General features: G+C 61.8%; 52 protein-coding genes, 2 tRNA genes and 1 other RNA gene (1 of these 55 running past the window's edge). 33 read left to right on the top strand and 22 right to left on the bottom strand.

Going from position 1 to position 56165, the window contains the following annotated elements:
* Nucleotides 1-559, top strand: the 3' portion of a protein-coding gene (locus tag HMPREF3009_RS02915) for a PIN domain-containing protein (RefSeq protein ID WP_070510646.1). The gene continues 14 nt to the left of window position 1, outside the view; the window shows 559 of its 573 coding nt (coding positions 15-573); its start codon lies off the left edge, out of view; its stop codon occupies nt 557-559.
* 65 nt (nt 560-624) lie between these two features.
* Here the strand turns inward: HMPREF3009_RS02915 and HMPREF3009_RS02910 are convergent, their stop codons facing one another.
* Entirely contained in the window at nt 625-1953 is a 1329-nt protein-coding gene (locus tag HMPREF3009_RS02910; RefSeq protein ID WP_070545545.1) for an AAA family ATPase, read from the bottom strand.
* A 197-nt stretch (nt 1954-2150) separates the two neighbouring features.
* On the opposite strand from HMPREF3009_RS02910, the gene HMPREF3009_RS02905 reads away from it, so the two are divergent.
* From HMPREF3009_RS02905 to HMPREF3009_RS02870, 8 genes are all read left to right on the top strand, one after another.
* Entirely contained in the window at nt 2151-2525 is a 375-nt protein-coding gene (locus HMPREF3009_RS02905) for a hypothetical protein (protein WP_230308877.1), read from the top strand.
* A gap of 106 nt (nt 2526-2631) precedes the next feature.
* The gene (locus tag HMPREF3009_RS02900) at nt 2632-3171 is read left to right on the top strand and encodes a hypothetical protein (RefSeq protein ID WP_070545525.1); all 540 of its coding nucleotides are present in this window, start codon (nt 2632-2634) and stop codon (nt 3169-3171) included.
* Nucleotides 3172-3278: 107 nt separating this feature from the next.
* Nucleotides 3279-3352, top strand: a tRNA-Ile gene (locus HMPREF3009_RS02895).
* 117 nt (nt 3353-3469) lie between these two features.
* Nucleotides 3470-3919 (top strand): Panacea domain-containing protein, encoded by a 450-nt coding sequence (locus HMPREF3009_RS02890; RefSeq protein WP_070517348.1) that lies wholly within the window; start codon nt 3470-3472, stop codon nt 3917-3919.
* A 74-nt stretch (nt 3920-3993) separates the two neighbouring features.
* A complete protein-coding gene (locus tag HMPREF3009_RS02885) occupies nt 3994-4350 on the top strand; it encodes a hypothetical protein (protein WP_070510638.1) in 357 nt (118 codons plus the stop codon).
* A 100-nt stretch (nt 4351-4450) separates the two neighbouring features.
* A complete protein-coding gene (locus HMPREF3009_RS02880) occupies nt 4451-5524 on the top strand; it encodes a trimeric intracellular cation channel family protein (RefSeq protein ID WP_046647250.1) in 1074 nt (357 codons plus the stop codon).
* A 48-nt stretch (nt 5525-5572) separates the two neighbouring features.
* The gene (locus HMPREF3009_RS02875; protein ID WP_232745382.1) at nt 5573-7171 is read left to right on the top strand and encodes a peptide ABC transporter substrate-binding protein; all 1599 of its coding nucleotides are present in this window, start codon (nt 5573-5575) and stop codon (nt 7169-7171) included.
* A 43-nt stretch (nt 7172-7214) separates the two neighbouring features.
* Nucleotides 7215-8780 (top strand): mechanosensitive ion channel family protein, encoded by a 1566-nt coding sequence (locus HMPREF3009_RS02870; RefSeq protein WP_049156835.1) that lies wholly within the window; start codon nt 7215-7217, stop codon nt 8778-8780.
* A 153-nt stretch (nt 8781-8933) separates the two neighbouring features.
* Here the strand turns inward: HMPREF3009_RS02870 and HMPREF3009_RS02865 are convergent, their stop codons facing one another.
* Nucleotides 8934-10583 (bottom strand): alkaline phosphatase D family protein, encoded by a 1650-nt coding sequence (locus tag HMPREF3009_RS02865; protein ID WP_049156837.1) that lies wholly within the window; start codon nt 10581-10583, stop codon nt 8934-8936.
* Nucleotides 10584-10737: 154 nt separating this feature from the next.
* Here HMPREF3009_RS02865 and HMPREF3009_RS02860 point away from each other — a divergent pair, with 154 nt between their 5' ends.
* The 3 genes from HMPREF3009_RS02860 to HMPREF3009_RS02850 all read left to right on the top strand — a co-directional run bounded on the left by HMPREF3009_RS02860 (nt 10738) and on the right by HMPREF3009_RS02850 (nt 13055).
* Nucleotides 10738-11409, top strand: a complete 672-nt coding sequence (locus HMPREF3009_RS02860; RefSeq protein WP_070510631.1) for an excalibur calcium-binding domain-containing protein — start codon at nt 10738-10740, stop codon at nt 11407-11409.
* Between the two features lie 10 nt (nt 11410-11419).
* Nucleotides 11420-12223, top strand: coding sequence for a serine hydrolase domain-containing protein (locus HMPREF3009_RS02855; protein ID WP_070679904.1), 804 nt, complete (start codon nt 11420-11422; stop codon nt 12221-12223).
* A 400-nt stretch (nt 12224-12623) separates the two neighbouring features.
* Nucleotides 12624-13055: a hypothetical protein gene (locus HMPREF3009_RS02850; RefSeq protein WP_070510628.1), complete on the top strand. Its 432-nt coding sequence runs from the start codon at nt 12624-12626 to the stop codon at nt 13053-13055.
* 12 nt (nt 13056-13067) lie between these two features.
* Here HMPREF3009_RS02850 and HMPREF3009_RS02845 read toward each other — a convergent pair whose 3' ends face one another.
* Both HMPREF3009_RS02845 and HMPREF3009_RS02840 read right to left on the bottom strand, forming a co-directional pair.
* On the bottom strand, nt 13068-13847 hold the full coding sequence (locus tag HMPREF3009_RS02845) for an HAD-IIA family hydrolase (protein WP_070510626.1): 780 nt from the start codon (nt 13845-13847) through the stop codon (nt 13068-13070).
* Nucleotides 13844-14146, bottom strand: a complete 303-nt coding sequence (locus tag HMPREF3009_RS02840) for an acyl carrier protein (protein ID WP_070510624.1) — start codon at nt 14144-14146, stop codon at nt 13844-13846. The genes HMPREF3009_RS02845 and HMPREF3009_RS02840 overlap by 4 nt, the downstream gene beginning before the upstream one ends.
* 26 nt (nt 14147-14172) lie before the next feature.
* On the opposite strand from HMPREF3009_RS02840, the gene HMPREF3009_RS02835 reads away from it, so the two are divergent.
* Nucleotides 14173-15189 (top strand): alpha/beta fold hydrolase, encoded by a 1017-nt coding sequence (locus HMPREF3009_RS02835; RefSeq protein WP_070510622.1) that lies wholly within the window; start codon nt 14173-14175, stop codon nt 15187-15189.
* 243 nt (nt 15190-15432) lie between these two features.
* Here HMPREF3009_RS02835 and aceE read toward each other — a convergent pair whose 3' ends face one another.
* Complete coding sequence (gene aceE / locus HMPREF3009_RS02830) at nt 15433-18189, bottom strand: pyruvate dehydrogenase (acetyl-transferring), homodimeric type (protein WP_070510620.1); 2757 nt, start codon at nt 18187-18189, stop codon at nt 15433-15435.
* Between the two features lie 173 nt (nt 18190-18362).
* Between aceE and HMPREF3009_RS02825 the strand changes: the two genes are divergently transcribed.
* Both HMPREF3009_RS02825 and HMPREF3009_RS02820 read left to right on the top strand, forming a co-directional pair.
* Nucleotides 18363-18800 (top strand): DUF3052 domain-containing protein, encoded by a 438-nt coding sequence (locus HMPREF3009_RS02825; RefSeq protein WP_046647091.1) that lies wholly within the window; start codon nt 18363-18365, stop codon nt 18798-18800.
* A gap of 113 nt (nt 18801-18913) precedes the next feature.
* Nucleotides 18914-18989 (top strand) — tRNA-Val (locus tag HMPREF3009_RS02820).
* Nucleotides 18990-19889: 900 nt separating this feature from the next.
* Here the strand turns inward: HMPREF3009_RS02820 and HMPREF3009_RS02815 are convergent.
* From HMPREF3009_RS02815 to HMPREF3009_RS02805, 3 genes are read right to left on the bottom strand one after another with little or no spacing between them, the layout of a single operon-like run.
* A complete protein-coding gene (locus HMPREF3009_RS02815; RefSeq protein ID WP_070510040.1) occupies nt 19890-20246 on the bottom strand; it encodes a hypothetical protein in 357 nt (118 codons plus the stop codon).
* A gap of 24 nt (nt 20247-20270) precedes the next feature.
* Nucleotides 20271-21260 carry an SURF1 family cytochrome oxidase biogenesis protein gene (locus tag HMPREF3009_RS02810; RefSeq protein WP_070679901.1) on the bottom strand — a complete coding sequence of 330 codons (990 nt, stop codon included), beginning with the start codon at nt 21258-21260 and terminating at the stop codon, nt 20271-20273.
* A gap of 31 nt (nt 21261-21291) precedes the next feature.
* Nucleotides 21292-21783 (bottom strand): low molecular weight protein-tyrosine-phosphatase, encoded by a 492-nt coding sequence (locus HMPREF3009_RS02805; protein WP_046647730.1) that lies wholly within the window; start codon nt 21781-21783, stop codon nt 21292-21294.
* Nucleotides 21784-21886: 103 nt separating this feature from the next.
* On the opposite strand from HMPREF3009_RS02805, the gene HMPREF3009_RS02800 reads away from it, so the two are divergent.
* From HMPREF3009_RS02800 to HMPREF3009_RS02780, 5 genes are all read left to right on the top strand, one after another.
* Entirely contained in the window at nt 21887-22735 is an 849-nt protein-coding gene (locus HMPREF3009_RS02800) for a Nif3-like dinuclear metal center hexameric protein (RefSeq protein WP_070510034.1), read from the top strand.
* The gene (locus tag HMPREF3009_RS02795; RefSeq protein ID WP_070679898.1) at nt 22736-23452 is read left to right on the top strand and encodes a zinc ribbon domain-containing protein; all 717 of its coding nucleotides are present in this window, start codon (nt 22736-22738) and stop codon (nt 23450-23452) included. It abuts the gene before it with no gap.
* Nucleotides 23449-24630: a bifunctional RNase H/acid phosphatase gene (locus HMPREF3009_RS02790; protein ID WP_070679895.1), complete on the top strand. Its 1182-nt coding sequence runs from the start codon at nt 23449-23451 to the stop codon at nt 24628-24630. Before HMPREF3009_RS02795 ends, HMPREF3009_RS02790 begins: the two co-directional genes overlap by 4 nt.
* 15 nt (nt 24631-24645) lie before the next feature.
* Nucleotides 24646-25078, top strand: an RNA gene (gene rnpB / locus HMPREF3009_RS02785) — RNase P RNA component class A.
* Between the two features lie 36 nt (nt 25079-25114).
* Nucleotides 25115-26518 (top strand): RNB domain-containing ribonuclease, encoded by a 1404-nt coding sequence (locus tag HMPREF3009_RS02780; RefSeq protein WP_070679891.1) that lies wholly within the window; start codon nt 25115-25117, stop codon nt 26516-26518.
* On the opposite strand, the gene HMPREF3009_RS02775 is transcribed toward HMPREF3009_RS02780, so the two are convergent.
* Nucleotides 26515-27786, bottom strand: coding sequence for a galactokinase family protein (locus tag HMPREF3009_RS02775; protein WP_070679888.1), 1272 nt, complete (start codon nt 27784-27786; stop codon nt 26515-26517). The two genes, HMPREF3009_RS02780 and HMPREF3009_RS02775, sit on opposite strands and share 4 nt — an antisense overlap.
* 146 nt (nt 27787-27932) lie before the next feature.
* On the opposite strand from HMPREF3009_RS02775, the gene HMPREF3009_RS02770 reads away from it, so the two are divergent.
* On the top strand, nt 27933-28121 hold the full coding sequence (locus HMPREF3009_RS02770; protein WP_046647736.1) for a hypothetical protein: 189 nt from the start codon (nt 27933-27935) through the stop codon (nt 28119-28121).
* Nucleotides 28122-28268: 147 nt separating this feature from the next.
* Here HMPREF3009_RS02770 and HMPREF3009_RS02765 read toward each other — a convergent pair whose 3' ends face one another.
* Entirely contained in the window at nt 28269-30008 is a 1740-nt protein-coding gene (locus HMPREF3009_RS02765) for a CYTH and CHAD domain-containing protein (RefSeq protein WP_070679885.1), read from the bottom strand.
* A 110-nt stretch (nt 30009-30118) separates the two neighbouring features.
* Nucleotides 30119-31195 (bottom strand): DUF2786 domain-containing protein, encoded by a 1077-nt coding sequence (locus HMPREF3009_RS12970; protein WP_083312703.1) that lies wholly within the window; start codon nt 31193-31195, stop codon nt 30119-30121.
* Between the two features lie 199 nt (nt 31196-31394).
* Here HMPREF3009_RS12970 and HMPREF3009_RS02755 point away from each other — a divergent pair, with 199 nt between their 5' ends.
* The 5 genes from HMPREF3009_RS02755 (at nt 31395) to HMPREF3009_RS13520 (ending at nt 37011) form a co-directional block, all read left to right on the top strand.
* Nucleotides 31395-32732 carry a glutamine synthetase family protein gene (locus tag HMPREF3009_RS02755; protein ID WP_046647739.1) on the top strand — a complete coding sequence of 446 codons (1338 nt, stop codon included), beginning with the start codon at nt 31395-31397 and terminating at the stop codon, nt 32730-32732.
* A gap of 7 nt (nt 32733-32739) precedes the next feature.
* Nucleotides 32740-35799 carry a bifunctional [glutamine synthetase] adenylyltransferase/[glutamine synthetase]-adenylyl-L-tyrosine phosphorylase gene (locus HMPREF3009_RS02750; protein WP_070679882.1) on the top strand — a complete coding sequence of 1020 codons (3060 nt, stop codon included), beginning with the start codon at nt 32740-32742 and terminating at the stop codon, nt 35797-35799.
* A 140-nt stretch (nt 35800-35939) separates the two neighbouring features.
* Nucleotides 35940-36257 (top strand): hypothetical protein, encoded by a 318-nt coding sequence (locus HMPREF3009_RS02745; protein WP_049154535.1) that lies wholly within the window; start codon nt 35940-35942, stop codon nt 36255-36257.
* A 29-nt stretch (nt 36258-36286) separates the two neighbouring features.
* The gene (locus HMPREF3009_RS02740; protein WP_070517377.1) at nt 36287-36724 is read left to right on the top strand and encodes a hypothetical protein; all 438 of its coding nucleotides are present in this window, start codon (nt 36287-36289) and stop codon (nt 36722-36724) included.
* A gap of 134 nt (nt 36725-36858) precedes the next feature.
* Nucleotides 36859-37011 carry a hypothetical protein gene (locus tag HMPREF3009_RS13520; protein ID WP_158395987.1) on the top strand — a complete coding sequence of 51 codons (153 nt, stop codon included), beginning with the start codon at nt 36859-36861 and terminating at the stop codon, nt 37009-37011.
* A gap of 12 nt (nt 37012-37023) precedes the next feature.
* Here the strand turns inward: HMPREF3009_RS13520 and HMPREF3009_RS02735 are convergent, their stop codons facing one another.
* Nucleotides 37024-38325: an MFS transporter gene (locus tag HMPREF3009_RS02735; RefSeq protein ID WP_070679879.1), complete on the bottom strand. Its 1302-nt coding sequence runs from the start codon at nt 38323-38325 to the stop codon at nt 37024-37026.
* 38 nt (nt 38326-38363) lie between these two features.
* Here HMPREF3009_RS02735 and thrC point away from each other — a divergent pair, with 38 nt between their 5' ends.
* From thrC to HMPREF3009_RS02710, 6 genes are all read left to right on the top strand, one after another.
* A complete protein-coding gene (thrC, locus tag HMPREF3009_RS02730; RefSeq protein ID WP_070679876.1) occupies nt 38364-39809 on the top strand; it encodes a threonine synthase in 1446 nt (481 codons plus the stop codon).
* A gap of 4 nt (nt 39810-39813) precedes the next feature.
* Nucleotides 39814-39966 carry a hypothetical protein gene (locus tag HMPREF3009_RS13515; RefSeq protein WP_168163144.1) on the top strand — a complete coding sequence of 51 codons (153 nt, stop codon included), beginning with the start codon at nt 39814-39816 and terminating at the stop codon, nt 39964-39966.
* Nucleotides 39967-39994: 28 nt separating this feature from the next.
* A complete protein-coding gene (locus tag HMPREF3009_RS02725) occupies nt 39995-40807 on the top strand; it encodes a trypsin-like serine protease (protein ID WP_232760891.1) in 813 nt (270 codons plus the stop codon).
* Between the two features lie 18 nt (nt 40808-40825).
* Complete coding sequence (locus HMPREF3009_RS02720; protein ID WP_070679918.1) at nt 40826-41359, top strand: NUDIX hydrolase; 534 nt, start codon at nt 40826-40828, stop codon at nt 41357-41359.
* Nucleotides 41360-41517: 158 nt separating this feature from the next.
* Nucleotides 41518-42129 (top strand): META domain-containing protein, encoded by a 612-nt coding sequence (locus HMPREF3009_RS02715; RefSeq protein ID WP_049154543.1) that lies wholly within the window; start codon nt 41518-41520, stop codon nt 42127-42129.
* Between the two features lie 168 nt (nt 42130-42297).
* The gene (locus HMPREF3009_RS02710; protein WP_230308874.1) at nt 42298-42876 is read left to right on the top strand and encodes an META domain-containing protein; all 579 of its coding nucleotides are present in this window, start codon (nt 42298-42300) and stop codon (nt 42874-42876) included.
* A gap of 35 nt (nt 42877-42911) precedes the next feature.
* Here HMPREF3009_RS02710 and HMPREF3009_RS02705 read toward each other — a convergent pair whose 3' ends face one another.
* On the bottom strand, nt 42912-43871 hold the full coding sequence (locus tag HMPREF3009_RS02705; RefSeq protein ID WP_198531103.1) for a TDT family transporter: 960 nt from the start codon (nt 43869-43871) through the stop codon (nt 42912-42914).
* Nucleotides 43872-44081: 210 nt separating this feature from the next.
* Nucleotides 44082-45515, bottom strand: coding sequence for a type I glutamate--ammonia ligase (glnA, locus tag HMPREF3009_RS02700; protein WP_046647924.1), 1434 nt, complete (start codon nt 45513-45515; stop codon nt 44082-44084).
* Between the two features lie 129 nt (nt 45516-45644).
* On the opposite strand from glnA, the gene HMPREF3009_RS02695 reads away from it, so the two are divergent.
* The gene (locus HMPREF3009_RS02695) at nt 45645-46079 is read left to right on the top strand and encodes an RDD family protein (RefSeq protein WP_046647925.1); all 435 of its coding nucleotides are present in this window, start codon (nt 45645-45647) and stop codon (nt 46077-46079) included.
* Between the two features lie 265 nt (nt 46080-46344).
* Here HMPREF3009_RS02695 and HMPREF3009_RS02690 read toward each other — a convergent pair whose 3' ends face one another.
* From HMPREF3009_RS02690 to sucB, 8 genes are all read right to left on the bottom strand, one after another.
* On the bottom strand, nt 46345-47130 hold the full coding sequence (locus tag HMPREF3009_RS02690) for a DUF4191 domain-containing protein (RefSeq protein ID WP_070679865.1): 786 nt from the start codon (nt 47128-47130) through the stop codon (nt 46345-46347).
* A 42-nt stretch (nt 47131-47172) separates the two neighbouring features.
* Nucleotides 47173-48237 (bottom strand): lipoyl synthase, encoded by a 1065-nt coding sequence (gene lipA / locus HMPREF3009_RS02685; RefSeq protein WP_070510675.1) that lies wholly within the window; start codon nt 48235-48237, stop codon nt 47173-47175.
* 108 nt (nt 48238-48345) lie between these two features.
* Nucleotides 48346-49152, bottom strand: coding sequence for a lipoyl(octanoyl) transferase LipB (gene lipB, locus HMPREF3009_RS02680; RefSeq protein ID WP_070679862.1), 807 nt, complete (start codon nt 49150-49152; stop codon nt 48346-48348).
* 69 nt (nt 49153-49221) lie between these two features.
* Nucleotides 49222-49614, bottom strand: a complete 393-nt coding sequence (gcvH, locus tag HMPREF3009_RS02675; RefSeq protein ID WP_070679859.1) for a glycine cleavage system protein GcvH — start codon at nt 49612-49614, stop codon at nt 49222-49224.
* Between the two features lie 42 nt (nt 49615-49656).
* Entirely contained in the window at nt 49657-50769 is a 1113-nt protein-coding gene (gene gcvT / locus HMPREF3009_RS02670; protein WP_070679856.1) for a glycine cleavage system aminomethyltransferase GcvT, read from the bottom strand.
* 3 nt (nt 50770-50772) lie between these two features.
* Nucleotides 50773-53640 carry an aminomethyl-transferring glycine dehydrogenase gene (gcvP, locus tag HMPREF3009_RS02665; RefSeq protein ID WP_070679853.1) on the bottom strand — a complete coding sequence of 956 codons (2868 nt, stop codon included), beginning with the start codon at nt 53638-53640 and terminating at the stop codon, nt 50773-50775.
* A 72-nt stretch (nt 53641-53712) separates the two neighbouring features.
* Nucleotides 53713-54879 carry an MFS transporter gene (locus HMPREF3009_RS02660; RefSeq protein WP_070679850.1) on the bottom strand — a complete coding sequence of 389 codons (1167 nt, stop codon included), beginning with the start codon at nt 54877-54879 and terminating at the stop codon, nt 53713-53715.
* A 262-nt stretch (nt 54880-55141) separates the two neighbouring features.
* Nucleotides 55142-56165, bottom strand: a 1024-nt coding sequence (sucB, locus tag HMPREF3009_RS02655) for a 2-oxoglutarate dehydrogenase, E2 component, dihydrolipoamide succinyltransferase (RefSeq protein ID WP_070679847.1), incomplete at its 5' end; no start/stop codon positions are given.

Here is a 56165-nt window from a genome sequence, read left to right as displayed (position 1 = left end):
ATTCGTTGACGCAAACATTTTAGTGAGCCGTACAATCCTAGATTGGCTTTTTGCGCTGCAGATTTTATCTGGAGACATGTTTGTGTTCTATACGTCTCAAGACGTACTTGCGGAAACGGTACGGGCGATGCGGCGGAAACATCCCACAGCACCTGGGAGAATTATCAAGGACCGTGTCGAGAAGATCGGTGCGGTGATGGAGGAAATCATTGATGATTTTCCCGGAGACATGCCTTTCGACGGTTTGGATCGTCATGACTACCATGTCCACGCGGCGGCTTTCGCCTCACAAGCCGACATCATCCTTACTGATAACTCGCCCCAGGATATAACCATTACTGCCAGCGAGCAGCGCTACGAGATAATGAATGCGGATGCATTCCTCATGCTCATTCGCGATTCCGCTCCAAACTTAGTGATTGAATGTACGAGTCAGCAGCTGGAGTATTGGCAGAAAAGGAAGGGCTTTCAGGGCCTAGACGATGCGCTGAGGAGAGCGGGTTGCGACAATTTTGCCAGCGCTGTGCGTGAAGCCTTGCAGGCGCTCGCGCAGCGCTAGTTTCATCCGCTCAGCGCTTGTAGCCGCAGACTTTCCAGTGGTCGGTGGTGCTATAGCCCGCACTCTTAAGCCCTAACAAGCTCCTGCAGCGCATCGAGAGCCGCACGGGAGGCAGTGCCGTAGCGCTCGCGAAGGAAGCGGTGGGTGGCGTCGGGGTTGTCGAGTGACACGGATGTCTCGCTGAGGTTGTGTAGCTCTGATTCGCCGGCATCGGTCTTTTCCACTGACCAGAAGCTCTCCGGGCGCAGGCCCAGTTCGCTGGAGCGCTCAAGCACGCTGAAGGCGTGGGAGGCAAAGATGAGCTGCGCGCCGTTGACGTTGATGCTGGGCTCGCGGAAGGCATCGATGATGAAATCCAACAGCGCTGGGCGCAGGGCGGAATCCAGCTCATCAGCCACTAGGATCCCACCGCGGCGCAACGTGTCCAACACCAGGGGAGCGGTGGCCATCCAATTCTGCGTGCCCCCGGATTCATCGGTCAACTTCAGCGCGTAGTAGGAGTCACCAACTTTGTGCTCCACGATGATGGAGTGCAGTAGGGACTCGATCTCCGCATCGGAGTAAGCCTGGAACTCGTCTGGTCGGGGGATGCTGCCGGCGCTGCGGCTGAGCGCATCAATGACCGGGCGCATCTGGCGGAAGACGTGCTCGGGGATGTGGTCCTGGTTCAGCCGCACGGAGTGGATTCCCGAATCGGCCGCGCGCAGCAGCGCGGCAGCCTCATGCAGGTGCAGCTTGCCCTCACGGATGAGGGTGGTGATGCGGGAGGCAGTACTCATGGAGGTATGGCCGTGCGGCAGGTAGGACACGTCGTGCACCAGGGCGCGGGCCAGCGGGGCGAGGATGGGGTGCTCATCGCGCAGGCCAGCGGACAAGAGCAGCTCGGTGTCATCGATGGGGCCGAGCTTGGCGACGTCCCCTTCATCCATAAAGGACTTAGTCCACTGCACGTCCTCGCCGCGGGTCCGCACGAAGCAGGGGCTCCACCGAGTCGAGGGCACGCGGCTGAGCCATTCGGCATGCACGCCGGTAAAGCTCCACTGGAAGCCGTAGAGGTAGCGCACGCCGTTGAGTTCGAACTCCAGCTCAAAAGTACTGGGCAAGCGCTGTGTGCGGGGGTTGAGGCGGTAGGGGGCGTGGGGGAGTTGGTTGGGTGGGGCGTCGGCAAGCCAGGCGGTGGCGGAGGACTCGATGGCGAGCAGGGCGAAAGCGAGGGCGTTGAGGATGCTGCTCTTGCCGGAAGCGGTGGGGCCGATGAGAACGGAGATGGGATCGCTAACCTGCGCCCAGCCTTCTTCCGGGCCGGTGGAGTGCTGCCAGTCGTGGTAGAGCGTGAGCGTTTGGGTGGCGCGGATGCTGCGGAAGTTGGACACGCTAAAGGAAAGGAGCCTCATGATCACGAGACTACAAGCTCCCAGATTCTTCATCAGACAATTCTGTCCTAGGTTCGGGCGCTGAGTTCTCGCCCCATGCCTTAACCCAGCCGGCGCTGGTAGCGTTTGTTGCGTACCGCAAAAGCAACCACAGGAGGCCACGTCCTATGGGTGGGGATACTACTGAGCTGCTCGTATGTTTCGGGTTAGTGATTGTCATGGCTCTTTATTGGACCTATTACATCCGGGGCGTGCGAAAAACTCCCAGGTCGGAAAGATGGTACGACTCAGCCGATGCGGAAGGCGCCGAAAGTGATGGTGTGCTCTTCATTTATCCCTACGGCACGCTCATCATGGGCGCTGCCGGTGCCACAGGGCTGGTCGCAAATATGAACCTCCCAGAGTCCGCCGAAACGGTGCTGCTTGCCCCGATCATGGCAGCTTTCGTCATCGGAGTCATTGGTTTTACAGGCGCGTTCGGGATTCCGCTTCCGTGGCCATTTGTTCCGCGTTGGGTAGTGGATATCCGCAAAGCAAAACGTGCTCGGAGACGCGAGCGCAGGCAAGCTAGGAAAATGAAAAAGAAAGAATAGGCCTGGTAACTGACGCAGAGGCCGAAGCCAGTATGTAGTGGGTCTAGGGCTGAGCGTCGTCAGTTTTGTAGGTGAAAGTAGCGGCGATGCACGCTAGGCTTTTGGCATGAAGTATCGGAACGTTCAGATCAGCTCCGTCGCGGCGCTTGTCATGAGCCTGTTAGGCGCGGCGTTCTTTGCTTTGGGGCGGGTCATATTTGGTGTCGGCGGATGGCTCGCATTCTTTACCCTTCCGGCCGGCGGCATCGTGGTCCTTGCGCTGTTAGTTTTGTGGCTCATCCCCGTACGTACCCCGAAGGAAGATGAAGGGGGCGGAACGTACAAGGCCTTCGGGTGGCGCGAGTCGTGGGCATTCATTGCTGTGACCGTGTTCCTCTTCCTGGCCGGCTTCTTTTTGGTCGATTACGGCGATACCGACGAGAGCGTGAAATCCGCCTTCACCCAGATTGTCGGTCGGTGGGCCTTAGACCTGTCCTCGATACTCTTTTGGCTCAGCGTTTTCGGGGTGATCGCCTCCTACGTTATCGGGGTCGTTGTGTCGGTGAAGGGGCAGAAGGTCGCTGACGAAGACCAGGCGCAGAGTTCAGGCCCGGGAGACCTGGACGAGGCAAACCTTGGCGAGGATCTCAGCCAGGACGAGCCCTAAATTGCCGTTTTCTGGGCCTGCCGATTAATGTTGCTGGGAGCGGATTCGCTGCCGTACGTGGCGCACCGGCTGCGCGCTGGTGTGGGTTGCGTGGGTAGGGAATACGCGGGGCTATAGCTCAGTCGGTTAGAGCTACGGACTCATAATCCGTTGGTCCCGGGTTCGAGCCCCGGTGGCCCCACAATTCAGAGCTTCTATGCTCTCCTTTAAGCAGGTGTTTCGCGATCGATCCAACATTGAGATGTTCACATGTCTTGGGCCTGTTGTACTCTTAGCGGGAAGTGGAAGGAGGGCAAGCATGGAGCAATTTACGGCGCGGCAAATCGCCGAATGGTTTGTAGCGTGGGCTGATGAAACTGATGATGCTGACATTACGCAGCTCAAACTTCAAAAGCTTCTCTACTACGCCAAAGGGCTGCATATGCGCTCCTCCGACGGCCTGCCGCTTTTTCCTGAACGAATGGAAGCCTGGGCTCATGGTCCAGTAGTCGTGGACGTCTACCATGACGTTAAGCACTACGGAAAGCTTCCTATAGACCCCGATGAGTTCGTCTCGGATGATTTCGACTGGGATGATTACCGCGACGTTGAGCAGGACTTGATTGAGGTATGGGATAAGTATGGCCCCTACTCTGCATGGGCTCTGCGGAATAAAACCCACACCGAGTCGCCGTGGAAAAAGAACTTCGTGGAGGGCAAACGCGGGTTAGAAATAACTGATGCCGATCTGAAGAACTACTTCTGCTAGCTGTGGGCACGAAAAGTAAACGACGGGGGAGTAGGCCAACCAGAGGGGTGAGGAGCGCCCCAGATTCAAGCGTCGTGGATGCTCTTCGTAGCTCGCGGGCTGACTATCCGCTCCTGTCAACGCGATTCCTGCAGCAGGGGTGGGGCTTCGAAGAACTAGATGATTCAATGCGCGCAGAGTTTCTGGAAAAGTGGCACAAGCGGTCAGTGCTTTCATGGAAAGAGCTGGCACAGCATCCCAGGCACGGACTCGGCTCAGAGTTTATTCCGGCAAGCGCTATCAAGCCTCAGATTCCGCGGCAATTTCAGGATGTGGAGAAATTCCGGGTTTACCGTCACAAAGGGAATCTTCCTTTCGCGGGCTGGAAAGACGGGGAAGTGTTTTATGTCATTTGGATTGAGAAAGCCTACAACGAGCTCTACATGCATTAGCTCATTTTCTGAGCCTTAGCGGTCCGCCAGCTAGGCGGCGCATTGCAAGGAATAGCTCCTCAATGCGAGAGATTGCTTAGCACCCGATACGATGACCACCATGAGCGTTGTCGAGATGGACCCGTTGATCGAGTCGCTGTACTACTGGTCCGACATCATAGGTGTCCTCCTCATGGGCATCATCGGTGGCACCATGGCCCGGCAGCGCGGCTATGACATCGTGGGTTTCTTCTTCATCGCGATGTTCTCTTCCCTCGGCGGCGGCATGATCCGTGACGTGCTCATTAACCGCGGCACCGTCGCCGCAATGAGCCAGCCGGAGTATCTCTACCTGGCGTTTACTGGCGCCATCATCGCCCGCTTCGTCTACTTCAAGGGCAAAACGTGGGACTACGTGCAGTCGCATGGTGATGCGGTGGTCTCGGCCCTGTGGGCGTCGACAGGCGCGCTCAAAGCCATCGCGTATGGCCTGCCCCTGATTCCCTGCATCATGATGGGTGTGTTCACGGCTACGGGCGGCTCCATGATCCGTGACATCGCCATGGGGCGCGAGCCCGCGGTCTTTGGTGATAACACCCCCACCGTGATCCCCGCGGTGGCCTGCGCGCTGGTGGTCTTGGGCGCAGACTCGGCCGGCTACTTGGCGTGGGGGGTTATTCTCGGGCCGGTTGTGTCCTTTGTCCTCACCATGCTGGGCATCTGGGCGGGCTGGCGCGTACCCGCTCGCCAGGAATGGGCGCCGGTCAATGACACCGCGGCTTACGTCATGGTCATGGCGCGCAAGGCGGAAAGCAAGGGGCGTGCCGTGGGGCGTCGTCTAGAGCCCACGAAGCTTCGCTCCTGGCGCCACAACCAGATGGAAAAGGCCCTGCAACGCCGCATCGAGCGCGAAGTCCGAGCCGGCAAGCGCCGTGCGGAAGCCGCCATCGATGCCTCCGAATTCCTCGACTCCTTCAACGAGGAAGTCGCAGAGATGTCGGAGATGATGGAGCCGGCCGTTGCGGAAGCGGAGTCCTCCGACTTCGGTGTGGACCTAAGCGGTGACTCCTACGAGGAACAGAGCGCTGAGGGGCCAACGCCGCGCGAGCTTTTGGATCGCATCTTGGCCGATGATCAGCTCACCGATGAATTGGTGGAAAGACTCATGCGCCGATATGAAAAAAGAGATGATTAGAACCTGAGAAATGCTTTAATCTAGTGATGAAAGTGAGGTGATGGACGCGTGACGTCGAGGCGTTCTTTTCTGGGCATGCTCGCGGCGCTGGCGGTGTCGGGCGTTGCGGCCCCCACGCTGGCGGGTTGCGGAACGGAACCGGAGCGCATGGATACCTCGGGAATGAATCTCATTACTACCGATATCTCGGAGCCGCAGCGCTCCCTCATCCCGGCCGATTCCAACGACGTGCCAGGCCAAACCATCATCAACCTGGTGTACTCGGGCCTGATGTACCTGGATAAGGACGGCGGCGCCCATTACGACATGGCGGAATCCGTCACGCAGGTTGATGACACCACGTTTGACGTGCAGATTCGTGAAGACGCGGTGTTCTCCGATGGCTCGAAGGTCAGCGCGCAGGACTTCGTCGATACGTGGAATACGGCAGTGCGCCAGTCCCTGCTTTCCGCACATCACTTTGCGCCGATTCTCGGTTTCAATGAAGGCAGGAAGGAGATGCGCGGGCTGACGGTGACGGGGGAGAAGTCCTTCCGCATTGAGCTCTCGCGCCCCACGGCGGGCTTCATTGAACGCTTGGGTTATTCCGTCTTTTTCCCCATGCGCTCTGCGGATCAGGACAAGCTGAGTGAGCGCGGCACGGACCCGATTGGCAGCGGGCCATACCTGTTGGCCTCGTGGGAACGTGAGAAGGCGTTGACCCTCGTGCCGAACCCGCGTTATAAAGGGCCGCGACACCCGCAGAATGAGGGCATTAAGTTCGTCGTGTACGCCTCGGAGGAGCAGGCCTACGAGGATCTTGTGGCGGGCCGGCTGGACGTGCTGACGCGCATCCCGGCGGAGAAGCTCGGAAGCTTCGAAAAGGAGCTCGGCGCGCGGGCCCTTACTAAGCCTGGCGGTTCGATCATGGAGATCACCATTCCCGCCAACGATGCCAATTTCCGCGGCGAGGCTGGCCGCCTGCGCCGCCGGGCCCTGTCCATGGCGGTAGACCGAGAAAAGATTGCGCGGGACATCTTCCACGACCGAGTGACTCCGGCCAACAGCTTCGTAGCGCCGCTCTTCGGCTCCCCACCGCCTGCGCCGGAAGGTGCTGACGTGCTGACCTACCAGCCGGATAGAGCCCGCGAGCTGTGGGAACAGGCGGAGAAGCTAGACCCCTTTAAGGGGACGTTCAGCATCGCGTTTAACGCCGATGGCGGCCACAAGACGTGGGTCGATGCGGTGGCTCAGCAGGTGACGGATACCCTCGGTGTGCTCGCCGAAAGCAAGGAATTTGGGACCTTGAAGGAATTGCGTCGAGAGGTCACAGCGCGGCACATTACCGGTGCTTTCAGGACGATTTGGCAGGCGGAATTTCCGGATGAGTCGACCTTCCTGGTGCCGCTGTTTGCCTCCTATTCCTCAGAAAACGAGTCAGGTTTTCGCAGCACCGAATACGACGAGTTGCTGAAGAAGGTAGGCCAGGCGAAGGACCGGGAGGAGGCCCAGGAGTACTACTTGCAGGCCCAGGAGCTGTTGCTGGAGAAGATGCCGGCGATTCCGCTGTGGACGACTAAGGCATTCAGCGCCTACGGCAAGGACATCATCCCTGCTGGCTACACGTGGAAGCCCACTCCGAACTACTATCTCATCCACCGCGCTTGAGATTCCAAGGGTTCTGTCAGGCTGTAGGACTAGGCTTGGCGCAATGCTGAAGTATTACTTTTTCGCCATTTGGCAGGCCTTCGTTGACCATGGTTTGCCACTGCTAGGAATGCTGTTGTTGGCGATTCTCATCCCGCGCATCGGCCGCTTGGCGGTGCGGGTCATTGAGTCCCGCCTCGATGAAAACCAAGAGTCCACCAAGGCGCGCTTGGCGCTGGCCGGCGCGCTGGTCTATGTGGCACAGGCGGTGGCGTACTTCCTGCTCGTGTTGGCGGCGCTGGCCAACGTTGGAGTGCCTCCCCTGGGCGCGGCCATCCCGGCAACCGTGGTCTCGGCTGCCGTCGGTTTCGGCGCACAGTCGATCATCGGTGATTTCCTCGCCGGTTTCTTTATCCTCTCGGAAAAGCAGTTCGGTGTGGGTGACTATGTCAGCTTCGACGGCGTGACCGGCGTGGAGGGCACCGTCGTATCGCTGACCTTGCGCACAACGACGGTGCGTACGCCGACCGGTGAAGTTGTCATGGTGCCGAACGGTTCGGCGGGCGTGGTCACAAATTACTCGCAAGAGTGGTCGCGCGCGGTGGTGGATATTGCCATCCCGGTCCATGAGGGCGATTCCGTGCAGGATCTGACCGAACAGGTAGAGAAGATTTCACAACGCGCCATCGATACCCCGGACATCCGCGCGGACGTGGCTGGTGAGCTCGACGTTCTGCCCGCTACTGGGTTGGTTGCTCCCACGGTGGCCGGCCAGCCATGGCAGGTGAAGTACCGCGTCTTGGTGCAGGTCAACCCCGCACGCCAGTGGGCGGTGGAGCGCGCGATCCGCTCGGCGCTGCTGTCTTCCTTCTGGGACCTGTACAAGCTGCCTAACGCTGAAAACGTCGCGGGTGAGGTACTGGAGGTGCTGGGCGGCGCGGTGGATGCCGATGCCCCCACTACCGTCATGCCGGCGGCAGGCGCTAACACCGAGTCGAGACAAGAGAGCTCGGCATCCGAGACGGAGGCTGTGGCCGCCGACGCTGTCGCTGACGCGGCCGCCGAAGCGCAAGACAGCAAGGATGACGGCCCAGGGCGCCCGGCCTATTCGGCCGAACCCGACGACGAGGAAGAGGATGATTACGGCCGCGGTATCTGGCGCGCGGATAAGCCGGAGAACAAGTGGGACTCCTTCTGGACGCTTGGCGGGCGCGTGCGCCGCTCCACTACAGGGCTTATCGCCGGGCTCGGCGCGATCAGTGTGCTGCTGTTAGCGTCCGCCAACCCAGACGGAGTGGAGAATGCCGGGTGGCTATCACCCTCGCGCTGGATGGGACAATCAGAGACAACGTCCGAGTCCACTCAGCCCTCCGAACCTTCGCCAACGCCACAAACCGCGCCGCAGGACGAGCCTTCCTATGTCTCGACGCCCGAGGAGCCGGTGGAAAGCGTGCAGGGCACAGTCACTGATAGCACCCCGGACAGTGAGGCCACCTTCGCACCTGTGAATCCAGGGGAACCGACAACCCAAACACCAGCGGAGGAAGGGGTCTCCGAAACTCCTGCGCCCACCGAGGGCGCACAGGCTACCGCTACTGAAGGGGCCTCGGAGCCTTCCGCCGAGATGTAGACCCGAAGGGGGTAGAGAGGCGCTGCACAGAGAGAGGTGAGAGAGACGCTTGGAGAGGGCGCACGAGAGATATGAGTGATAGGGAAGTGCAGCGGCGTAATGCGCTACACCTTATGTATCGGCCCATCGCCACCGATCGTTAACGCAAGCAAGCTAGCTCACAACTCCCGCGCCCGGCCTATAGGTCAGCGCATGCGCCTGCCTCACGGGGGAACCCGGCCTGAGTACATCATCCACGCGCAGCCAGTGCATCTGGGCTTCCTCGCGGCTCAGCGTGACGAAGCAATAGCCGTGGCTATCCAGCTCGACGTGGTGGCACTGCGGGTTGGCCTGGCGTAATACCTGTTCGGCGAGGCGGGAGACAGTATTGCCCGCGCGTAGGTTGAGCGCCTCGTTGATATTGGGTGCCGACACGGACCCGCACACCATCTCCGCGGCAACCACCTCCTCGTCCTTGCTAATCGTATGCGCCCATTCGGTGTGGATATCGCCGGTGAGGAACAGGGCGTGGGCAGGGGAGGCGCGGAGGGCGTCGATAAGCGCGCGGCGTTCTGCGGAGTAACCATCCCACTGGTCCCCGTTGACGGGAATCCCCGTGATGTTCTTCGTCAGGGCGGCAGCCACCTGTGCGGTCAGCGAATTCTCCTGCAGTGACACCAGATTCAGCGGGGCAAACATCACCGAATTCCCCAGCAGATTCCACGTGGCCTGCGAGGTCTCAATCTTTCCCAGCAGCCAGTCATACTGCTCCGAGCCCAGCATGCTCCGGCCCTCTTTCATAAACGCCACTGGGTTCCACGGCGTCTGCTGGTCGCGGTAGGTGCGCAGGTCCATCATGGTCAGCTCCGCCAAATCGCCGAAGGTCAGTGAGCGGTACAGATGCCCGTCCTCGGAAGGCGCGGTGGCGCGCACGGGCATCCACTCGAAGTAGGCGCGCATGGCCGCCGTTTGTCGTTCCTGCCAGCTTCCTTCCGTAGCGGGGTCGTGGTTCTCCGCGCCGCCGGCCCAGTTATCGTTGGCTGTTTCATGGTCATCCCACACCACGATCCACGGCAGAGCGGCATGCGCTGCCTGCAGGTCGGGGTCGGTGCGGTAGCGCCCGTAGCGCGTGCGGTAATCCGCCAGCGTGGTGATCTCGTGCGCGGGGTGGTGCAGGCGCACCGGCCCAAACCCGGAGTATTCGCCGGCGGCGTACTCGTAGATGTAATCGCCTAAGAACACCATGTAATCCAGCTGCCCGGAGTGCGCGCGCCGGGCGATGTCCGCGTAAGCACTGAAGAAGCCCGACTCCCAATTCGCGCAGGAGGCGACCCCAAACGTGAGCTGCTCCGGCGAGGCGGTGGCCGCGGGTGCGGTCTTGGTCCGCCCGATGGGGGAGGAGACACCATCGACGAGGAAGCGATAAAAATATTCGGTGTCCGGCTGCAGGCCGTGCGGGTCCACGTGGACAGTATGGTCACGGCTTGCGGAGGCAACCACAGTGCCGCGCTTGACGACGTCCCTCATCTCCCCATCCGCTGCCACCTCCCACTCCACGGTGACCGAAGGGCCTACGCCGCTGCCCGGCAGTGCCTCCTCGGTGGGCGTGATGCGCGTCCAGAGGATGACTGAATCCGGAATCGGATCGCCGGATGCCACTCCGTGCACGAAGGGCAGCGTGCCCGCGGGCGGCTCTACTAGCCCGAGGGAGGAGGTGGACGTGGGATCGGCTGCCGATGCTGAAGAGGCGACGAGGGAGGCGGCGGTGGCTGTGGCTAATCCAGAGGCGTGGAGGAGGCGGCGACGAGTCAGAGAGCGGCGCATGGCTCTACGGTTTCTCTGCTGAGGCGGTGTCGCAACTCGGGGACAGAGAATTCGCCCGCCGGTCAGGTGTGGTTTTCCGTGGCTTCACGTGTGCTTTACCCCTTGGGGTGGAGCAATTTCTTGCGGGGTGAGTTACGGGCTATAACTTATGCCTATGAAGAAGTTCTCTCGCGCGGTTCTCGCCGCCTCTGTCTCTGTTTCTCTCTCCCTGTCCGTTGTCGTCCCCGCTCAAGCGGAGACCGGCGCATCCTACGAGGAGGCCCCCACCGCGGTTTCCTCTCCGTCTGATACGGGCGACCTCGAGTCCGGCCTGTCTTCGGAGCTGGACGTTGAATCCTCCAGCAAGGAGCTGGGCTCCTCCACCGAAGGCACTGGCTCCTCCAACCAGGAGGAAGATGACGCCGAATTCGAGCAGTCTTCCCAGGGCGAAAGGATTGCCTTGGGCCTGGGCATTAGCGCAGCGCTTCTCGCGGCCATCGCCGGCGGCGTGTTCTGGGCCGTGCAGCAGGGAATCATCCCGAACCCGCTGCCGGGCGTGATTCCTTCGCCGAAGGCACAGGAGCCCGCACCGGCACCTGCTCCGGCCCCTGCTCCGGCCCCCGCGCCCGCACCGCAGCCAGCTCCGGAACCGGCTCCTGCGCCGGCTCCCGCCCCTGCGCCTGCACCTGCCCCCGCACCGAAGCCGGCACCGGCTCCGGCCTACTACTCTCGCTGCGCCGATGTGTGGAACGCGCTGGGCCGCCCCATCTACCCGAGTGACCCGGGCTTCCGTTCCAAGTTTGACCGCGATGGTGATGGCGTAGGCTGCGAGCGCGATCCTCGTTAAGCTGGAGCGCATGAGCGCTTTTTCTTCTCTTGAGTCCTGGCCCGTCGATACCGTTGCCGGTGCCTTGCTGCACCGCGGTGAGGTAGTAGAACAGGTCGGTGATGTCTCCCGCCGCTTCCCAGTAGCCTCCGTGACCAAGCTGGTGGCCGCCTATGAGGTGATGGTGGCAGTGGAGGAGGGCGCTGTGGAGCTGGATCAGCCTGCCGGTCCTGAAGGCTCCACGCTGCGCCACCTGTTGGCCCATGCCTCGGGGGTGGGCTTTGATACACGCGAGCCTCAAAAACCGGTGGGCGAGCGCCGTATCTACTCCTCGGCGGGCTATGAGTGGGCCGCCGAGGTAGTCGAGTCTGCAACCGAGATTCCTTTTGTTGACTACCTTGCGGAAGGCGTGTGCGCTCCGCTGGGTATGCAGGCCACCACCCTGGAAGGCTCGGCCGGGCACGGCTTGGTTTCTAGTGTGGAGGACCTAGCCGCCTTTGCCGCCGAGGTGTACGCGCCGCGTTTGCTGGATTCCTCCACCGTGGAAGACATGCGCAGCGTCCAGTTCCCCGGGCTGCGCGGGATTGTGCCGGGCTACGGCAGCTTCAAGGACTGCACGTGGGGGTTGGGCTTTGAAATCCATGGCGAAAAGAAGCAATGGATGGGCGGCTTGCCAGCCGATGCCGTGGGGCATTTCGGCATGAGCGGAACCTACCTGTGGGTGGCCGGTGAGTGGGCGATGGTGGCGCTCACGGACCGCGACTTCGGAGACTGGTGCAAGCCGCTGTGGGCCGAGACCAATACGGCGATCTGGGAGGAGTGCCAGGCGCGCTAGCCATAGCCGCGGTGAAGAACTTGGATGGCGTAGCGGCGCACCGACAGGCGCCACAACGGGGGTAGTGGGGCACCTGTGGCGACCGCGCGCACATGATGCTCGTGAGCCCTCATGTGGCGAATGTGGTTAATGGGGTGAATTTCCGGGCGAAAGTCTCAACCTGATATTGAGGCAGTGGGGGCTTAAGTGCAGGTTGAGGGTTGTTGTGGCCTAAGTGGCAGGGGAAAATCGTGGGCACACAATGACGCACCGAGTGGCCACATACCGTGGCCACACCAATCGGTGTTCGCGCCTCGGCGCGAGTGGCGTGATGAAGACTAGTTCGTAGGGGAAGACGAAGCTCGTCTTGCGTCGGCGCATGCCGGCGTGCCATCACTCGCACGTCAAAGGAGTTTAAGGAGTGAATCAACGCGTTCACCCGCAGGTAGCCGGTGCAACCGAGCCGGCCCCTTCAGCCAGCCCACTTGGCAGCCCAGCGGATACGTGGCCCAACCGCGCCTGCGGTGAGGTCTGCACCGCCGTGCTGCAGATCTCGGGCATGCCGCGCAGCCTGCGCCCGGCCATCGAGCGCGCCATGGCGCGCTGTATTCGCAGCGAAAGCGAATTCATCGTCCCCGGCGATGACCCGCTGACCGCCCAGTGGTGCACCCGCTGGCGCCGGGACCCGCTGTGGGACGTTGTCGGCATAAAAGCCGACAACGCAGGCTGCACCGGAATCGGTTGCCAGCAAGTGCTCACCGGAACGCCCAGCGAATTGGAAGCGCTGGGCTGCGCGGTGGAGATGCTGGCGGGGGAGTACGGTTTTCGGGGCGTCGTCAAGCGCGCCGTCTAAGTCGGTGAAGGCCTAGTCCGCGAAGGGATCGAAGATGCGCTCCGGCAGGTCCGCCACGGAGTCAATGATTCGCGTCGGGCGGAAAGGATAGCGCTCGATGATGCGGTCATCGCTGATACCTGAGCGCACCAGGATGCTGCGCATGCCCGCCTCGAGGCCTGACTTGACGTCGGTATCCATGCGGTCACCGATCATGACGGTGTTTTCCGAGTGTGCGCCGATGTTGTTTAAGGCGCTGCGCATCATGACCGGGTTCGGCTTGCCCACGTAGTAGGGCTCGCGGTTGGTCGCCGCGGTGATGAGTGTCGCGACAGCGCCCGTGGCCGGAAGCACGCCCTGCGGCGCGGGGCCCGTGACGTCCGGGTTGGTGGCAATGAAACGCGCTCCGTTGCGGATGAGATTGATGGCCGTGGTGATGGCTTCAAAAGAATAGGTGCGGGTCTCGCCCAAGACCACGAAGTCCGCTTCTCGGTCGTTGAGGATCCAGCCGGCCTCGTGCAGCGCGGTGGTCAGGCCGGACTCGCCCACGACATAAGCCGTGGACAGCCCTGCCTGGTTGGAGAGGAAGGCCGCCGTGGCCGTCGCCGAGGTCCAGATACGCTCGGCCGGGATATCCAGTCCTGTGTTCTGAAGGCGTGCTGACAGGTCCCGCGGAGTGGACATCGAGTTATTGGTCAGCACCATGTACTCGATGTTGTTGTCCTTCAGCGCTTGGATGAATTTATCCGCGCCGGGAATCATCTCTCCTTCCTTGATCAGCACGCCGTCCATGTCCGAAAGATAGGAAATCACGAGTGTTCCTCCACATAATCAGCAAGTTCGCCCACCGTGGTGACGGAGAGCATGGTTTCTTCATTCAGGCGGACCCCGCAGGCTTCCTCGAGGCGCACGGCTAATTCGATGCGCTCGAGCGATTCAACCCCCAGGTCCTCCAGCTTTGCTTCGCGCTCTAGTCCTTCCTCCACGCCGGTCACCTTCGTGATGAGGCGGGTGAGCTCGCAATAGGCGTCGCCGGTGGGTGCAGAATCCTGCTCTTCGGCCGGCGCGGAACCGAAGCGGGCTTGGAGTTGCGCTGAAAGGTCATTAGCCATGGGGCCCAGTCTAGTATTGAAATGTCATGGTTATTCGAGCACGTTCCTCCGCCGTCGCGCGCAGCTGGTCGCGCCGGGTTCGCCCCCGCATGCGCGCCATCGAGCACGCCGTCCACAATGAGCTGCATGATCTCACGACTGAACCGGGCCTGACTGGGGTGAGTGACTCGGGCTTCGTCGACAACGACGGCGTGCGCGTGGCGTGGTACGAGGTGGGCCCGGAGGACGCGGAGGTCACCGCGGTCTTCATCCACGGCTATTGCCTGTCTGCTGAGAGCTTCTATTCCCAGGTCAACGACGTGCGCCGCAACTATCCCACGGTGCGCTGCCTGCTTGTCGACGTTCGCGGCCACGGCCAATCCACCCACGTCGCCCCCGCGCAGTGCACGGTTCGGGGCGCGGCCGACGATGTGCTGGCCGTCATCGCTGAGCGTGCCGCCGAGGGGCCGTTGGTGCTGCTTGGGCACTCGATGGGCGGAATGATTGCGCTTAACCTGCTGCGCCGCGCACCGCGCCAGATCTTTGACCGCGTTGAGGGGATGGCGCTGGTGGCCACCTCTATGCAGCGCTTTGCCGCCGCAGGCGTGGCTCGCATCTTGGAATCGAAGACCCTCGGCGCGGTCTACCGCGCGTGCTTGAAGCTGCCCCGTCGGCTCAACCGGGTGCGCTTTGAGGTAGCGGCTGTCATCGCCCCGGCTTTCGCGGCGCTGCTGCAGGGCTTCCCACAAATGGACAAGCTGCAATTCCACGTGGCGATGCTGCTGGATACGCCGATGTCGAGCTATGCGGGCTTCTTCGATGACTTGGTGGAGCACTCTGAGTTCGGCGCAACGGCCCGGCTGCGCAGCGTGCCGGGCGAAATCGTGGTGGGCCAGCATGACATCGTGACCCCGCACCGCCAATCGGAGGTGATTGCCCGCCACTGGCCGGGCTCCACCCTGACCGTCGTCGACGGTGCTGGCCACATGGTCATCTTGGAAGAGCCCAGCGAGGTCTCCAAGGCCTTGGGCCGGGTCCTCGATCGCGTGCTCGATGGCGACTAAGCCGCGCTCATGCCGACTAAGTCCTTTGTCGACGGCGGCAGGGCCTTTTGTTGGCGGTGGCTGAGCCTCCTGTGGTGGCAGAACTGCCCGTTCTGCCAAAGTTAGAGCCTCTGATTCAAGATCTGGCCAGAACTTTGGCAACAACGACAGTTGCCGCCCCTCGGTTTAGGTAAGAAGAATGCCCCTCCTGCCCGAGGTGGGGCAGAAGGGGCTGGAGGGCTTGGGGCTGTTAAGCCCTAAGCCTTAGTCCTCGTCGGAGGACGTAGAGATGGTGGCGGTCGGGTCGTCGAGCTTCAGCTCGCGAGCTGCCTTCTCGACGGTGCTGCGCTCCACCTTGCCCTCGCGGGCCAGGCCCTCGAGAACGGCGACGACGATGGACTCGGCGTCGATGTTGAAGTAGCGGCGAGCGCCTTCGCGGGTATCGGAGAATCCGAAGCCATCTGCGCCCAGGACGATGTAGTCGCCCGGGACGTAGGGGCGAATCTGCTCCTGCAGGTCCGTAGCGAAGTCGGAGACACCGACGAACGGTCCCTCGAAGCCCTTGAGCTGAGAGGTAGCGAATGCTTCGGTCGGCTCAACACCCTTGCGCAGTGCTTCCTGGTTACGGGCAGCGCCGTCGCGAGCCAGCTTGACCCACGAGGTGACGGAGAACAGCGAAGCCTTGACATCGAAGTCCTCAGCCAGGATCTCCTGGGCGCGCAGGGCCTCGTACATGCCCACACCGGAGGCCAGGATGTTGGCTGGGATGGAGCCGGACTCGGCGGTGTTGTAGTGGTAGATGCCCTTGTGCAGGCCCTCGACGTCGAGGTTCTCCGGCTCAGCAGGCTGCTTGACCGGCTCGTTGTACACGGTGATGTAGTACATGATCGGCTCGTTGTCCTCGCCGTACATGCGCTCAATACCGCGCGGAACCAGGTGAGCGATCTCGTAGCCGAAGGCCGGGTCGTAGACCTCCACGGCCGGGTTGGTCGACGCCAAGATCGGGGAGTGGCCGTCCATGTGCTGCAGGCCCTCGCCGGTCAGGGTGGTCCGGCCGGCGGTAGCGCCGATGATGAAGCCGCGGCCCAGCTGGTCGGCAGCAGCCCAGAAGGCATCGCCGGTGCGCTGGAAACCGAACATCGAGTAGAAGATGTACAGCGGAATCATCGCCTCGCCCTGGGTGGCGTAGGAGGTAGCAGCCGCGGTGAAGGAGGCTGCGGCACCGGCCTCGGAAATGCCCTCGTGCAGAATCTGACCATCCGTGGCCTCGCGGTAGGAGAGCATGAGGTCGTGGTCCACCGGGACGTAATTCTGGCCACGCGGGTTCCAGATCTTGAGAGTTGGGAACCAGGAGTCCATACCGAAGGTACGGGCCTCATCCGGAATGATCGGCACGACGCGCTTGCCCAGCTCCTTGTCGCGCATGAGCTCCTTGAAGGTACGCACCAGCGCCATGGTGGTGGCGACGTCCTGCTTGCCGGAACCCTTGCGCACCGAGCGCAGCTTGGACAGATCCGGGGTGGTCAGCGTCTCGAAGTTCTCACGGCGCTCCGGCAGGAAGCCGCCCAGCTCTTTACGACGCTCCAGCATGTACTTGATCTCCGGAGCATCCTTGCCCGGGTGGTAGTACGGCGGCAGGTACGGATCGGCCTCGAGCTGCTCGTCGCTGATCGGGATGCCCTGCTTGTCGCGGAAGAGCTTCAGATCCTCCAGCGTCAGCTTCTTCATCTGGTGGGTAGCGTTGCGGCCCTCGAAGTTGTGGCCCAAGCCGTAGCCCTTAATGGTGTGGGCCAGGATGACCGTCGGGCGGCCGGTGCCCGCGTAGCTCAACGCCTTGTCGTATGCGGCGTAGATCTTGCGGTAGTCGTGGCCACCGCGGCGCAGTGCCCAAATCTCATCATCGGACATGTCCTCCACCAGCTTGAGCGTGCGCTCATCGCGGCCGAAGAAGTGCTCGCGCACGTAGGCGCCGTCGTTAGCCTTGAAGGTCTGGTAGTCACCATCAGACGTGGTGTTCATGATGTTGACCAGGGCGCCGTCCTTGTCGGCTTCCAGCAGCTTGTCCCAGCCGCGGCCCCAGACAATCTTGATGACGGACCAGCCGGCACCGCGGAAGAAGGACTCCAGCTCCTGAATGATCTGGGTGTTACCGCGCACCGGACCATCGAGACGCTGCAGGTTACAGTTCACCACGAAGGTCAGGTTATCCAGCTCATAGAGGGAAGCCATCTGCAGCAGACCACGGGACTCCGGCTCATCCATCTCGCCGTCGCCGAGGAAGGCCCAGACATGCTGCTTGGAGGTGTCCTTGATGCCGCGGGTCTCCAGGTACTTATTGAAGCGTGCCTGGTAGATGGCGTTGATGGGGCCCAGTCCCATGGACACGGTGGGGAACTCCCAGAAGTCCGGCATCAGGCGTGGGTGCGGGTAGGACGGCAGACCATTGCCCTCGCCGCGGGAGTGCTCCTGGCGGAAGCCATCGAGGTCTTCCTCGCTCAGGCGGCCCTCCATGAAGGCGCGGGCGTAGACACCCGGGGAGGCGTGGCCCTGGAAGAAGACCTGGTCGCCGCCGGAGGGATCATCCTTGCCCTTGAAGAAGTGGTTCAGGCCCACCTCATACAGCGGGGCAGCGCCTGCGTAGGTGGAGATGTGGCCACCGACGCCGATGCCCGGGCGCTGTGCGCGGTGCACCATGATGGCCGCGTTCCAGCGGATCCAGCGGCGGTAGCGCTTCTCCAACTCCTCATCGCCCGGGAACTCCGGCTCCAGGGAGGTAGGGATGGTGTTAACAAAATCCGAGGACGTCAGCGACGGCAACGGCACGCGCTTGGCGGTAGCGCGCTCAAGAAGGCGCAGCATGAGGTAGCGGGCGCGCTCCGGATCGGAAGAATCTAGAAGACCGTCGAGGGAGTCCATCCACTCGCGGGTCTCCTCGGGGTCGGAGTCATGCAGGTATGCTGCCACGCCATCGCGAACGATGGGAAAGTTGGAGTCGCCGTTGTGGGCGTCCAAGTCGGCCATTAAATCCTCCTGGGTCGTAGTACACAGATCTTGCTCTAGGATACGCGCCCCTTTCGCGGTGGGTCACTCGGAGGCCCCCACGGGTGGTTTTATGGGGGAAAATGTCCACCTCCGGGGAGGAACGGGGGAGGTTTGACGCGAAAAAGTGCACCGTAGCCGTTAAAATACTCTGCATGACATCAACTACTTCATCGGAAGGAACTCAACGAGTGACGGGATTTGCAGCCAAGCTCGGCATCGAGGAGGGCCAGATTGCCCTAGAACTTGGTTGGGACGAAGACTGTGACTCCACGATTTCTGAGTCCATCGAGGACGTGTTGGGGGAGGACTTCCTCGAGGAAGAGACCGACGAGTTGTGCGACCTTGTGCTGCTGTGGTGGCGCGCGGAGGACGGCGACTTGGTCGATGGGCTGGTGGATGCCACCCGTCCCTTGGGCGATTCCGGCCGCATCTGGCTGCTGACCCCAGGAGCTGGAAAGCCAGGCAACTTGGAGCCGGGCGAGATCTCCGAATCTGCACAATTGGCCGGTCTGGTGCAGACCAAGGCCGAGCGCCTCGGCGAGTGGCAGGGTTCCTGCCTCGTGGCCCGTGGCTACACCAAGAAGCCCTAAGAAATAATCGCAGGATGTACCTGCTCGCGCGGCATTCGCAGCGACTAGTTACACCCCGATTTGTTGCTGCGGGTGCCCATGGGCTAATCTTGGTCGAGCACACCAAGTGCACTGCGGCTTTAGCTCAGCTGGAAGAGCAACTGGTTTACACCCAGTAGGTCGGGGGTTCGATCCCCTCAGGCCGCACCAAATGAAACCCCTTTCCGTTAAGTCGGAGAGGGGTTTCGTCGTGCTCGGAGGGCCGCGCCGCGGGTGCCCTAGGGTGAAGGCCGCTTTGGTGGTCGGTGTATATGCGGACTCCTCCGTCTGCTTTGGGTTGGGTGTGTTGGCGTTCGGGGTTTGGTCGGTAGTGCTGATGCGGGCGTAGCCGATGATTTGGCCGGCAATGCCCGTGGAGTGTTCGGTTGGGGTATACCTCAAAAGGGCACCACTCGCCCCAATCCGATATTCGCTCCCCTCTACGAATGAACGGATGCGTAACGGTGCTCCATGTACAAGTGGAACTAATACTTACGAAAATGACTTAGGCCACAAAAGCATGACCAGTGTTTATGCAGATGAATAATCATTGTTGGCAAATGGTTATTGACTGCATTTTTCATTAGTCATAGGTTTGAGGTAAGCCGGTGATGAGCCGGGCATCTTGGAAATCTGGAAAAGGGGTCATCATGTTCAAAAAAGGGCTGGCGTGCGTGAGCGCTACGGCATTGTTCGCGCTGAGTTCGACATTTTCAGTGCAAGCTGAAGGTGACATTGATGCGTAAACAGAAAAGCACAGCCTACTGGTGGAGCGTTACTGTCGTTGTAGTGCTGTTCATCGCAACGCTTGTAATCAATTATCTAGCAGGATTAAGTGCTGATGAATCATACTTTGGAGCACATTGGTGGCATCGTCTGGCATGGGTTACGCCACTGTTGTTCTTGGCTTCTTTGATTTGGGCCTGGTTCGAGCACAGGAAGGTGCATCGGTATCCGCATTGACCCATATTTAGCAGCGTCGGGCGTGAATGAGAAGGAAGGCTTTGCGCTTGGGCGAAAGATGCTCTTTGCTCTAGTAGGGAATGTCGATCCTGCTTCGCACCGTTTGTCTTAGTGTTCGCCTGGCCACTCGCGGAGATTGATCCGGTTGGTTTCTTTGAGCGCTTGGAAGATTGTTTCTTCGATTTGGTTGAGTGCGACGTTTTCTTTGCGATATTCGTCACCGTAGATGCCTTGGCAGTGCCCTGGATAGAATCTCATGGAGAAGATCCTGACACAGTAGAGTCCGTTTGCCTGCTTGCCGATTCGGAGACATTCTTCTTCACTACCGTTGATTGGCCACACTGCTTCTGGCATGTCTTCGTCCCAGTTGGGAACGCAGTTCTCAGCGGTGCAGCCAGCGGCTTCAAGAATACTGTCGGCAATCTCGGTTTCGGTCGCTTCTCGCGTCCACGCAATCGCGTTCATGATCGTCCCCTTTGGGGGTCGAGGCTAGTAGCGCTCCTGACCGCGCTCACGGATCTTCTCGTAGAAGTCCGGCTTGGCAGAGCCATAGCGCGAGCGGGAGCGGCGCGAAGGCTGCGAGGTAGTTGCTGGCGTCGAAGGCGGGGCAGCAGGCTTCGTAGCATCAGGGTGCTTGTTGGAGGTCTCCTCGTGGTCAAGCTCTAAGGCCTCAGTGGCCGCGGTCGTATCGGGGGAGCCGGCACCGGTGCCAATAGCCGCCGCAGTCGCCTCCGCCATCAGGGCCTCTTCCTCACGGGCGCGGCGGCGCTCGCGAATCTCGGACCACACGAAATACGCAAAGCCCAGCGGTGCCATCACGCCGAAGGCGATCCACTGGTAGCCATAGGACAGGTGGTTGCCGCGGTCCAGCTTCGGCACCGGCAGCGCATGCAGCTCACCTGGCTGATCGGGGGAGAGTTGGAGGTAGTCGTGGGCGAGGGGGACGTCGACAAGCTCTGCGATCTGCTCCGTATTGATGGAGTAGACCTGTGTGTAGCCCTGCTCCTCAATGGGGGCGGAGGTGTGCTCGCGCTCGTTGTAGCGCGCCATGCCCACGATGGTCACCTTCTCCGAGGGGGCCGGATCGATGTGGGGAACGGAATTGCCCTCATCCGTGGGTACCCAGCCGCGGTTGACCAGGAAAGTCTCGCCGGAGTCGGTCTCAAAGGGAACCAGCGACTGGAAGCCCGGAGCGGACTCCACCGGGCGCAGGCGCAGCAGCACCTCATCCTCCGGAAGGTAGTGGCCGGTCAGCTCCGCGCGTTCCCACTCCTTGCGCAGGGAGCCATCGGTGGAAAAGACTTCGGTGACCGGCTGGGGGTCGGCGTCATAGGCCTCCTCAATGAGGTGGTTGCGCTCCACAATCTGGTCGTCTTTATTCAGCTGCCACGGTGCGAGCACCGTGAAAGACAAATAGGAAAAGGCGACGATGAAGATGAGAAAGAGCACCCACCCAGGCTTGAGGAATGTCTTGAGCATGATGATCAGTCTAGTAGCCGCAAAAGATTATCTAGCCGTGGTTCGTCTTAATCCACTCGAGCAGACCTGGAACGGCGGCGTCGATCTCTTCGCGGGTACGGGCGAAGTCCTCCTCCGTGCCGTAGAACGGATCCTCCACGATGGCGTCCTCCGGAGAATTCGGGTCGAAACTGCGCATGAGGCGCACCTTGTCCTTCGGGATGCCGCGCTCGATAAGGGCATCGCGGTGGCCGGTATCCATGGCCACGAACAGGTCCGCGTCCATGTGCTCCGGACCCAGCTGGGCGGCCTGGTGGCCAGCGCCATCGTGCCCGCCGCGGCGCAGCTCAGCCACAGCGCGCTCGTCTGCGCCCTGGCCCACGTGCCAGCCGCCGAGGCCGCAGGAGTCCACGCGGGCGAGGAGATCGAGCATATCGGTCTCCATGGCATCACGGGTAATGATTTCCGCCATTGGTGAGCGGCAAATATTGCCCGTGCACACGAAGACGATGTGGAGCTGGTTGTCGTTCTCCGGAGGCGTCATGCAAAGGCTCCTTAAGCTAGAGGGGTGCGCTGACGAACGAAAGCTAGGATATAGCAGCGACGCGACTGACGTGAAACCTGAAGCCGTATAAGGAGCAAACGAGATGGCAGAACACACGACCGTTGGCGAGATCCGCCGCGTTATCCACGAGGCCTACCCGCCGCAGCTCGCTGAGTCGTGGGATGCAGTCGGCCTGGTGTGCGGTGACCCCGCGGACGAGGTGCGCACCGTGGCCTTCGCTCTGGACTGCACCCAGGAGGTGGCAGACAAGGCCGTGGAGCTCGGCGCGCAGATGCTTGTGGTGCATCACCCGCTGCTGCTTCGCGGGGTGACCTCGGTGGCGGCGGATACCCCGAAGGGCAAGGTCATTCACACTCTTATCCGCAACGGTGTGGCCCTCCTGGCCGCGCACACCAACGCGGATAAAGCGCGCCCGGGTGTCAACGACAAGCTGGCCGAACTCGTCGGCATCACGCCCGGCCGCCCCATCGTCCCTGTCGAGCCCTATGAGAACCTCGACGAGGCGCTGGGCCTGGGGCGCGTGGGTGAGCTTGAGCAACCAATGACGCTGCGCGAATTCACCCAGCGCGTGGCCGATGCCCTCCCAGAAACCGAGTGGGGAGTGCGTGCGGCCGGTGATCCGGAGCGCGTGGTGAAGCGCGTGGCCGTCTCCAGTGGCTCGGGTGACTCCTTCCTGGACCAGGCAGCAGCGCTCGGCGTGGACGTCTACGTCACCTCCGATCTGCGCCACCACCCGGTAGATGAACATCTGCGCGCTGCGCATCTGGCCCATCCTGAAGGTCCAGCCGTGGTCGATACCGCTCACTGGGCCAGCGAGTTTCCCTGGACCACCCAGGCGCGCGATATTGTGGAGAACGCATTGCGCGTGAACACCGAGATCATCGATGTCCGCACCGACCCATGGACGATTTCTGCGCATAAGGAGAACTAAATGAAACTGTCACAGGATCTGCAGAGCATCTTGCTGGAGCTGGCGACCCTCGAGCGCTCCCAGGCGCACGGTGGAACCCCCACCATCCCGGAGCAAGAGGAATACGAGAAGGCACAGGCCGCACACGCCCGGCTTCTCGACGCCTCCGGCTCCGCCCAGCTCGCCGTCGACGATATGGAGATGGAGATCCTGCGCATCCAGGCCGACGAGCGCAAGCTGCGCCAGCGCGAGCGCGACGATAAGGCCCAGCTCGGTGCCGCGACCGACCCGGAGACTCGCAAGGATCTGGAGCACGATCTCTATGCGGCTAAGTCCCGCATCGCGGATCTCATGAGCGAGCTGCAGGAAGCCCACAACGAAATTCACGCACTGCGCGCCAACCTGGATGTCCACGGCGCGAAGGTCTCCGATTCCGAGCGCAAGCTCGAAGTGCTCAAGCGCGCGGCCGAAGCCGCCCAGGAGGCCGCGGCGAACCGACCGGATCCGCAGGTTCGCATCGGCGAGCTGCGCGAGCAGCTGCCCGCGGACATCGTGGCGGAGTACGAGACCGTGCGCGAAGAAAACGGTGTGGGTGCGGCGGCCTTCACCGGGCGCGGTTGCGGCGGCTGCTTCATCGTGCTGCCGCCGGCCGAGCAGAACGCGGTGCGCAACGCGGCGGCCGACGAGGTCTCGCAGTGCAGCGACTGCGGCTCCTACCTGGTACGCCCGGCCTCATGAAGCTAGTCATCTTCGCTGACGGCGGCTCCCGCGGCAACCCCGGGATAGCCGGTTCGGGCACGGCAGTCTACAACGAGGACCGCTCGCAGCTGCTCAGGGAAATCGCCTACGTCGTGGGGCAGAAGTCCACTAATAACGTGGCCGAATACCACGGCCTGCTGCGCGGCCTCGAGGCCGCGGTGGAGCTGGGCGCGGACGAGGTGGAGTTCTATATGGACTCCAAGCTCGTGGTGGAGCAGATGAACGGGCGCTGGAAGATCAAGCACCCGGACATGCAGAAGCTCGCCATCGAGGCGCGCCGCCTTCTCAACCAGATTCCGCGCTTCAGCCTCGAGTGGGTCCCGCGCGCCAAGAACTCGGTGGCCGATGAGCTCTCCAACGTGGCCATGGATGCCGCCGCGAAGGGCGAGCCCGTGGGCATCCTCGATATGGGTGCCGGCGACGCCGCTGAAGCCGACGCTGCTGTCGATGCGGCGGGCGGTGTAGAACCCGGCGGGGAGGCGGGGGAGGCGTCGCCAAGCGCGGCGTCATCGACCGCGGCCGACTGGCGCCCTGAGTGTGGCCCGGCCACCCGCTTCATCCTGCTGCGCCACGGTCAGACAGCGATGTCCGCAGCCAAGCAGTACTCCGGGCGGGCGAACCCCGAGCTCACCGAGCTAGGCAAGAAGCAAGCGCTCGCCGCCGCGCAAGCGCTGATGGATACCCACATCGATGCCGTGGTGTGCTCGCCACTGCGCCGCTGCCAGCAAACGGCCGCGGCCGTGGTGGAGGGCCGGGACCTGCGGGTGGAGACCGTCGAGGCCCTCATCGAAGTGGACTTCGGGCGCTGGGAAGGCAAGACCTTTGCCGAGGCCGACGCCGCCGACCCCGAGCTCCACGCGCGCTGGCTGAAGGATACGTCCGTGGCCTGCCCGGGCGGGGAGTCCCTGCGCGCGGTGCACCGCCGCGTCAGCGCCGCGCGCCGCCAGCTGCAGCAGCGCTATGCGGGGCAAACCGTGCTCGTAGTCTCCCACGTCAACCCCATCAAGTCCTTCGTGCGCCAAGCGCTCGACTCTGGACCGCAGACCCCCAACCACCTGTTCCTGGAGCTGGCTTCGCTGAGCGAAGTTGAGTTCTTCGATGGCGGTAGCACCCTGCATCGATTTAACGATGTGGGGCATCTGGGCGCGCTGCGATAAACTAACAGGCGCGAATGAGCCGACCGGGTAAACGCGTTCCGTCGAACCGGCCCCTTTCTGGGGCTAGGCGCGGGCCGAGGAAAGTCCGGACTCCACAGAGCACGGTGGTTGCTAACAGCAACCCGGGGTGACCCGCGGGAAAGTGCAACAGAAAGTAGACCGCCGCGCCTTTCGCTTCGCTTCGGTGTGGCGATAGGCAAGCGGTAAGGGTGAAAGGGTGCGGTAAGAGCGCACCAGCACCGTCAGCGATGGCGGTGGCTGGGTAAACCCCACTGGGAGCAAGGCATCACGGCCCGCTGCAAAGCGGGCCCGATCAGGCGTTAGTAGGCTGCTCGTCGAAGCCTGAAGGTAGCTGCTTGAGCCAACTGGCAACGGTTGGCCTGGATGGATGTTTACCACCGCGCCTTGGTGCGCGGCACAGAATCCGGCTTATAGGTTGGCTCATTCGCGCCCATATCTTTATTTTTTGGAACAATGGGACGGCATGAAGCTGTATGCCGCGCCCCTGGACTTTCGCCCCATCGCCGAGGAATTCTCCGTTCCCACCGACTTCCCAGGAGAAGTCACCGCGCAGGCCGCGTCCGCGCAGGATCGTTACGCCGAGCAGCGCCGCGATGCCCGCGACATCCCGCTGGTGACTATTGATCCGGCCGGCTCCATGGACTTGGACCAGGCCGTCTTCATCGAAGCCCGCGATGGCGGCTACCGCGTGCTGTACGCCATTGCCGATGTTGGCGCTTTCATCGAACCGGGCTCCGAGCTGGAGACCGAATCCCTGACGCGCGGCCAGACCATCTACCTGCCCGATGAGCCGGCGCGGTTACACCCGGCGGAGCTCTCAGAGGATAGGGCCTCGCTGCTTGCCGACGTCGACCGCCCCGCCGTCCTCTGGACCTTCGACCTCGACACCGCGGGTGAGGTGGAGGACTTCTCGGTGGAGCGCGCACTCGTGCGCAGCCGCGCCCGGCTGGACTACGACCAGGCCCATGCGGACCTGGAGAATGGCACTTTGCATTCTTCTATCGCCCTGCTGCCGGAGGTGGGCAAGCTGCGCCAGGCTTCCTCGCTGCGCCGCGAGGCGATCAACCTGCGCCTTCCCTCGCAGCGCGTATCCGAGACGAATGATGCGGAGAAGGGGCACTACGAGCTGGTGATGGAGCCGCGCTATGAGGTGATGGACTATAACTCCGAAATCTCGTTGCTTACCGGAATGTGCGCGGGCCGATTGATGGAAGAACACGGAGTGGGGTTCCTGCGCACGCTGTCCGCGGCCACGCCGGAAGCTGAGGCAACGTTTCGCACCGAGGCTGAGGCTCTGGGCTTTGAGTTGGGGGAGAGCAGCATTTCGGAATTCCTCCATTCCGTGGACGCGGATTCACCGCGTGGCATGGCGGTGATGCGCGAGGCCCAGCGCCTTTTGCGCGGGGCGGACTACGTGTGGCTGGAGGACGGTGAGGCGGACGTGCATGCGGGAATCGGCGGATACTATGCGCACGTGACTGCCCCGCTGCGCCGCCTCATCGACCGATTTGCCACGGAGGTGTGCTTGGCGCTGAGCGGTGGCTATGAGGTGCCGGAGTGGGTACGCGAGCGCGCCGGGGATGTCATTTCCACGATGCGCTCGACCTCGCAGCTGGCCTCCCAAGTGGATAAGGCGTGTCTCAACCTGACAGAGGCTACGGTCTTGGCGCCGTGGGTCGGCACCAACTTTGAAGCCGTGGTTGTCGACGGCGGAGAAAAGCGCGAGAAAGCGCGTCTCGTCGTGCTGGATCCGCCGGTGATTGGAGTGGCCGTGGGGCAACCGCCCACCGGCAGCGAGACTACCGTCTCGCTGGTTAAGGCCGATGTTGCGGAGCGCGACGTGCTCTTTGCGTGGCCGGCGGATTAATCCTCGGTGATGGCGGGAGCGCCGGCCGATAGGGGGACGACAAGCAGGCCGTCCTCGGCGAGGTCGGCCGCGAAATTCGGGGCCTTGGTACTTGGGACACAAGCAATAACCGCTGTTGAAGTCCCGGCGTGGGCGGAGCGCGCGGCGACGGCGCCACGAGCGGTGGCCAGTTGTGCGAGTTTTTCCGCAGAGTTGAAGCCATAGACCGTGGCCAAGGCCGACTGCGATTGGGTCAGCAGCGGGAAGAGCTCGGTGCCGCGGCGTGAGCGCAAGGCGCGGGCAATTCTCTCGGCTCGCTCGGTTTCTTCCGAGTAGAAAGTGAGCCATGCTGTGGCTTGGTCGATGGTGGGCTGGTTTTCGGGGCCGTGCACCTTGTGGACGGCGGCGAGCCACTCGAGGACACGCTGGGGCGCATCCGGCAGGAGGCGCAGCGATGCAGTGCCGAAGGCGCGGCAGGCGGCGTCAATGAAACGCTCGCGGGCGCGGATCTCGGCAACAGCCTCAGCGGAATCGAAGTCACCGGGGACGGCGAGGGCAAAAGCAGCAATGTCCTTGTTGACCACGTGCGGTGCCTGGGTGACGGAACCGTCGGCGTAGTCGATGATGGTAATGGAGTCACCCGCGCCACGCAGTGCGGCGGAGTGGCGGGCGCGCAGCGCAGGGAAGCGGGCGAAGGTGCCGACGGCTTGGGAGCATACCTCTGCGATCCGGGCGCGAAGAGGAGCGTCGTGCAGATCGTCCGCGCCGCCGAGCAAGGCCAAAGCGGTCGCGATATCAATGGCTGCGGCGGCTCCGAGCCCAGCCGAATCTGGGATATCGTTGACCACTGTGATGTCGGCGCCGGCGGTCTCGCGGGTGAGGAGCTGGCGGTTGATCATGGTGTAGATGATGCCGCCGAGGCGCGCTGCGATGGCGCCCTCGGGCGCTGGGGGCTCGATGGGCTGGCCTTCGGAATCGACGCCGGGCTGCTGTTCCGCGGCGAGGGAGGAGACTTTCTCCAGCGAAATCTGGTCCTCAAGGGTCTCGCCGTTGGTGTGCTCGAGCCGAACGTTGACGATGCCATCGCTGCGAGGGCTTACAGCTACCGCTGCGCGGAGATCAGCCAGGCCCATGATTGTGATGCCGCCGTAGTGGTCGATGTGCTCGCCGATGAGTGCCCAGGTGGCTGGGGCACTGGCGACATGCGCCGGCTCGGCGCCGATGTTGTCGCTGTGCGCGGCGCGAACGCGGTCGACGGCCGGGGTCGAAGGGGCAGTCCACAGGGGCATCGGGAAGGTTCTCCTTTGCTGGTGGCGAGATCCTGCCCGTAAACGGGGCAGGAGGTAGGTGACCTATCTATTCTAACGGGCGTAGTCCATGGACGGTCTGTAGTGTGGGGTGCACTGATCGAGCGCCTAAAAGAATGGAGAAAACAATGGCCGAGGCTGATAACAAGTGGTTCTACGACCCGTCCACCGGTGAGGTGACCCAGGGCAAGGTGTCTGGTTGGGAGAACCGCATGGGCCCCTATGATTCCCGCGAGGAAGCCGAGCGCGCCATCGAAATCGCGCAAGCCCGCACTGCTGCGGCTGATGCCGAGGACGCCGCTGAGGACGATTACTAAAGTCCTGCAGGACTCCTGCAGGACGCCCCATTGAGCGGCGGTAACTCAAAGCCAACGGCCCACCCCCTCGCGAGAAACGCGACGGAGTGGGCCGTTGAAATGTTTGTTCCACCTGCCGGGCGTTGCAGCGCGCCCAGCGGGGAGGAATTAGCGCAGCTTCTTGCGCAGCGGCTTGAACGCAGACTTGATGGCCTTGAAGCTCTCCGAGTAGGCGTTGAGCGCTTCCAAACCGATGGCGCGCTCACGCTGGTAGAGCAGACCATAGCCAAAGGTGTCCTCGCCTCGGCGTCGTGCGGTCTCTGCCAGTTCGAGCAGCTTGTCGCGAGAGGTCACCGAATCCTGGAAGTCTCCCAAGCCTGACTGCATCTGCTTGCAGGCCTTGTAGAGGCTCTTCGTCTTCAACGAGGTTGCGGAACCAGCTGCCTCCGCCGCATAGCGCAGTTTCTTTGCTGCCTTGCGCATATCGTGGAAGTACTCTTCACGTTCATGTAGCGTCAGCTCGGTATTATCCCAGTTGGAGACTGCCTTCTTGTGGCGCTTGACCAGCTTGTCATAAGCCTGCTTGAGGTGCAGGGCCATCACCGTATCAAGATCGTGGGGCTCTTCGTCCTCATCTGGCTTGGCGTGCTTCGGCTCGTAGACCTTTGCTGACTCTTGTTCTTCCTCTTTTTCTTCAGTGGGGGCAGCAGACGCCGAATCGTCGACCGCAGAGTCTTCCGCCTCGCCGCTGGCAGAGGTGCTGTCGGCGTCAGCGGGCGTGTCTTCACCGGCAACCGGCGGGTCGGAGAGGAAGGCATCCAATGCATCGAGCAGAGCCAAGTATTGATCGGAATCGAGCGCGGCGATGACTCGGCGATGCGCGCGGCGGTAGGCGCGGCCCATGTCGTGAGCAATGTGTTCGCGGGTGGCTTCATCGAGGACGTCGGAATCCTCGGACGCGAGGAGGTTCTGCCAACGTTCCTCCACGACCTCGGCGTCACGGGCGACGCCCAACATGGCCGCAAGTTCCTTCAGGTCTGACTCAATGCGCTCGATTTCGGGGCCCACCACAATGCCGTGGAAGGTCTGCAGGTGGCTGCGCAGTTCACGGGTAGCAACGCGCATTTGGTGAACCGAATCCCACTCATCGCGGCGAACCCGTGGATCATATTCGACGAGCTTGTCCCGGTTGGCTTTCAATGCGTCAACAACCGCTGCCGCGGGTGAGCCCGGTTCCACGTTGGACGTGGCAAGCGACGGGGGAAGCTCGACATTATTGACGGATTCACCCAATGCCGACTTCAACTTGGACGGCGAGGAAGAAATCCGAGCCCCAGAGCTAATCAGTAGGGAAGTGGCGTGCCGCAGTAGAGCGCCGCCTTCCTTGGTGCCGGGGAGCTCCCCAGCGAGCTCGACTTCCCACTCACGCCACGAGCTCTGGGAGCCACCCGGAAGGAAGGAGAAGGCAGTGACATGGTCATCACAGAACTCAGCGACCGGCTGGTCATCGGCGTTGACAAGGAGCAATTCGGTGCGGTTGTTGTCGACCTGCGCAATGGGCTCCAGCGGATGATTGCGGATCACTGAGCGAACCTGGTGGAGAAGCTCGGCTGGAACCTCGTACTTGCCATCAATTGGTTCGCCGAGTTCGGCGCGAATTTCGGTGCGGCCCTCGGCACCGGGGATCTTGATGTGCCAACCGTCATCGTTGCCGCCGGTGCGACGGCGCAGCGTGATCTTGGCGTGAGTAAGGCGAAGGTCCTCCGTGTCGTAATAGATCGCCGACAATGATTGGTGGCGGGTTTCTGCTACTCGGGCAACCTCGTCGAGGTTGGTGAGATCGGGCGCCGGCGTGGCTTCATCCACGGCGAACTTGGCTTCGATTTCAAGGAACGTCTTCGGAGACATGTACACACCTTCGTCGGGGAGCGAAAATTTAAAGAGGAGGCACAAAACCTCTACACTTCCAACTAGTTTACCTAGTCATTAGAGCACTTGTGCCAGCCTTTGAGCTCGCCCTAACGAGTGAGTTGGGCACGTCCTGCCAGCCCTGAGGAATCACCACTTAAATGAGACCTTTCCGCAGCGGATGCCCCGGCGGACACGCCTGCTCGGCTCCCCATAGCTAAAGATATGGTGCGGGCGTTGGGAAAGAGCTGATCTACTACCGCTTCCGCGCTTCGTCGGCGATCTTCCACCGCTGATAAAGATTGTTGGGCAAGGACTACTGCATCATGCCCAACCCCCGGATTGCGTGTTGTGGAAGCTGTCGCGTCTGTACTTTGTGGCCCCAGCGTGGTGTTTGCCTTATCTAAGAGCTGACCGATTCGGGTGGCATAGGACAAAATGAAGCTTCGGCGGAAAGCTGCAACATTGCCGAGTTGGCGTGCGCTTTTCGCGTGTTCTCCGTGGTGCAGGTGCCACTCACACTGCCGAAGAAGCGAAGCGAAGAGGTCGGTGACATGGTGGACGTCCTCTCTAGCGCCGAAGACTGTGATGATCCCTTTGGGGTGAAGCTTCAGTACAGTGCATCCATTTCGATCCGCGATGACGCTGAGGAGAGTGGTCTTGTGGTTGATGTAGGGGGCGCTGATGTGAAGGCGCGTGGAAACCACGGAACTGGGCGAAGCATCGAGCGTGCCATCGAGCCGATGTCGTTGCTGCAGGCTTTGTGCCTTGGCAATGAGCGCATTGGCTTCCTCCTCGTAGGGAGTGGATTCGGCCTTCCGCAGAAGGTGGGAGATTTTGGTGCGGATTTTATCCTCCTTGCTGCCATGCGCTGACTGGGAGCTATTTCTCTCAGGCACGAGCACGTCAACGTCACGAAGTATCGGAAGCAACATGGTTGCTTCGATGAGCCGTGTCAGTTCATCGGTGGACATGGTCATCGAAGCAGGCGGAGTCAAGCTCAACCACTCCTTGCGCAACGCAGTGGAACTAATCTGCGCGGGTACCTGACCGGCGGCACGATAAATGAGCGGGTGGCAAAAGTCGCCCACGACGTGAAGAAGATCCTTAGGAGACCATCCTCTCTGGGCCGCCTGGATAATGAGGTTGAGTCCTTGCTCGCTCAGTGTTGCGTGGTTGGTACTCATGGAAATCACATTCCTATCTTTGTTCGTACATCAGTTTGGATATGGAGCCATTCAAGCATGTGGCAGCGACAAGGGCTCGGAAGGTCGAAAAAATTTGCCCCCGAGATACTCTTGCCAACTGGGGTGATAGATGACGCTGCGGGGGCAAAAGAGCAAACGCCCAGCCGCGGCTTCAGCGCGCGGCGGTAGGGTTTAAAGCATGAACAGCCAACACGAATTCGTCCTTCGTACAGTTGAAGAACGCGATATCCGCTTCATTCGCCTTTGGTTCACTGACATCCTGGGGGCGTTGAAATCTGTGGTGATGAGCCCCTCCGAATTGGAATCTGCCTTCGAGGAAGGTGTTGGCTTCGATGGCTCCTCGGTGGAGGGATTCTCCCGTATCTCAGAGGCCGATACTATCGCCATGCCGGATCCCTCAACGTTCCAGATCATGCCCTTCGATAAGGAAGAGCCAGAGCTGTTGTCAGCGCGCATGTTCTGCGACATTACCCAGCCCGATGGGCACCCTTCCCTGGTGGATCCACGCCACATCCTGCGCCGGCAGGTCACAGAGGCGGCCAATGAAGGGTTCACGTGTAAGGCCTCACCGGAGATCGAGTTTTATCTCCTTGAGGATGCGCGTGATATCAACAACCTCATTGCCACCGACAACGGCGGTTACTTCGACCAAGCCACCCACGATAACGCCCCGAGTTTTCGCCGCCGGTCGATGTATGCACTGGAATCCATGGGCATCGCTACGGAATTCAGCCACCATGAAACCTCACCCGGGCAGCAGGAGATCGACTTGCGTCATGCTGATGTGCTGTCCATGGCAGACCACATCATGACGTTCCGCTACCTCATCAAGGAGGTGGCTTCCCAGCAGGGCGTGCATGCCACATTCATGCCCAAGCCTTTCGAAGACCGCTCGGGATCGGGAATGCACACCCACCTCAGCCTGTTTGAAGGCGATTCCAACGCCTTCCACGACCCCGACGATGAGATTTCCCTCTCCAGTACGGGACGGCAGTTCATCGCCGGCATTCTTGAGCATGCAGTGGAAATGACGGCGATCACCAACCAGTGGACCAACTCTTACAAGCGCCTGATGTTTGGCAGCGAAGCCCCGGGGTCGGTGACCTGGGGTGTGTCCAACCGCTCGGCCCTCGTCCGAGTACCGACCTACCGCCTGTCCAAGGAAATGTCGCGACGGGTGGAGATCCGCTCTCTAGACTCAGCGATGAACCCCTACCTGGGATATGCGGTTCTCCTGGCCGCCGGATTGCGCGGTATCAGGGAAGGGTATGAGCTCGGTGATCCGGCCGAGGACAATGTCCATCAGTTGACCCGCCGTGAGCGCCGTGCGATGGGGTACAAGGACCTGCCCAGCAGCTTGGACCAAGCACTCCGAGAGTTTGAACGCTCCGAATTCATGGCAGAGGTCCTCGGCGAGCACGTCTTTGAATACTTCCTGCGCGCGAAGTGGGACGAGTGGCATGAGTATCAGCAACAGATCACCGCATTCGAATTGCGCAACAACCTGAACTTCTAGGAGAAGCATGCGTCCTGTGTCAGTACCGTCCCCGGCGACTCTCGGCCTTACCCGGCCAACTGCTGCGGAGGATCTTTCCCGTCTCGAGTGGGATAATCCAGAATCCCTGGAGCTGCTGTGGACACTGGCCGGAACCGGTGATCCCGACATGGCCCTCAACACGTTGATGAGGATCTTCGAGGGAGCGCCCGAGATTGGGCCGGCGATGCGTGAAGACGAAACCCTTCGAGTTCGGCTGCTTGCCCTTTTGGGCGGCTCCTCGGCGTTCGGTGATCACCTCGCCGCCCACCCGGAGACCTGGCAAGAACTGCAACGCCCGTTGCCTACCCCAACGGAAATGCTGAACACACTATTGGACGAGGTGGGGGCGGAACCGGCGACGTACGCAGAGCAACCAGACCGCCCAGACACGGCGAACCCCGAGCTGACATCGCCCGGCACCTACCGCGCATCCCCTGGTGACCACAAAGCATCTCTCAAGGTGGCATACCGGACGCTGATGATGCGCATCGCGGCCCATGACCTCGCCGGTACCTTCCACTCCCGCAAGGGCCAGTCGCGCCCACAGCCGCGAGTAGGTTTCCGAGAGGTCACCAGGCTGACGACGGCTCTCGCAGATGCCGCCTTGACGGCCGCACTCGCGGGTGCGGTCCGTGTGGTCTATGGCGACGAGCCCCTCGATGCACAGCTGGCGGTTATTGCGATGGGCAAGTGTGGCGCGGGGGAGTTGAACTATATCTCCGATGTGGACGTTATCTTCGTGGGCTCGGAGGCGACGCCGAAGGTTACGCGCCTAGCATCGGAGTTCAATCGAATCGGCTCGGCCTGCTTCTTCGAGGTCGACGCCAACCTGCGTCCGGAAGGAAAATCCGGCGCTCTCGTCCGAACTCTGGATTCGCACGTGGCCTACTACAAGCGGTGGGCGGAGACCTGGGAGTTTCAGGCACAACTGAAGGCGCGACCGCAGACCGGCTACCTACCCCTAGGCAAGGATTATGTGAGCCAGATCGGGCCCATGGTGTGGACTGCCTCGCAACGGGAGTCCTTTGTTGAAGACGTACAGGCTATGCGCCGCCGCGTGCTCGAGAACGTCCCGGAAGAGATGCGCCTTCGCGAGCTCAAACTGGGGGAGGGCGGTCTGCGCGATGTAGAGTTCGCAGTCCAATTGCTCCAGTTGGTGCACGGTCGCTCGGATGAATCGTTGCGCACGCTCGCGACGGTCGATGCGCTCGCCGCACTCGTGCGCGCCGGGTACGTAGGGCGCGAGGATGGCACCCAGCTCATTGAGGCCTACGAGTTTCTTCGTCTTCTGGAGCACCGCCTCCAATTGGAGCGTTTCCGCCGAACACATACGTTGCCGGCGAAGGATGACAACACGGCGCTCGAGTGGCTGGCCATCAACTCGGGTTTCCACCCGCAGGGCCACCAGTCGGCGGCGGATCGGATGAACATCCATCTCCGGAAGATTCGCCTGCTTATCTCTGAGCTCCACTCGCGCTTGTTCTATCGCCCGCTGCTCAATTCCGTGGCATCGATGTCGGCGGACGAGCTCAAGCTGTCGCGCGAGGCAGCCCTACTGCAGCTGGCAGCGCTGGGCTATCGCCATCCGGACAGAGCCTTCGAGCATCTGACTTCTTTGGCCGCGGGCCAGTCGCGCAAGGCTCGCATCCAGGCCATTTTGCTGCCCACGTTGATGGAGTGGCTCTCGAACACCGCGGATCCAGACATGGGCTTGTTGAACTACCGCAAGCTTTCGGAAGCAGCCTACGACCGTACCTGGTTCCTGCGCATGCTTCGCGACGAAGGCGTCGTCGGCCAGCGCCTCATGAAAATCCTGGGCACCTCGCCGTTTACGTCGGAGCTCATCATTCGGGCGCCAGACGTCGTCAAGCAGCTCTCCGACGGCGCGGCGGGGCCCAAGCTTCTGGAAACCAAACCCGAGCAAGTGTCCTCTGCTTTGGTCAATTCCACCAAGCGTCATGCGGATCCGGACAAGGCCGTCTCGGTCGCGCGGTCTCTTCGCCGCGCGGAGTTGGCACGAATTGCCGCAGCGGATCTTCTGGGATTCCTGCCGGTTCAGCAAGTCTGTTACGAGTTGTCCACCATCTGGAATGCGGTGTTGGAGGCAGCGCTCCGCGCCGAGGTCAGGGCGTGGCGGCTGGAGAACGACAATGACGAACCACCGGCTCGCATCGCCGTGATCGGCATGGGGCGGCTCGGTGGCATGGAGCTGGGTTTCGGTTCGGATGCCGATGTCATCGTGGTAGCGGAGCCAGTTGCAGGCAACCCCGAAGAGGAGGCGCTGCCCTGGGCCATCGGCATCATTGAGAAGCTGCGCCGCCGCCTGGCAAAACCGTCCGGAGATCCGCCCTTGGACGTTGACCTAGGTTTGCGGCCAGAGGGGCGCTCGGGAGCGGTCGCGCGCTCCATTGAGTCCTATGAGCGCTACTACTCGCAGTGGGGCGAGCCGTGGGAGATGCAAGCACTACTCCGCGCTGCCTTTGTGGCGGGTGATGAGGACGTTGGCCAGCGTTTCCTCACCATGGTGGATGCTTTCCGTTACCCGCCGAAGGGCGTGAGCGAGAAGACCATTCGTGACATTCGTCGCATGAAGGCGCGCGTTGACAATGAGCGCCTACCGCGCGGCGCGGACCGCAATACCCATACCAAGCTGGGGCGCGGTGGGTTGACGGATATCGAATGGACCGTCCAACTGCTCCAAATGATGCATGCCCACGAGGTACCGGCGCTGCATGAGCCGTCGACGCTGCGCGTCCTCGATGCCCTCGAAGACAATGAAGTCATACCCGTGCACCAGGTACAGGAGCTGCGGGAGGCCTGGCTCTTGGCCACCGATGCCCGGAACGCCTTGGTGTTGGTTCGCGGCAAGCGCGTGGACCAGCTGCCGGCACCGGGGCCGCAGCTGGCGCAGGTGGCTGGCGCTGCAGGGTGGGATCCCGAACATAACCAGGATTTTCTCGACCATTACCTCAAGATCACCCGCCACGCCCGCAAGGTGGTCGACGAGGTGTTCTGGGGGGAGGCGGAATCCTTCGAGCACGACTAAGAGCTGCTGTCCTACCCCCTTAGCCGGACCCTGAGCCTACCCGGATCTATCCCTGATCTTGGTGCCGTGCCCTGTTCATACCGGTGCTAAGCCGATAGCCTGGGCAGCAGTTACTTTCCCTGCCTTCTAAGGAGCACACTATGAGCCTCAACCTATCCCTCGACCTGAACGATGCCACCCTCGCGGACCTCGAAGCCTTCCTTGCCGCGGCCCGCGCTGCTGGGTGTGATCCCGCAGCCGCGCTGAGCGTGGAGGGGACGGTGATGCACGTGGACGTCGCCAAGCCTCGCGTCCGCCCCGACGTTTCGAAACCTGATACGCCACGTCGCACCAACCTTGACCGCTCCGCAGCGGAGTCCACCATCCGTTCCATCATCGATGCCCTCTCTGAGCGCCTTGATCCACCGCACCCTCCGCACGGGACTTCCTTTGGGACGTTTGGGCCGAGCGTGGATTAATCCGATGAGCTATAGGGAAGCCTAGAATTATGCCCGTGAAGTCCAAGCAGATCATCGCCGTATGGGTCCTCGTGGTGGCGGCCGTCATCACCGTCGTCGGCGCAGGCTGGTGGGTCACGGAGAGGAATCACGTACCGGAGGGAGCACTGACGGTGGAGCAGGTCGTCAATGGTGGCGTGCCGCAGGATCAGTCGGTGAATGCCCACCTCGACCCCACCGAAAATGACCGCATCGTGGCCCTGGCGGAGGCGCTGGGGATCCCGTCGGAATCGGTCCCGCGTGGCCTGCTTTCAGTGGCATCGGATAGGTACAGGTCCCGCCAGGTCCTCGAAGCCGATCTGGACAAGGCCGTTGAGGCGGGCGCCATCACGAAGGAAGAGGCCAAGGGGGCGCTCTCTGCCTTCGACGCTGGCATCGTCGCCCCGGTGGAGGGGCCGATCTTCGTGGAGTCGACCCCGGCTGAATAGGCCCCGCTGGCAACGCTGGCACTGAAGTCACAGGGACTGGCAGGAGATGCGCAGTCAACGAGGATTTGCCTTGCAGCCATGGCTCTTAAGCTCACACGCACAGATAACGAAACGATAAAGGTTGGTGCGTTGAAGTGGAGAAACGACGAAAACTGCGCGAGCTTCTCAGGACCGCAGTGGGAGTGAGCATCGCCATCCTCGTTCCCATCGGCGGCGGGCTGGGCGTCTTCGAAGTGGCCAACGGGGTGCCCCTTGAGGCTTCGTTGAGCGCCCTGTCCCTCCAGTAGCCCAGCCTTGTACTAACTCACCTGGATGATTTTGGCGTGCGGGCCGTCCTCCTCGCCTCGGCTGCGCAGGACGTGTGTGATGAGGACACCTGCTATGCCGATGCACCAAACGCCGAAGACTGCCCAAGCGGCAAGCTGGAAATCAGAGAACGGATAATCCGGCCCATTGCCCAAGTGGTCTAGTACTACGCCGACCAGCTGGGCGCCGATGACTGTGGCCAGGAAGCCGCCCATGTTTCCCAGGCCCGTTGCTGTGGCGACCACCTTACGGTCGAGGTTTTCGCGGACAATGTCGAATCCATAATTTGCCACCGGTGTGCACAAGGAGACCACGCTGATGAGGATGATCAGTGAGAGGTAGCTGCCGCCGAAGAGGAAAAACAGGACCCATACCGCGCAGTGGATAGCCACAAACCCCAAGGCGAGCCAGGGGCGGAAACCTCGCGTCCTAGAAGATAGCCTGCCGTGTACAGGGCCCACCAGAATCATGCACACGGTAAACCACGTCAGGGCCCAACCGGCGCTGGTCTTGGAAAATCCCATGCCCGCCGTCATCATGGGCATGCCCCACAGCATGACAAACACGTTGGTGGCGGCAAGTCCGATCCAGTGAATGAAGAATGCCTGCCAGGCTACGGGTGAACGGAAAACCTGGGAGAGCAGCGCGCCCATGCTCTCTGGCTGCGCGTTCGGTTTTTCCTTCGGCTTCTTTACGATTCCGAGCGTTTCCGGGGAATCAGCAACTGCCACCGCGGCGGCGACAGCGATGAGAATGCCCACCGCGCCCAAGGTAACGAAGGCCAAGGTCCATCCGCCCCAGCCCAGGAGCATGGCAAAAGGTAGGGCAGAGATAAACTGACCCAGCTGTCCCAGGGAGGAGGTGACCTGCGTGAACATGGGGGTGCGGTGCAGTGGGAACCAGTAAGGCAGGATGCGCATCACCGACAGGAAGGCGGTGGCATCACCCGCGCCGATGAGCAGGCGGGCGGCGATGGCTACCCAATAATTACTCGTGAAACCGAGAAGCACCTGGCCGAGACCCATAATGATGGAGCCAATGACGAGCAAGCGCCGTGGGCCGAACTTATCGATGAGCATGCCCGTCGGGATCTGCGCCAGTGAATAAATGCCCAGTTGTACAGAGGTGAAAACAGCAATGCGCGAGGCATCGACCTCGAAGCGATCAATGGCCTCAAGCCCCGCGACGCCAAAAGATGTGCGGCCGGTAATTGCCACGATGTAGACCAACACCGCAGCTACCCACACGGAGAGAGCCTTAGTGGTAATTACATTGCGAGGATGAGGAACCGACATGGCTGATACTTTACGCGTCACCAACTAAGATGCAGGGGGTGAAGTACATTTCGACCCGCGATACCGACCGCCAGCCCGCCTCCTTTACGGATATCCTCCTCGGAGGTCTGGCCCCTGATGGAGGCCTCTACCTGCCGGAAACTTACCCCCGCATCGATGACGCCACCCTGACTAACTGGCGCCAGACGCTGGCGGAGGGTGGCTACGCGGCCTTGGCCGCGGAAGTGCTCAAGCTTTTTGTGGATGATATTCCCGCAGAAGACCTCGAAGGAATTGCCCAGCGCGCCTACACCTACCCCAAGTTTGACCACGAGGAGATCGTCCCCGTCAGCGAACTGGGGGAGGGCCTCTACATTGGCCACCTCTCTGAGGGGCCAACGGCCGCCTTCAAGGACATGGCCATGCAGATGTTGGGCGAACTCTTCGAATACGAGCTGGCCCGCCGCGGCGAAACCCTCAACATTCTGGGTGCTACCTCGGGTGACACCGGTTCCTCGGCGGAGTACGCCATGCGCGGGCGCAAGGGCATCCGCGTCTTCATGCTGACCCCGGCTGGGCGCATGACGCCATTCCAGCAGGCCCAGATGTTCGGCCTGGATGACCCGAATATCTGCAATATCGCCCTCGATGGCGTGTTTGATGATTGCCAGGACGTGGTTAAGGCGGTATCGGCCGACGCCAACTTTAAGGCCGAGAACCGCATCGGTGCGGTGAACTCCATTAACTGGGCCCGCCTCATGGCGCAGGTGGTGTACTACATCAACTGCTACCTCAAGGTCACTACGGAAAACACCGAAAAGGTCTCCTTCAGCGTGCCGACCGGCAACTTCGGCGATATCTGCGCCGGCCACATCGCTCGCCAGATGGGGCTGCCCATCGACCGCCTCATTGTGGCAACCAATGAAAACGACGTGCTCGATGAGTTCTTCCGCACCGGCAACTACCGCCCGCGCTCCTCGGAGCAAACCCACAAGACCTCCTCGCCGTCGATGGATATTTCCCGCGCCTCCAACTTCGAGCGCTTCGCCTTCGATCTGCTGGGCCGCGATGCCGCACAGATCAAGGAGCTGTTCGGGACGAAGGTGAAGGAAGGCGGCTTTAACGTCGATAAGCAGGCACTTGACGCCGCCCACGCCGAGTACGGTTTCCTGTCCGGTTCCTCCACCCACGCGGATCGCCTCGCCACCATTAAGGATGTCCACGAACGCTACGACGTGCTGGTGGATCCGCACACCGCGGACGGCATCAAGGTCGCCCGCGCGGTACAGGAAGAATATGGGGTCGACACCCCCATCATCTGCCTAGAGACCGCCCTGCCGGTGAAGTTTGCGGAGACCATCAAAGAGGCCATCGGCAGCGAGCCGGAGGTGCCGGAGCGTTTCGCCGGCATCTTGGACGCCGAGCGCCATGTGACGGATCTGCCCAATGATGCAGCGGCGGTGAAGGACTACATCACGCAGTACATCAGCAACACGGAGGTTTAAGACAATGGGACAGGAACAATTCTCGGGCCCGGAGTACTTCACCGAGTTTGATCCGGAGAAGTTCATCCGCGACATGAAGCAGGTCGCTGAGATGGAGAAGGAAAATAAGGAGAATAAGGCGGACTCGGGTGAGGCTGCATCCGCGAAGGAAGACTAGCCGGCGCCTCCTTGGGATACTGAGCACAGTGGGGTTGGCACTGGCCGGGTGCACCGTGCCGATGGGCGCCGGACCCGTACAGAAGGCAGCCTCCAGCTCAGCTGTCTACTCCACCGTGGCGCCAGCTGAGCCGCAGGTGCATTCGCCGGATGCCTCCCCGGTGCCACCGGGCGCGGCGTTGGATACTTCGACCACCCAGCCCGTGCCCGGCGAAGCCTTTGACTTCAACCTGTGCACGGTGGCGTGGAGCTTCGTACTTGACGACGCCCGCACCATCGCCGTCACCGCTTCCCATTGCGGTGAGCCGGGGGATACCGTGTGGGCAGGCGCTGCCGACGGTGAATTTGTCTACCCGGCAGAGCCCGTCGGCACCATTATCTACTCCGATCTCAGCGCGCCGGAAACGCACCAGCTGGATTTCGCTTTGGTGGAAATCACCAGGGAGGCTGAGTTTTATGTCCCGCGGGACATGCCCACTACCGTCGTCGCGGCGGATGAACACATGTTGCCTGACAGCGTCTGCAAGCTGGGCCGCATCACCGGTGAGACCTGCGGCCCGCTGACGCACCGTGAGGGGCAGGGCAAACTCCAGTTTGATGACCGCACGGTGGAGACCGTCGCGGCGCGCGCCCAGGTGTGCTCCACGCACGGCGATTCAGGAGCCCCAGTGTATGGCGCGCCGGGCAGCCCTTATGAGGACGTGATCGTAGGGGTCCTCTCGGGCACCACTGATGCGGCGGCCAGCAGTGAGGGGTGCGCGGATGGTTCGGAAGCACAGATGTCGTTTACACCTGCCTCCAAGATCGAGGAACTTCTGCCGGAGATTCTGGCGCAGGTCTAAGGCGCTAAGATGGTGCCCATGCCCACTCCTGATTTTATTGTGTCCCTGCGTGAGAAAATTGGTCACGACCAGCTCTTTTTACCCAGCGTGACCGCGGTTATCGTGCGGGCCGTGCCCACGGGTTCCGCTATCTGGGAGTTGCCCTCGGTGCTGCTTGCCCAGCGTGCCGATAATGGCACGTGGGCTCCCGTCTCCGGTATCTGTGAGCCGGGTGAGGAGATTACGACGACCGCGCTGCGCGAGGTCAAGGAGGAAGTGGGCCTCGATGGCCGCATCGAAGCACTTCTCGGCGTGGGCCAGGTGGGCCCAGTAGTCTGCCCCAATGGGGATAAGTGTCTCTACATGGATACCTCCATCCGGGTCTCCGTGCCGGACGATGCGGAGCCGGTTATCTCCGACGGAGAGAACCTAGCCGCGCAGTGGTTTTCGGTGGCGCAGATGCCGACGTCTGTCAGCGCCCGCCACCGCATGATCATCGGGGATGCCGTGGCGCAGATGAAGCACCCGCAGGGCTTCCGCCCGCGGATGGGATATGTCAAGCGCACCTCTTAATCTGGTTTTAGTGGTTCAACCATGCCTTTTCTGCTGCCGGCATGGCTGCGGCAAGCGGGGAAAACTGGCCTCAGGCAACATTGGGAGAACGTGTCAATCTCATGGGAAGTGCATGAAAAACATTGCTATCTGAAACTATCCCGCATAGCTTCAGGGTCATGTTGTCACTCAGATTCAAGAAAGTAACCATCGCCACAACCTTCGCCGCATTCGCTGGCACGGCACTCGGAACCGGGGTTGCCTCCGCGGCAGAGCCTTCTTCTGGAATCTCCTTCGGCTCCAGCTCCGGTGAGCTGGCACAGCTGAGCTCCACACTGTTTGGTAGCTCGAAGCCTGCTCCGGAAAACCCCGAAAACCCAGAAGCGCCGGAAGGTTCTGGCCTGATTGAAAAGGTAGAGGACGTGGAGGGCCTCACGGAGCCACTGTCGGCAGAACAAGCCAAGGAGGTTCTCAACGGCAGCTTCGTTGCGAAGAAGAACGATAAGATCGGGCTTTCCTTCCAACCGGATGGAACCGTAGGAGTTTCTGATGGTTGTAACCTCGGTAACGGTACATACTCTATCGCGGAGGACACCGGCGCCCTAGAGATCAAAGACGTCATAACCACTATGAAGGCTTGCGAGCCGGACGTGATGGTCGATGTTCACGATTTCAACGTCATCGTTCCGAAGAAGCCACAGGTCTATTCCATCGATGACACCACCATCGCACTGGTCAAAGATGGGCAGGCAATTCAGTTCGTCAAGGTCGATACCCCTGAAGAGAAGTAAGTGACCTTTCCTTATCAGTGGTCAACCCCCAGCAGGAGGTTGGCCACTTTCTGTGTTTTAGTCTGCGGCCTGTAAGGGGATGGGGGAGTTGTAGAGTTGCCTCAAAATATCATCGGAAACGCATGAAATGGGTTGATGTTGGAGGCCGCGGCCGATAGCTTCGGGGCCATGATTTCACGCACACTGAAGAAAGTAACCACAGCAACTGCGTTCGTCGCCCTCGCAGGCGGCGTCCTGGGCGCCGGTACTGCCGGTGCGCAAGAGCTGTCCTCCGTCGACTCCCCGCAGTCCAGCCAGATCCAGGAGCTGAGCTCCCGCCTCTTTGGCGGTCCGGGCACCCCGGAGGACTCTGAAGCACCGGAAGGCTCCGGGCTGATTGAGAAGTACGAGGACGTCGACGGTCTGCAAGACAAGCTGCCGGCCGATGAGGCCCAGAAGGTTCTCAACGGTACCTTCACCGCAAAGAAGAACCCAGAGATTTCCGTGACCTTCAATTCCGATGGAACCCTCGCCTACAACGATGGCTGCAACTCCGGTGGCGCTAGCTACAAGCTGGATCAGACCGATGCCATTGTGGTGGAGAACCTGAACTCTACGTTGCGCGCATGCTCCCCGGATGCCATGGCCGACGCCGATGCGCTCAAGGCTATCCTCTCGGCCAAGCCCGTTGTCTTCCCCCTAGAGGGAAACAACTACGCACTGGGTAGCCAGGGCCAGGTCATCCAGTTTGAGAAGGCCGAGAACTAAGGCTTCCTAAGCGTCCAGCATTTCACGTGGCGGGGCTAGTCCGAGATTGGGCTGGCCCCGCTTGTGCGTGCGCGCCGGCCCTCGACGAGCCAGCCAATGAAGCGGCAGGAGCAGGCAGACCAGTGTGCGACAAGCAGAACCGGGATGCTGAGCGCGATGACGTCGAGAAGCTCCGAGCCATTCACCAGCGCTACCTGGTGACCACCCATGCTGACCGTTCCCGGTGGGAATGTGCAGGCCCACCACGCGGGCGAGTAATCCACCCAGCGAGCCACGTTGGGGTAGAAGGTGACCATGGCATAAAGCGCGAGTGGGATGGCAATCACCATGGCGGTGAGCCCGTAGTAGACAGAGAAACTACCGGGGTAGAGGATCTGCATGGCGGTAGTGGATTGGCCCACCACGCCCAGCGGCACCCAGGCCGTCGCGGAGTTGGCGCCGGTGAGATTGACCTTGCCGTGCCAAGCCGCCCAGTACACGCGGATGAAGATGGGGACCGCGGTGGAGATCGACATGACAAAAAGAACCGTGCCCATGACGTGGTAGGCGCGCCCGTAGTCGAGGGCGAGGAAGCCGGCTACGGAGGAGGAGATCATGGGGCCGACCAGCGGCAGGCCCCAGGTAAAGCGCGGCTGACCGTCGAAACGGGTGAGCTGAATAGCCCACGTGATGACGGTGACGGGGCCACCGATCCAGAAGCCGACTAGGCGGAAGGTTCCGATATCCGTCAACCCGGACAGCGCTGCGCCGAGCGCCAGGATGCCGATGAAATACATAGACCACTCGGCCATCGAGGTCCGCGCGAAGCTGGGCTGCCGATACACCGCGAAACCCACCGTCAGTACGAGAAGGATGACGCAGGATAGCGCTGCGAAGATGGCAGAGCCAGTGAGCATGCCTTCCTCAACGAGCAGCCGGGAGACGATGGATGTTCCCATGAGGCTGCCGCCCCACGCGGGGCCGGGCGGTGGTAGTTGGCGGAATCTATCAGTCACAGAGGGGAATAGTAACCATTTACTGCGCACATGTCCCTTGTACTGTGGTTGATCAGCACGTGAGATTGCGCCATTGTGGGCGCGCCAGTAGGGGAGAACACAGTGGGGCTGTTGTATTAGGCGGTGATACGACGACAGGCTCCGACGAATCAAGCGAAACGTCGAAGCCTGTCATACCTGTCAAAGCAGTGCAGCTAGGACAGCTTACCTCTAGCAGTCGTAGTACATCTCAAATTCCTGCGGAGTCGGACGCAGGCGCACCGGCGCAATCTCGTTCTCGCGCTTGTAGTTGATGTAGGTCTCGATGAGGTCTTCGGAGAAGACATCGCCTTCAGTAAGGAAGTCGTTGTCTTCCTCAAGCGCAGCGATGGAGGCCTCCAGGGAGGTCGGTGCCTGCGGAATCGAGGCAGCCTCTGCCGGCGGCAGCTCGTAGAGGTCCTTATCCACCGGGGCGTGCGGCTCAATGCGGTTCTTGATGCCGTCGAGGCCTGCCATCATCATGGCGGCGAAACCGAAGTAGGGGTTGCCGGACGGGTCCGGCGCACGGAACTCGATGCGCTTGGCCTTCGGGTTGGAGCCGGTAATCGGGATACGAATAGCGGCCGAGCGGTTGCGCTGCGAGTACACCAGGTTAATCGGTGCCTCGAAGCCCGGAACCAGGCGGTGGTAGGAGTTCAGGGTTGCGTTCGTGAACGCCAGAACCGCCGGTGCGTGGGCCAGGATGCCACCGATGTAGTAGCGGGCAATGTCAGACAGTCCCGCGTAGCCGGCCTCATCGTGGAAGAGCGGCTTGCCATCCTGCCACAGGGACATGTGGGCGTGCATGCCGGAGCCGTTATCGCCCGCCAGCGGCTTGGGCATGAAGGTCACGGTCTTGCCGAACTGCTCCGCGGTGTTCTTGATGATGTACTTGAAGGTCTGAATATCATCCGCCGCGTGCAGTAGGGAGTTGAAGCGGTAGTTAATCTCGTTCTGGCCGCTGCCCACCTCGTGGTGGAAACGCTCGATGACAAAGCCTGCCTTCTGCAGCTGCTCCACCATGGCGTCGCGAACTTCGCCGTGCTTGTCGACGGGCGCCGTAGGGAAGTAGCCGCCCTTCACGCGAGTCTTAAAACCGGTGTTCGGGGTGCCATCGAAGTTGGTCTCGGAACCGCGGTTCCACCAGCCTTCATCGGTATCAACCTCGTAGAAACCGTGGTTAACGTCGGTGCTGTAGCGCACGGAGTCGAAAATATAGAACTCAGCCTCGGCGCCGAAGTTACAGGTGTCCGCGATGCCGGTGGAGGCGAGGTATTCCTCAGCCTTGCGAGCGATGTTGCGCGGGTCGCGGCTAAAGGGCTCCAACGTAAACGGGTCGTGGACGAAGAACTTGATGTTCAGGGTCTTCGCGGTGCGGAAAGGATCCACGAAGGCGGTCTTCGGATCCGGCAGCAGCGTCATATCGGACTCATCGATGGTGGTAAATCCGCGGATGGAAGAACCATCAAAGGCGAGGCCTTCGGCAGCTGCGTCTTCAGTAAATTCCTCGGCCGGAATAGAGAAGTGGTGCTCAGTGCCGGGGACGTCCGTAAACCGGATGTCAACGAACTTGACGTCCTCTTCCTTGATGAATGCGATGACGTCCTGGATTGTCTCAAAGGACACGGTGGTCTCCTGTTGGTTGACGTGTAGTACTCCCGACTAGTTTACAGGTATTGGCTTTGTCGCTGGGGTGTCTGGGGCACGTGGAGGCAAATTTTCTGCTTAGCAGAGCCGACGGCTAGATTGGTGGGCATGGCTGATAACAATGATGGCTTTGAAAACGGGCAGTGGCCTGGGCAAACAATGGGCTTGCCCAAGGAGGGCTCAGGTTCCCTGGCTTCTGTAATGCGGCGCACTTTTGGCGTTCTCATTGACTGGCTCTTGGCAATGCTAATAGCCAATCTCCTCGAGCTCTTTACGAATTCGCTCGGTGGCCCGGCATTCTTGGGCTATGCGGTGTGGGTAGTCATGGGCATCGTGTGCGGTTGGCTCTTCGCCCGCACCCCGGGCATGGCGCTGCTGGGGATGGGAGTCGCACGTCTTGATGTGCCGGGCTCTTCCGTTGGCTTGTGGCGAGCCGCGGTCCGCACGCTGCTGACTGCAGTGCTTTTCCCCGCGGCGATGGTGGATGCCGACGGCCGCGGCCTCCACGACCGCGCCACCGGCACGGCCGTCATCATGGCTTAAAACTTGTTCTGCGCCAGCCGGTCGTATCCACCACAGATGCCCCACACGTGGTTCCCCTGAAAAGGTTTGTTTGGGGGCAAACAAACCTTCTTCATAACGCTAGATGGTTTACTTGGGGTCAAGTAAACCATCTGAGTAGAACCATCTGACGAAACCTGGTCACGAAGGCTAGGATGGTTCTAAAGCAACGAAGAATCGCAAGGTAAAGAAGGGGTCCCTTCCGGTTATCTCGGAAGGGGCCCCTTCTTGTGTGGAGCGAGGTGGCTTACTTACCGCCCTTGCGCTCCTGCATGCGGCGCATGCGGCGGTTCATGCCCGCCATGTTTTGAGCCTGGCGGGGCATTGGGCCCTTGGGCAGGCCCGGAGTAGTGCCCGGCAGATCATCCATGGCCTCGATGCGGCGAATGTTCTCGTAGGTTTCGTTCTTGTTGTAGTTGCGCGGCAGCTTCATGATGTGGGTGCGCAGCTTGGACACCGGCACTTCGTCTTCACCGCTGCCCACGAAGACCTCGTACACCGGCACACCGCCAGCCAGGCGGTCAACGCGCTTCTTCAAACGGTTGAGGGTAGGGGCGACGCGCTTGCGGTCACCTTCGACGACGAAAATGACGCCGGAGTTACCGATCACGCGGTGAACCAGATCCTGCTGGCGGGTCGCAGCCACGCCAGGCTTGACCTTCCACACCACGCCCACGGTGTTGCGCAGCTGCTGCTCCAAAGCCCAGCCGGCGACACCTGGCTGGTCCTCCACCTTCTTGTACATGTCGCGCTCAAGGCGGCGAGTGAACAGGAACATGGCGAGCATCGCACCAAGGCCCAGGCCGATGATGAGCATGAACCACTGGCCGTTAAAGAGCAGGCCGATAAGGAAGAAGGGCAAGCCCACGCCCAAGAATGCGGCCAGCATGATGGGGATGAGAGCCTTGTCCTGCTTGCGCTGCATGTTGAACGCTTGCCACATTTGTGACCAGTTCTGCTTGCGCTTGGCACGCTTTGCCGCGCGCTCTTGCTTCTTCGCGTCCTTGAGCGACGCCTTATCGTCCTTAGCCATGTCTCCTACTTTAAGGGCAAGAGGAATAAAAAGAGAAACGCGTTAGCGGATGGTAGCGGCAACAGAGTTGGCCTGTGCAGGGGTCTTGGCCATGCGCGTGGTCACCGGAGTTTCCTCGGAGGGGCCATACTTCTCGAGAAGGGTGGAAGCCTCCTGAGCTGTAGCGCCCTGGGAAGTCTCCGCCAGGTGCTTCAGGTTCTCCGGAAGCTCGAGGCCGCGTGCCTCCATGGCCTGCACGTAGAGGCGGCCAGCGCGGTAGGAGGAGCGGACCAGCGGGCCAGACATGACGCCACCAAAGCCGAGCTCCTTGGCCAGCTTGGAGTGCTCCACGAACTCCTCCGGGCGCACCCAGCGCTCGATCGGGTGGAAGCGCGGGCCGGGGCGCAGGTACTGGGTAATCGTGATGATGTCGCAGCCTGCCGAGCGCAGGTCGCGCAGTGCTTCCTCGATCTCCTCTGCGGTTTCGCCCATGCCCAGGATGAGGTTGGACTTGGTAATCAGGCCAAAGTCGTGGGCCTGGCGGATGACGTCGAGGGAACGCTCATAGCGGAAGGCCGGGCGGATGCGCTTGAAGATGCGCGGCACCGTCTCTAGGTTGTGAGCGAAGACCTCCGGGCGGGCCTCAAAAACCTCCTGGAGCAGGTCCGGCTTGCCGGAGAAGTCCGGGGTGAGGTTCTCCACGCCGGTGTTCGGGTTGAGTTCATGAATCTTGCGGACGACCTCAGCGTAGAGCCAGGCACCCTCATCCGGCAGATCATCGCGGGTAACACCCGTAATGGTGGTGTAGTTGAGATCCATTTCCTGGATATTCTCTGCCACACGGCGCGGTTCGTCGCGGTCCAGCTCCGCTGGCTTGCCGGTAGCGATATCGCAGAAATCACAGCGGCGAGTGCACTTGTCGCCGCCGATGAGGAACGTAGCCTCACGCGATTCCCAGCACTCGTGAATATTGGGGCAGCCAGCCTCCTGGCACACGGTGTGCAGGGAAGCACCAGTCACGCGAGATTTCATGTCCTCATACCCAGGGCCGGTGCGAACCTGGTTGCGGATCCAGCGCGGCTTCTGTTCGATGGGAGACTCTGCATTCTTCTTCTCAATGCGGAGCATCTTGCGTCCTTCAGGCTTAACAGTCACGGAACCTCACTTTAGGTGTTGAACTAGCTCTTTCTATTACAAGCCCTGCGGGTGGCTGCTTTATTCCACCGAGGGTAGCCGCTATTTTTCTTGCGCGGCTTTGCGGGCTTGGCGGGCCTTCTCGTTGGCCACTTTGATGGGATCTGGGGCCGAGGCAAAGGTGTGGTCGGCCACCGTCAGTTCGCCGGAGAGGGCTTTGCGGAGGGCGTCGAGAAGCGGGGCTTCTGCCTCCTCCATGGTCACCTCACGGCCGAGCTCAAGCGACAGCGTCGACACATCCGCATCATCGATGCCGCAGGCCACGATGTGCTCGTAGTACTCCAAGGTGTTGGTGCAGTTGAGCGCTAGGCCGTGCATGGTCACGCCGCGGGTCACGCGAATGCCCAACGCACCTAGCTTGCGGTCGCGCTTCGGGGCGGCTGGGTCGGCAGCCCGGGTGCTGGAAGGAACCCACACACCCGAGCGGCCATCGATGCGCCCAGCGGTGCTCACACCGAGTTCGCGGACGGCTTGGATGATGGCCTCCTCAAGGCGGCGGACGTAGTCGACAACGTCAACCGGCTCGGCCAGTTTGATAATGGGGTAGACCACCAACTGGCCCTCGCCGTGCCAGGTGATGCGCCCGCCCCGGTCAACATCGATGACCGGCAGGCCATTATCAGGCATATCCTCCGGCTGCGTGCGCTTGCCGGCGGTGTAGACGTTGGGGTGCTCCACCACGAGGATGACATCACCCTGCGTACCCGCCGCCCGCGCCGCCGCGAGCTCAGCCTGCAGATCCCAGGCCTCTTGGTAGCCCATGCGGCCCAAGCGGCGGATCTCCAGTGGTTCGCCGGACGCGCGGATGGAGCGATCAGCGGGAAAGAAAGGTTCGCGGGGAGCAGTCATGAAACCAATCCTAAACCCCGCGAAGATTCAGCCAGAAAGGGGCTGAGTGTGCGCTGCTCAAGCGTTGTTTTAATCGACGCCGTTGGCGGAAGCGTACTCGTCGGCGGTCATCAGCTCGCCGACCTCGGTGACCTCGACCTCGAAGAGCCAGCCCTCACCGAAGGGGTCGTTGTTGATGACTGCGTAGTCATCGTGCACGCCCTCGTTGACGGCGGTCACGGTGCCGGTGACCGGGGAGTAGAGGTCAGACACGGACTTGGTGGACTCGACCTCGCCGCAGGTCTCGCCGTGCTCGACGGTATCGCCCACGGCCGGAAGCTCAGCGAAGACGACCTCACCCAGGCGGTCAGCGGCCACGGAGGTGATGCCGATACGGACGGTAGAACCAACGACGGAATCAGCGGTGGCGTTGATCCACTCGTGGTCCTCGGAGTAGGAGAAATCGGAAGGAAGGTTAGCCATGAGAAGGGGTGTCCTTTCGGTAGTTGACTTCAGTAGTGGAGTTTACTTATCGCGCTTGTAGAAGGGCAGCGCGGAGACTTCGAAGGGGTAGCGCTTGCCGCGGATATCCACCTCGACGGCCGCACCCGGCTCGAGTTCAGCGGCGGTATCGATGAGCGCGAGTGCTACCGGGTGCCCCAGGGTGGGGGAGGGCTGACCAGATGTCACCGTGCCCACCTTGTTCTCACCCACATACACCTCGGAGCCGGCACGGGCGGCGCGGCGCTGGGAGGAGACAAGTCCGGTGATAACGGCCTGCGGGCCAGCCTCGGCGCGTTGGCGCAGTACCTCTGCGCCCACGAAGTCCTGCTCCTTCTTGGCAAAGGCGCGGGACATCCCGGCTTCCACCGGGGTGATATCGCGGGTGAGCTCGTTGCCGTAGAGCGGCATGCCAGCCTCCAAGCGCAGGGAGTCGCGCGCTGCCAAGCCGCAGGGCTTGATGCCGTATTCCTCGCCGGCCTTGAGCAGCTCTTCCCACAGCTCCGGGGCGTCGGAGTTGTAGACGATGAGCTCGAAACCGTCCTCGCCGGTGTAGCCGGTACGGCAAATGAACGCGTACTTGCGGGCCACCTTGCCGGTCATCGCGGCGTAGTAAGGCAGGTCCATCACGGCCTGCTGCTTGGTGTCCTCCACCAGCGGGGCGAGGATTTCGAGGGCCTTCGGGCCCTGGACGGCGATCATCGCCACATCGCGGGACTCGTTCTTCAGGTCCACGTCGAAGCCCTCGGCGCGCTCGTTGAGCGCCTCCCACACGGTATCGGCGTTGCCGGCATTGGGCACGACGAGGAACTTGGTCTCCTCCAAGCGGTAGGTGATGAGGTCATCGATGATGCCGCCATCCTCCGCGCAGATCATGGAGTATTTTGCCTTGCCCTCCTTAAGGGTGGCGAGGTTGGAGATGAAGCAGTAGGAGAGGAAATCGGCGGCGTCCGGGCCGTTGACCCAGATTTCACCCATGTGGGAGAGGTCGAAGAGACCAGCGGCATTACGTACCGCGCGGTGCTCCTCAAGCTCGTTGTCATACTTCAGCGGCATCTCCCACGGCCCGAAGGGGGTGAAGGTAGCACCGAGTTTCTCGTGCTCAGCGTGTAGCGGGGAGTGCAGGTAGTCAGTCATTGCTTAAACCTCCTGGTTGTCGTCGGAGTAGTCAAAAGCCTCTGGCGGCGGGCAGGTGCACACCAGGTTGCGGTCACCGTAAGCCTCGTCGATGCGGCGCACCGGCGGGAAGTACTTATTAGCGCGCAGGGAGGTCACCGGGTAGGCGGCCTGCTGGCGGCTAAAGGCATAGTTCCACTCGTCGGCGGCGACGGATTCGGCGTTGAACGGTGCATGGTGGATGACGGAGTCCTCGTAGGCCACCTTGCCGTCGATGATCTCCTGGATTTCAGCGCGGATGGAACGCATGGCTTCGATGAAGCGGTCCAGCTCACCCAGGTCCTCAGACTCGGTGGGCTCCACCATGAGGGTGCCGGCCACCGGGAAGGACAGGGTCGGTGCGTGGAAGCCGTAGTCCACGAGGCGCTTGGCCACATCGGCGGCGGTGACACCGGAGGCGTCGGTCAGCTCGCGCAGGTCAAAGATGCATTCGTGGGCCACCAGGCCGGCATTGCCCGTGTAGAGAACGGGGAAGGAATCCCTCAGGCTCTGCGCCAGGTAGTTCGCGCCGAGGATGGCGTGGCTCGTGGCCTCCGTGAGCCCTTGCGAGCCCACCATAGCCAGGTAGGACCAAGAAATCGGCAGCACGCCGGCGGAACCGTAGCGCGATGCGGTGGACGGAACGCCGGTGCCCTCCGCAGCCGGCTGCGCGGGGTCCAGCTGGGGGTCGTTGGCATCCGTCGGCAGGAAAGGCACCAAGTGCTTGGCGACGCCCACCGGGCCCACACCCGGGCCACCTCCGCCGTGCGGGATGGTGAAAGTCTTGTGCAGGTTGAGGTGGGACACATCGCCACCAAAAGCACCCGGGCGGGCCCAACCGGTCAGCGCGTTCATGTTCGCGCCGTCGATGTAGACCTGGCCGCCGGCCGCGTGGACCTTGTCGCAGACCTCGCGTACTTCCGGGTCGAAGACGCCGTGGGTGGAGGGGTAGGTAATCATGATGCCGGCGACGTGCTCGCCGTGTTGCTCGAGCTTGGCGTCGAGATCGGCAACATCAATGGAGCCGTCGTCAGCGGTCTTGACCACGACAACGCGCAGGTTTGCCAGGGTGGCCGAAGCGGCGTTGGTGCCGTGCGCGGAAGCCGGAATGAGGATGACATCGCGGCCGTGATCACCGTTGGCAACGTGGTAGCGGCGGATGGCCAGCAGGCCGGCCAGCTCACCCTGGGAGCCGGCGTTGGGCTGGATAGAAACCTGGGCGTAGCCGGTGATTTCAGATAGCCACGCCTCCAGTTCCTCAATGAGTGCGCGCCAACCAGCGGTGGTTTCCTCCGGGGCATAGGGGTGGATGCCCGCGAACTCCGGCCAAGAGATGGGTTCCATGGCGGAGGTGGGGTTGAGCTTCATCGTGCACGAGCCCAGCGGGATCATCGTGCGATCGAGTGCTAAGTCCTTATCCGCTAAGGTGCGCAGGTAGCGCAGCATCTGGGTCTCGGAGTGGAGGGAGTTGAAGATCTCGTGCTGCAGCGGCTCCTCGGAACGCTGGACGGTGGACGGAATCTCGAAGGAGCCAGACGTGGCTGGCTCGGAGTTAGTGGAGGCCTCGGCGCCGAAGGCAGCGGCAAGGGTGTTGACGTCCTCGTTGGTAGCGGACTCGCCGAAGGAGACCGAGACCTTGTCGGAGCCGATGGCGCGCACCAGGTAGCCCTGCTCCTGCAGCTGGGCCTTGACGGCGGCCGCATCCACGCCGGTGACGGTCACGGTGTCGAAGAAGTCGTGGGAGACAATCTCCTTGCCCGCGCCGGTGACAGCCGCAGCGAAAGCAGAAGCGCGGTCATGCACGCGCTGGGCAATCTCCTTCAGCCCCTGCGGGCCGTGGTAGACGGCGTACATCGAGGCCACGTTGGCCAGGAGAGCCTGGGCGGTACAGATATTGGAGGTGGCGCGCTCGCGGCGGATGTGCTGCTCGCGGGTTTGCAGCGCCAGACGATAAGCGGGGCGGCCGGCGGCGTCCTTGGACACGCCCACGATGCGGCCCGGAAGCTGGCGCTTGAGCTTATCCGTGACGGACATGAAGGCCGCGTGCGGGCCACCGAAGAATAGCGGGACGCCGAAGCGCTGCGAGGAGCCGAGGACGACGTCTGCGCCCATCGAACCAGGCGCTTCTAGAAGGAGCAGCGACAGTGGGTCGGCCACGACGGCGGCCAGGGCGCCGCGGGTGTGGAGCTCCTCGATGGCGGCGTGCGGGTCGACGATATCGCCCTCGGTTCCGGTGTAGGCCAGAACTGCACCGACGAGGTCTTCGCCGACGATGCCATCGCGGACATCAGCGATCTCGACCTCGAGCTCGATGGCGCGGGCGCGCTCGGCGGCCACGGTCAGGACCTGCGGGTGCAGGCGAGAGTCCAACAGCACGCGGCGGCCCTTCTTCACCGCGCGGGCCATCAGGCCGACGGCTTCGGCGGTGGCAGAGGCTTCGTCGAGAAGCGAGGCGTTCGCGATGGGAAGGCCGGTCAGGGACTCGATCATGGTCTGGAAGTTCAGCAGTGCCTCGAGGCGGCCCTGCGAGATCTCCGGCTGGTAGGGCGTGTAGGCGGTGTACCATCCGGCATCCTCCAGCAGCCCGCGGCGAATGACCGCCGGGGTGAGGGTATCGGAGTAACCCTGGCCATAGAAGGACTTCAGCACGACGTTCTGGGAGGCGTACTCGCGCAGCTTCGCCTGCGCCTCATCTTCGCTCAAAGCCTCCGGGAGGTTGAGCGCCTCGGTGGCGCGGATGGAGGCTGGCAGGGCGGCATCGACCAGCGCATCGACGCTGTCGTAGCCCAGAGCCTTGAGCATCGTTTCACGCTCGGCTGCATCCGGGCCGAGATGACGAGAGATGAAATCCATATAGTGAATCTCCTTCGTGGCGTTAGTTTGTGTGACCTAAACTGCTCCAAGTATAAAGCGTATGCCATGACATTAACCCCGGTTACCCCTGATTCGGAGATGTAGCGTCACGGCAGTCAGCGCCGCGACTGCGAACCCGATGATGAAGGCGGTGGAATACCCCGTGACAGGGCCCAAAAGCGAGAGGATGAACGGGGCAAAGAAGCCGAGGTAGGTCAGCGAATAAAACACCCCCGTTGCCGCGCCGAGTTCCGCTGGGTGGGCAATGGCTTGAGTTTCTGCGAGCCCGCTGAGCATGCCAATTCCATAGGAGCTGCCCATGATGATGGCCGCGAGGGGCAGGAGGAATACCGCCCAGCCGTGGTGTGCCGCCGCGACGACGATGAGACACAGGAGCATGCCTATCGCGGCCAGCACTATGCCGTGGAATGCGGTTACGCGGATGCGGCCCGCTAGCTGTTGGATTACCACGCCGCTTCCCATGGTGAGTAGCGCACAGAGCCCCGCAATGAGAATGGGGTGGCGCAGGTGCTCACTGAGCTGCGAGGGGAGGAAGACGAAGGCAGTGGTGGCGGAGCCGAAGACCCACGGCGCGTAGGCCACGACCGGTAGGTAGCGGGGCGTAATCAGGCTGGTGGGGATTAAGGAACGGCGCCGTGGCTGTGAATGAGGCTGTGGCTGTTCGGTGCGCTCTTCGGGCACCGTCCACACGAGTGGGACCACGATGAGTGCTAGGCCGATATGCAATAGATAAGGCAGGACGGTGGGCCATGGGAGGAACTCTGCGGCGATACCGGCAACGCCAGGTGCCAACGCGAAGCCAGCCGAAAGAGCAATGGAGGAACGCTTCGCACCAACGCTGAGGTGGGTGCTGAGCTCCTTGATCCAGGCAGCGCCGGAAGACATGGCCAGTCCCACTGCCGCCCCGGCACACAGGCGTCCGATCAGCAAGGGGAGGAAGGCACCGCCTGCGCCGCCGAGGAAGACCAGCGAGCCGGCAGTGGTGGTGAGGACGGCTGGGCGCATGATAGCGCGGCGTCCCAGCGAATCCGAGAGAGGACCGCCAATGAAAAGTGCCACCATGATGCCGAGGGCGTAAATGCCAAAGAGGAAGGTCGTCTGCAGAACCCCCAGGTTGGTGGTGAGCTGGTAGACCACGACCATGGGGGCGAAGAGATTAGCGCCGCATGCGACGAGGAACATTCCGAGGGCGACGCGGAACCACTTCTGAGAAACCATGCTGCACAGTCTAGTGTGCTGAGTCACAGAGTTTAGGTCTTGGTGGCAAGACGGTTAAAGAAAACGCGCCTATCTGCCAAACTTAGCGCCGATCTCTGAAAACCGGGCAATAGTTTTGGCAGATAGGGCAGTTGCGGCGCCACTGAGCGATGTCACCGAGCTGTGTTTGCGGGGGTGGAGGAAAGCCGGGTGGAAAACGACGAAGCTCCCCCGCCGCAGTGGCAGGGGAGCAGTCTCTTAAGACTTGGAGTCTTGTTAAGCCTTAGAGGTCAAGGTCGGCTTCGAAATCTGCGGTTTCGAGGCGGTCCTTGATGGTCGTGATGAAGCGGCCAGCGTCGGCACCATCGACCACCTGGTGGTCGTAGGTGAACGGCAGGTAGCACATCTGGCGGATGGCGATGGCGTCCTGGCCGTCCTCGGTCACGACGACCGCGCGCTTGGTAATAGCGGCGGTGCCCAGGATGCCAGCCTGCGGCGGAACCAGAATCGGGGTATCCAGCAGGGCGCCCTCGGAGCCGATGTTGGTCACGGTGAAGGTTGCACCGGTCAGATCGTTCGGCTTGAGCTTGTTGTTGCGGGCCTTATCAGCCAGCTCGGCGATCTTCTGAGCGATCTCCGGCAGCGTCAGCTCCTGGGCCTTGTGGATGACCGGGGTCAGCAGGCCACGCGGAGTATCCACGGCGATGGCCACGTTGACGTCAGCGTGGTAGGTCATCTCCTTGGTCTCCGGGTTGTAGGACGCGTTGACGTTCGGGTGGGAGACCAGTGCCTCAACGGTGGCCTTCACGATGAACGGCAGGAAGGAGAGGTTGGCCTCGTACTTGTCGATGAACGCCTGCTTGGACTGCTTGCGCATATCCCAGATGGCGGTCATATCGACTTCCTGGACGTGGGTCAGCTGAGCGGAAATCTGGAGGGCCTCAACCATCTTGGTCGCCGTGATCTCGCGGATACGGTTGACCTTCTGGGTGGTGCCGATGAGCTCCTGCTTCTCCGGATCCACGGACTTGGTGGACCAGCGAGCGCGCGGGTTGCTGGAGGAGGCGCTAGCGGAGGAAGCCGGTGCCTCACCTTCGCCGGCGGCGGCCAGGACGTCCTGCTTGCGGATGCGGCCACCGACGCCAGTGCCGGAGACGGTGGAGAGGTCTACGCCGTGCTTCTCAGCCAGCTTGCGCACCAGCGGGGTGACATACGGGACGTTATCGCCGTTGTTGACCTTCGTGGAGGTCTCAGAAGTCTTCGGCTCGGAGGACTGGGAAGCGGCCGGCTTGTCCTCTGCCTTCGGC

Origin of the sequence: Corynebacterium sp. HMSC034H07, assembly GCF_001815175.1 — a bacterium.
Classification (GTDB): Bacteria; Actinomycetota; Actinomycetes; order Mycobacteriales; family Mycobacteriaceae; genus Corynebacterium; species Corynebacterium hiratae.
Note: the sequence above shows the minus strand (reverse complement) of the source record. Positions and strands in the feature narration are given on the sequence as shown.

Bases quoted from the DNA above. Each gene is read 5' to 3' on its own strand.
- HMPREF3009_RS02810 (WP_070679901.1), bottom strand. From the start codon at position 21,260: ATGCTCAAGACATTCCTCAAGCCTGGGTGGGTGCTCTTTCTCATCTTC.
- HMPREF3009_RS02825 (WP_046647091.1), top strand. From the start codon at position 18,363: ATGACATCAACTACTTCATCGGAAGGAACTCAACGAGTGACGGGATTT.
- HMPREF3009_RS02770 (WP_046647736.1), top strand. From the start codon at position 27,933: ATGGCCGAGGCTGATAACAAGTGGTTCTACGACCCGTCCACCGGTGAG.
- HMPREF3009_RS02780 (WP_070679891.1), top strand. From the start codon at position 25,115: ATGAAGCTGTATGCCGCGCCCCTGGACTTTCGCCCCATCGCCGAGGAA.
- HMPREF3009_RS02890 (WP_070517348.1), top strand. From the start codon at position 3,470: ATGGAGCAATTTACGGCGCGGCAAATCGCCGAATGGTTTGTAGCGTGG.
- HMPREF3009_RS02750 (WP_070679882.1), top strand. From the start codon at position 32,740: ATGCGTCCTGTGTCAGTACCGTCCCCGGCGACTCTCGGCCTTACCCGG.
- HMPREF3009_RS02765 (WP_070679885.1), bottom strand. From the start codon at position 30,008: ATGTCTCCGAAGACGTTCCTTGAAATCGAAGCCAAGTTCGCCGTGGAT.
- HMPREF3009_RS02860 (WP_070510631.1), top strand. From the start codon at position 10,738: ATGAAGAAGTTCTCTCGCGCGGTTCTCGCCGCCTCTGTCTCTGTTTCT.
- HMPREF3009_RS02720 (WP_070679918.1), top strand. From the start codon at position 40,826: ATGCCCACTCCTGATTTTATTGTGTCCCTGCGTGAGAAAATTGGTCAC.
- gcvT (WP_070679856.1), bottom strand. From the start codon at position 50,769: ATGACTGACTACCTGCACTCCCCGCTACACGCTGAGCACGAGAAACTC.
- HMPREF3009_RS02870 (WP_049156835.1), top strand. From the start codon at position 7,215: ATGCTGAAGTATTACTTTTTCGCCATTTGGCAGGCCTTCGTTGACCAT.
- HMPREF3009_RS13515 (WP_168163144.1), top strand. From the start codon at position 39,814: ATGGGACAGGAACAATTCTCGGGCCCGGAGTACTTCACCGAGTTTGAT.
- HMPREF3009_RS02745 (WP_049154535.1), top strand. From the start codon at position 35,940: ATGAGCCTCAACCTATCCCTCGACCTGAACGATGCCACCCTCGCGGAC.
- HMPREF3009_RS02800 (WP_070510034.1), top strand. From the start codon at position 21,887: ATGGCAGAACACACGACCGTTGGCGAGATCCGCCGCGTTATCCACGAG.
- HMPREF3009_RS02855 (WP_070679904.1), top strand. From the start codon at position 11,420: ATGAGCGCTTTTTCTTCTCTTGAGTCCTGGCCCGTCGATACCGTTGCC.
- gcvH (WP_070679859.1), bottom strand. From the start codon at position 49,614: ATGGCTAACCTTCCTTCCGATTTCTCCTACTCCGAGGACCACGAGTGG.
- HMPREF3009_RS02865 (WP_049156837.1), bottom strand. From the start codon at position 10,583: ATGCGCCGCTCTCTGACTCGTCGCCGCCTCCTCCACGCCTCTGGATTA.
- HMPREF3009_RS02790 (WP_070679895.1), top strand. From the start codon at position 23,449: ATGAAGCTAGTCATCTTCGCTGACGGCGGCTCCCGCGGCAACCCCGGG.
- HMPREF3009_RS02840 (WP_070510624.1), bottom strand. From the start codon at position 14,146: ATGGCTAATGACCTTTCAGCGCAACTCCAAGCCCGCTTCGGTTCCGCG.
- HMPREF3009_RS02795 (WP_070679898.1), top strand. From the start codon at position 22,736: ATGAAACTGTCACAGGATCTGCAGAGCATCTTGCTGGAGCTGGCGACC.
- HMPREF3009_RS02710 (WP_230308874.1), top strand. From the start codon at position 42,298: ATGATTTCACGCACACTGAAGAAAGTAACCACAGCAACTGCGTTCGTC.
- HMPREF3009_RS02690 (WP_070679865.1), bottom strand. From the start codon at position 47,130: ATGGCTAAGGACGATAAGGCGTCGCTCAAGGACGCGAAGAAGCAAGAG.
- HMPREF3009_RS02910 (WP_070545545.1), bottom strand. From the start codon at position 1,953: ATGAGGCTCCTTTCCTTTAGCGTGTCCAACTTCCGCAGCATCCGCGCC.
- HMPREF3009_RS02755 (WP_046647739.1), top strand. From the start codon at position 31,395: ATGAACAGCCAACACGAATTCGTCCTTCGTACAGTTGAAGAACGCGAT.
- HMPREF3009_RS02815 (WP_070510040.1), bottom strand. From the start codon at position 20,246: ATGAACGCGATTGCGTGGACGCGAGAAGCGACCGAAACCGAGATTGCC.
- HMPREF3009_RS12970 (WP_083312703.1), bottom strand. From the start codon at position 31,195: ATGAGTACCAACCACGCAACACTGAGCGAGCAAGGACTCAACCTCATT.
- HMPREF3009_RS02905 (WP_230308877.1), top strand. From the start codon at position 2,151: ATGGCTCTTTATTGGACCTATTACATCCGGGGCGTGCGAAAAACTCCC.
- lipA (WP_070510675.1), bottom strand. From the start codon at position 48,237: ATGCTCCGCATTGAGAAGAAGAATGCAGAGTCTCCCATCGAACAGAAG.
- gcvP (WP_070679853.1), bottom strand. From the start codon at position 53,640: ATGGATTTCATCTCTCGTCATCTCGGCCCGGATGCAGCCGAGCGTGAA.
- HMPREF3009_RS02715 (WP_049154543.1), top strand. From the start codon at position 41,518: ATGTTGTCACTCAGATTCAAGAAAGTAACCATCGCCACAACCTTCGCC.
- aceE (WP_070510620.1), bottom strand. From the start codon at position 18,189: ATGGCCGACTTGGACGCCCACAACGGCGACTCCAACTTTCCCATCGTT.
- HMPREF3009_RS02835 (WP_070510622.1), top strand. From the start codon at position 14,173: ATGGTTATTCGAGCACGTTCCTCCGCCGTCGCGCGCAGCTGGTCGCGC.
- lipB (WP_070679862.1), bottom strand. From the start codon at position 49,152: ATGACTGCTCCCCGCGAACCTTTCTTTCCCGCTGATCGCTCCATCCGC.
- HMPREF3009_RS02880 (WP_046647250.1), top strand. From the start codon at position 4,451: ATGAGCGTTGTCGAGATGGACCCGTTGATCGAGTCGCTGTACTACTGG.
- HMPREF3009_RS02695 (WP_046647925.1), top strand. From the start codon at position 45,645: ATGGCTGATAACAATGATGGCTTTGAAAACGGGCAGTGGCCTGGGCAA.
- HMPREF3009_RS02805 (WP_046647730.1), bottom strand. From the start codon at position 21,783: ATGACGCCTCCGGAGAACGACAACCAGCTCCACATCGTCTTCGTGTGC.
- HMPREF3009_RS02660 (WP_070679850.1), bottom strand. From the start codon at position 54,879: ATGGTTTCTCAGAAGTGGTTCCGCGTCGCCCTCGGAATGTTCCTCGTC.
- HMPREF3009_RS02735 (WP_070679879.1), bottom strand. From the start codon at position 38,325: ATGTCGGTTCCTCATCCTCGCAATGTAATTACCACTAAGGCTCTCTCC.
- HMPREF3009_RS02740 (WP_070517377.1), top strand. From the start codon at position 36,287: ATGCCCGTGAAGTCCAAGCAGATCATCGCCGTATGGGTCCTCGTGGTG.
- HMPREF3009_RS02775 (WP_070679888.1), bottom strand. From the start codon at position 27,786: ATGCCCCTGTGGACTGCCCCTTCGACCCCGGCCGTCGACCGCGTTCGC.
- HMPREF3009_RS02900 (WP_070545525.1), top strand. From the start codon at position 2,632: ATGAAGTATCGGAACGTTCAGATCAGCTCCGTCGCGGCGCTTGTCATG.